51 protein-coding genes, 1 pseudogene and 1 riboswitch (1 of these 53 only partly in view) are annotated in these 57,671 nt (G+C 41.0%); of the genes and pseudogenes, 40 read left to right on the plus strand and 12 right to left on the minus strand.

The genetic code is table 11. From position 1 onward, the window contains the following. Positions 1-104: 104 nt before the first annotated feature. Entirely contained in the window at positions 105-1,268 is a 1,164-nt protein-coding gene (locus LQ188_RS04330) for a CDP-glycerol glycerophosphotransferase family protein (RefSeq protein WP_230176138.1), read from the minus strand. After that, positions 1,261-1,659, minus strand: coding sequence for a glycerol-3-phosphate cytidylyltransferase (gene tagD, locus LQ188_RS04335; RefSeq protein ID WP_057278149.1), 399 nt, complete (start codon positions 1,657-1,659; stop codon positions 1,261-1,263). The genes LQ188_RS04330 and tagD overlap by 8 nt, the downstream gene beginning before the upstream one ends. Before the next feature lie 927 nt (positions 1,660-2,586). On the opposite strand from tagD, the gene LQ188_RS04340 reads away from it, so the two are divergent. The 5 genes and pseudogenes from LQ188_RS04340 to tagH all read left to right on the plus strand — a co-directional run bounded on the left by LQ188_RS04340 (position 2,587) and on the right by tagH (position 10,518). Beyond that, positions 2,587-5,916, plus strand: a complete 3,330-nt coding sequence (locus LQ188_RS04340) for a CDP-glycerol glycerophosphotransferase family protein (RefSeq protein ID WP_230176139.1) — start codon at positions 2,587-2,589, stop codon at positions 5,914-5,916. Between the two features lie 102 nt (positions 5,917-6,018). Further along, a complete protein-coding gene (locus LQ188_RS04345; protein ID WP_230176140.1) occupies positions 6,019-7,557 on the plus strand; it encodes a glycosyltransferase family 2 protein in 1,539 nt (512 codons plus the stop codon). A gap of 154 nt (positions 7,558-7,711) precedes the next feature. Beyond that, a pseudogene (locus tag LQ188_RS04350) lies at positions 7,712-8,902 on the plus strand (CDP-glycerol glycerophosphotransferase family protein); the annotation flags it as partial. A 3-nt stretch (positions 8,903-8,905) separates the two neighbouring features. Then, positions 8,906-9,703 carry an ABC transporter permease gene (locus LQ188_RS04355; protein WP_101223780.1) on the plus strand — a complete coding sequence of 266 codons (798 nt, stop codon included), beginning with the start codon at positions 8,906-8,908 and terminating at the stop codon, positions 9,701-9,703. A 17-nt stretch (positions 9,704-9,720) separates the two neighbouring features. Then, positions 9,721-10,518 carry a teichoic acids export ABC transporter ATP-binding subunit TagH gene (gene tagH, locus LQ188_RS04360; RefSeq protein WP_101223779.1) on the plus strand — a complete coding sequence of 266 codons (798 nt, stop codon included), beginning with the start codon at positions 9,721-9,723 and terminating at the stop codon, positions 10,516-10,518. A 37-nt stretch (positions 10,519-10,555) separates the two neighbouring features. Here tagH and LQ188_RS04365 read toward each other — a convergent pair whose 3' ends face one another. From LQ188_RS04365 to LQ188_RS04375, 3 genes are read right to left on the minus strand one after another with little or no spacing between them, the layout of a single operon-like run. Beyond that, positions 10,556-11,722 (minus strand): glycosyltransferase family 4 protein, encoded by a 1,167-nt coding sequence (locus LQ188_RS04365; protein ID WP_101223778.1) that lies wholly within the window; start codon positions 11,720-11,722, stop codon positions 10,556-10,558. A 24-nt stretch (positions 11,723-11,746) separates the two neighbouring features. Further along, a complete protein-coding gene (gene murJ / locus LQ188_RS04370) occupies positions 11,747-13,273 on the minus strand; it encodes a murein biosynthesis integral membrane protein MurJ (protein WP_101223777.1) in 1,527 nt (508 codons plus the stop codon). Between the two features lie 4 nt (positions 13,274-13,277). Further along, a complete protein-coding gene (locus LQ188_RS04375; protein WP_101223776.1) occupies positions 13,278-14,708 on the minus strand; it encodes an O-antigen ligase family protein in 1,431 nt (476 codons plus the stop codon). Between the two features lie 111 nt (positions 14,709-14,819). Here LQ188_RS04375 and LQ188_RS04380 point away from each other — a divergent pair, with 111 nt between their 5' ends. The 3 genes from LQ188_RS04380 (at position 14,820) to LQ188_RS04390 (ending at position 17,865) form a co-directional block, all read left to right on the plus strand. Next, on the plus strand, positions 14,820-15,563 hold the full coding sequence (locus LQ188_RS04380; protein WP_101223775.1) for a WecB/TagA/CpsF family glycosyltransferase: 744 nt from the start codon (positions 14,820-14,822) through the stop codon (positions 15,561-15,563). Between the two features lie 18 nt (positions 15,564-15,581). Beyond that, positions 15,582-16,685, plus strand: a complete 1,104-nt coding sequence (locus LQ188_RS04385; protein ID WP_230176141.1) for a glycosyltransferase family 4 protein — start codon at positions 15,582-15,584, stop codon at positions 16,683-16,685. 100 nt (positions 16,686-16,785) lie between these two features. Then, entirely contained in the window at positions 16,786-17,865 is a 1,080-nt protein-coding gene (locus LQ188_RS04390) for an MraY family glycosyltransferase (protein WP_230176265.1), read from the plus strand. A 164-nt stretch (positions 17,866-18,029) separates the two neighbouring features. Here the strand turns inward: LQ188_RS04390 and LQ188_RS04395 are convergent, their stop codons facing one another. Continuing rightward, the gene (locus tag LQ188_RS04395) at positions 18,030-19,052 is read right to left on the minus strand and encodes an LCP family protein (protein ID WP_101223773.1); all 1,023 of its coding nucleotides are present in this window, start codon (positions 19,050-19,052) and stop codon (positions 18,030-18,032) included. Between the two features lie 178 nt (positions 19,053-19,230). Next, the gene (locus tag LQ188_RS04400) at positions 19,231-19,866 is read right to left on the minus strand and encodes a YigZ family protein (RefSeq protein ID WP_230176142.1); all 636 of its coding nucleotides are present in this window, start codon (positions 19,864-19,866) and stop codon (positions 19,231-19,233) included. A gap of 615 nt (positions 19,867-20,481) precedes the next feature. Between LQ188_RS04400 and LQ188_RS04405 the strand changes: the two genes are divergently transcribed. From LQ188_RS04405 to LQ188_RS04470, 14 genes are all read left to right on the plus strand, one after another. Next, on the plus strand, positions 20,482-21,624 hold the full coding sequence (locus tag LQ188_RS04405; protein WP_101223771.1) for a sensor histidine kinase: 1,143 nt from the start codon (positions 20,482-20,484) through the stop codon (positions 21,622-21,624). Between the two features lie 47 nt (positions 21,625-21,671). Then, positions 21,672-22,355: a response regulator transcription factor gene (locus LQ188_RS04410; RefSeq protein ID WP_101223770.1), complete on the plus strand. Its 684-nt coding sequence runs from the start codon at positions 21,672-21,674 to the stop codon at positions 22,353-22,355. 193 nt (positions 22,356-22,548) lie between these two features. Then, a complete protein-coding gene (locus LQ188_RS04415; protein WP_230176143.1) occupies positions 22,549-23,391 on the plus strand; it encodes a DegV family protein in 843 nt (280 codons plus the stop codon). Positions 23,392-23,516: 125 nt separating this feature from the next. Further along, entirely contained in the window at positions 23,517-24,908 is a 1,392-nt protein-coding gene (locus LQ188_RS04420; RefSeq protein WP_230176266.1) for a DEAD/DEAH box helicase, read from the plus strand. After that, positions 24,901-25,593 (plus strand): ComF family protein, encoded by a 693-nt coding sequence (locus LQ188_RS04425; RefSeq protein WP_230176144.1) that lies wholly within the window; start codon positions 24,901-24,903, stop codon positions 25,591-25,593. Before LQ188_RS04420 ends, LQ188_RS04425 begins: the two co-directional genes overlap by 8 nt. 98 nt (positions 25,594-25,691) lie before the next feature. Further along, positions 25,692-26,111: a TIGR03826 family flagellar region protein gene (locus tag LQ188_RS04430; protein ID WP_230176145.1), complete on the plus strand. Its 420-nt coding sequence runs from the start codon at positions 25,692-25,694 to the stop codon at positions 26,109-26,111. Positions 26,112-26,330: 219 nt separating this feature from the next. Beyond that, the gene (flgM, locus tag LQ188_RS04435; protein WP_230176146.1) at positions 26,331-26,594 is read left to right on the plus strand and encodes a flagellar biosynthesis anti-sigma factor FlgM; all 264 of its coding nucleotides are present in this window, start codon (positions 26,331-26,333) and stop codon (positions 26,592-26,594) included. Positions 26,595-26,670: 76 nt separating this feature from the next. Beyond that, on the plus strand, positions 26,671-27,159 hold the full coding sequence (locus LQ188_RS04440) for a flagellar protein FlgN (protein WP_230176147.1): 489 nt from the start codon (positions 26,671-26,673) through the stop codon (positions 27,157-27,159). A gap of 30 nt (positions 27,160-27,189) precedes the next feature. Continuing rightward, complete coding sequence (gene flgK, locus LQ188_RS04445; protein WP_230176148.1) at positions 27,190-28,749, plus strand: flagellar hook-associated protein FlgK; 1,560 nt, start codon at positions 27,190-27,192, stop codon at positions 28,747-28,749. Between the two features lie 15 nt (positions 28,750-28,764). Then, a complete protein-coding gene (gene flgL / locus LQ188_RS04450) occupies positions 28,765-29,643 on the plus strand; it encodes a flagellar hook-associated protein FlgL (protein WP_230176149.1) in 879 nt (292 codons plus the stop codon). A gap of 41 nt (positions 29,644-29,684) precedes the next feature. Further along, positions 29,685-30,263 (plus strand): DUF6470 family protein, encoded by a 579-nt coding sequence (locus LQ188_RS04455; protein WP_353616226.1) that lies wholly within the window; start codon positions 29,685-29,687, stop codon positions 30,261-30,263. Between the two features lie 11 nt (positions 30,264-30,274). Next, positions 30,275-30,718, plus strand: a complete 444-nt coding sequence (gene fliW, locus LQ188_RS04460) for a flagellar assembly protein FliW (protein WP_230176150.1) — start codon at positions 30,275-30,277, stop codon at positions 30,716-30,718. Continuing rightward, on the plus strand, positions 30,718-30,951 hold the full coding sequence (gene csrA / locus LQ188_RS04465) for a carbon storage regulator CsrA (protein ID WP_230176267.1): 234 nt from the start codon (positions 30,718-30,720) through the stop codon (positions 30,949-30,951). The genes fliW and csrA overlap by 1 nt, the downstream gene beginning before the upstream one ends. A 138-nt stretch (positions 30,952-31,089) precedes the next feature. Next, complete coding sequence (locus LQ188_RS04470) at positions 31,090-32,319, plus strand: flagellin (protein ID WP_101223758.1); 1,230 nt, start codon at positions 31,090-31,092, stop codon at positions 32,317-32,319. A 486-nt stretch (positions 32,320-32,805) separates the two neighbouring features. On the opposite strand, the gene LQ188_RS04475 is transcribed toward LQ188_RS04470, so the two are convergent. Beyond that, positions 32,806-33,648, minus strand: a complete 843-nt coding sequence (locus tag LQ188_RS04475; protein WP_363320565.1) for a DNA endonuclease — start codon at positions 33,646-33,648, stop codon at positions 32,806-32,808. A gap of 177 nt (positions 33,649-33,825) precedes the next feature. Here LQ188_RS04475 and flaG point away from each other — a divergent pair, with 177 nt between their 5' ends. From flaG to LQ188_RS04505, 6 genes are all read left to right on the plus strand, one after another. Then, complete coding sequence (gene flaG, locus LQ188_RS04480) at positions 33,826-34,188, plus strand: flagellar protein FlaG (RefSeq protein WP_202190606.1); 363 nt, start codon at positions 33,826-33,828, stop codon at positions 34,186-34,188. 14 nt (positions 34,189-34,202) lie between these two features. After that, positions 34,203-35,714, plus strand: a complete 1,512-nt coding sequence (locus LQ188_RS04485) for a flagellar hook-associated protein 2 (RefSeq protein ID WP_101223756.1) — start codon at positions 34,203-34,205, stop codon at positions 35,712-35,714. 24 nt (positions 35,715-35,738) lie between these two features. After that, positions 35,739-36,140, plus strand: coding sequence for a flagellar export chaperone FliS (gene fliS, locus LQ188_RS04490; RefSeq protein ID WP_101223755.1), 402 nt, complete (start codon positions 35,739-35,741; stop codon positions 36,138-36,140). After that, a complete protein-coding gene (locus LQ188_RS04495; protein WP_230176151.1) occupies positions 36,140-36,484 on the plus strand; it encodes a flagellar protein FliT in 345 nt (114 codons plus the stop codon). Before fliS ends, LQ188_RS04495 begins: the two co-directional genes overlap by 1 nt. A gap of 253 nt (positions 36,485-36,737) precedes the next feature. Then, positions 36,738-37,295, plus strand: a complete 558-nt coding sequence (gene raiA, locus LQ188_RS04500; protein WP_137016562.1) for a ribosome-associated translation inhibitor RaiA — start codon at positions 36,738-36,740, stop codon at positions 37,293-37,295. 656 nt (positions 37,296-37,951) lie between these two features. Continuing rightward, a riboswitch (cyclic di-GMP riboswitch) is annotated at positions 37,952-38,037 on the plus strand. Positions 38,038-38,068: 31 nt separating this feature from the next. Then, positions 38,069-38,209: an anti-repressor SinI family protein gene (locus tag LQ188_RS04505; protein ID WP_230176152.1), complete on the plus strand. Its 141-nt coding sequence runs from the start codon at positions 38,069-38,071 to the stop codon at positions 38,207-38,209. Positions 38,210-38,357: 148 nt separating this feature from the next. Here the strand turns inward: LQ188_RS04505 and LQ188_RS04510 are convergent, their stop codons facing one another. Beyond that, complete coding sequence (locus LQ188_RS04510; RefSeq protein WP_063233922.1) at positions 38,358-38,681, minus strand: helix-turn-helix domain-containing protein; 324 nt, start codon at positions 38,679-38,681, stop codon at positions 38,358-38,360. Between the two features lie 420 nt (positions 38,682-39,101). Here LQ188_RS04510 and secA point away from each other — a divergent pair, with 420 nt between their 5' ends. The 9 genes from secA to LQ188_RS04555 all read left to right on the plus strand — a co-directional run bounded on the left by secA (position 39,102) and on the right by LQ188_RS04555 (position 50,617). Next, positions 39,102-41,615 carry a preprotein translocase subunit SecA gene (secA, locus tag LQ188_RS04515; RefSeq protein WP_230176153.1) on the plus strand — a complete coding sequence of 838 codons (2,514 nt, stop codon included), beginning with the start codon at positions 39,102-39,104 and terminating at the stop codon, positions 41,613-41,615. Between the two features lie 171 nt (positions 41,616-41,786). Then, positions 41,787-42,885 (plus strand): peptide chain release factor 2 gene (gene prfB / locus LQ188_RS04520; RefSeq protein WP_230176154.1). Its coding sequence is split into 2 segments (ribosomal slippage): positions 41,787-41,849 and positions 41,851-42,885, totalling 1,098 coding nucleotides; the frame shifts between segments, so codons are not numbered across the junction. Positions 42,886-43,040: 155 nt separating this feature from the next. Beyond that, positions 43,041-43,904: a YitT family protein gene (locus LQ188_RS04525; RefSeq protein WP_101223750.1), complete on the plus strand. Its 864-nt coding sequence runs from the start codon at positions 43,041-43,043 to the stop codon at positions 43,902-43,904. Between the two features lie 49 nt (positions 43,905-43,953). Further along, positions 43,954-44,295 (plus strand): cytochrome c551, encoded by a 342-nt coding sequence (gene cccB / locus LQ188_RS04530; protein ID WP_230176155.1) that lies wholly within the window; start codon positions 43,954-43,956, stop codon positions 44,293-44,295. 296 nt (positions 44,296-44,591) lie between these two features. After that, a complete protein-coding gene (gene ftsE / locus LQ188_RS04535; protein WP_063233927.1) occupies positions 44,592-45,278 on the plus strand; it encodes a cell division ATP-binding protein FtsE in 687 nt (228 codons plus the stop codon). Then, positions 45,268-46,161 carry a permease-like cell division protein FtsX gene (ftsX, locus tag LQ188_RS04540; RefSeq protein ID WP_230176156.1) on the plus strand — a complete coding sequence of 298 codons (894 nt, stop codon included), beginning with the start codon at positions 45,268-45,270 and terminating at the stop codon, positions 46,159-46,161. The genes ftsE and ftsX overlap by 11 nt, the downstream gene beginning before the upstream one ends. A 93-nt stretch (positions 46,162-46,254) precedes the next feature. After that, the gene (locus LQ188_RS04545) at positions 46,255-47,643 is read left to right on the plus strand and encodes a M23 family metallopeptidase (RefSeq protein WP_101223747.1); all 1,389 of its coding nucleotides are present in this window, start codon (positions 46,255-46,257) and stop codon (positions 47,641-47,643) included. Positions 47,644-47,786: 143 nt separating this feature from the next. Further along, positions 47,787-49,211 (plus strand): S41 family peptidase, encoded by a 1,425-nt coding sequence (locus tag LQ188_RS04550; RefSeq protein WP_101223746.1) that lies wholly within the window; start codon positions 47,787-47,789, stop codon positions 49,209-49,211. A 212-nt stretch (positions 49,212-49,423) separates the two neighbouring features. Continuing rightward, complete coding sequence (locus LQ188_RS04555) at positions 49,424-50,617, plus strand: PDZ domain-containing protein (RefSeq protein ID WP_101224005.1); 1,194 nt, start codon at positions 49,424-49,426, stop codon at positions 50,615-50,617. A gap of 74 nt (positions 50,618-50,691) precedes the next feature. On the opposite strand, the gene LQ188_RS04560 is transcribed toward LQ188_RS04555, so the two are convergent. Continuing rightward, a complete protein-coding gene (locus LQ188_RS04560; protein ID WP_063595771.1) occupies positions 50,692-51,681 on the minus strand; it encodes an iron-siderophore ABC transporter substrate-binding protein in 990 nt (329 codons plus the stop codon). Between the two features lie 180 nt (positions 51,682-51,861). Here LQ188_RS04560 and LQ188_RS04565 point away from each other — a divergent pair, with 180 nt between their 5' ends. Both LQ188_RS04565 and LQ188_RS04570 read left to right on the plus strand, forming a co-directional pair. Then, on the plus strand, positions 51,862-52,866 hold the full coding sequence (locus LQ188_RS04565) for an iron ABC transporter permease (RefSeq protein WP_101223744.1): 1,005 nt from the start codon (positions 51,862-51,864) through the stop codon (positions 52,864-52,866). Beyond that, positions 52,863-53,918: an iron ABC transporter permease gene (locus tag LQ188_RS04570; RefSeq protein ID WP_101223743.1), complete on the plus strand. Its 1,056-nt coding sequence runs from the start codon at positions 52,863-52,865 to the stop codon at positions 53,916-53,918. Before LQ188_RS04565 ends, LQ188_RS04570 begins: the two co-directional genes overlap by 4 nt. Positions 53,919-53,973: 55 nt before the next feature. Here LQ188_RS04570 and LQ188_RS04575 read toward each other — a convergent pair whose 3' ends face one another. Continuing rightward, positions 53,974-54,507, minus strand: coding sequence for a YceI family protein (locus LQ188_RS04575; protein WP_101223742.1), 534 nt, complete (start codon positions 54,505-54,507; stop codon positions 53,974-53,976). A gap of 195 nt (positions 54,508-54,702) precedes the next feature. After that, complete coding sequence (locus LQ188_RS04580; protein ID WP_230176269.1) at positions 54,703-56,892, minus strand: MMPL family transporter; 2,190 nt, start codon at positions 56,890-56,892, stop codon at positions 54,703-54,705. Positions 56,893-57,155: 263 nt separating this feature from the next. On the opposite strand from LQ188_RS04580, the gene LQ188_RS04585 reads away from it, so the two are divergent. Then, a protein-coding gene (locus LQ188_RS04585; RefSeq protein WP_230176157.1) for a catalase crosses the window boundary here: on the plus strand, positions 57,156-57,671 show its 5' end (the start). The gene runs 1,092 nt beyond the window's last position; the window shows 516 of its 1,608 coding nt (coding positions 1-516); its start codon is at positions 57,156-57,158; its stop codon lies beyond the right edge, outside the window.

A 57,671-nucleotide genomic window follows, 5' to 3' on the forward strand; every position in this document is an offset into this window, starting at 1 on the left:
GTTTTGCGTTTTCTTTTGTAATTATATGTAAAAATAACCCTGTTTTTGGATGCGCATTTCCGTTTAAAAAATGAAAACCCACTTCGTAAAACGAAGTGGGCTTTTTATTTAAAAAGGAAATCGACTAAATTCCTGCTTGAATTTCCTGTGGAGTATTCATTCCATTTTTGGTTAAAGGAAGCGATCTTCAGTAATGAATGATCAGCGGCACGGATTTTCTTTAAGAGCTCTACTGTGGTAGATACCACGGGTCCGGGCATGGAAGAGGAGTAATCCTCCCAGAATCCCCGTTCCTGCACATACTTTTCTAAGTCATATGCAAAGAATATCATGGGTCTTTCCAAGAAAGAGAATTCAAATGGTATCGATGAGTAATCGGTTATTAAAAGATCCGTACTGATAAGCAGTTGGTTAACATGAAATTCACTATCGACAGGATAAATGAATCCCGGGAATTTATCTTGTAAATCATGCTCTGCTTTAACTGCTGGATGCAGTTTTAGTAATAACGCATAATTTTCGCCCTGAAGTTCCTTGTAGAGCAATTCCAAATCAAGTGCAATCTCTCCGCTGTTCAAACCGTCATTACGGAATGTAGGGGCATACAGCATGATTTTCTTATGCTCAAGTTCTGGATACCTGTCCAGCAAAGCATTGCGGGCATTTCTTTTTGATTCATCATTGAAAAAGAAATCGGTCCGAGGTATCCCGGTCCTTAGGATATGCGATGCCGGCAGTTGAAAACTTTCTTGAAAAATCTCGGCCATTCTCTCTGAACCTGCCGTAACATAATCGAATTTGTTATATACCTCAAAAAATCTTTTCCTTGCACCGGCTGAGCGGTTTTGAATGGAAGGGTCTTTTGCCCCGAATTGCTTAACGGCACCGGCTGCATGCCACACTTGGACACATGTCACTTGCTTTTTGAATGCAATGGCTGAAAGAAAGCCAAAATAATTATCGATGATGATCCATTTTGATGTAGCCAGATGATAAATCGATCGGATCATGGCCATGATATTTTTTGATTCAAACGGAAGGACGATGGTTTCCCCATCGTCCTTAACTTGCATGGAACTGCTCGATTTCATTAAAAATACTTTTTGAACGGAAATGTCCTGCTTGTCCATTTCATCTGCAATATATTGGCAATTGTCCCCGAATGATGTGACAAAGGTCGTTTTGTCATATAAAGGGAAAAGTTTAAAGATAGAGAATAAAACTTTGAAACAAAAAAGATAAATCCCTATCGCGAATTCTTTAGCCATTAGTAACTTGTAAAAGGTCATCTTTAATTTGGGAAGTCGAAATGCCGATAGTTCTTGGAAGGTAGACCACTTCACAAACTTCGGATAATTCATCGAATTGGCCTTTCCAGTCATCGCCCATTACAAAGATATCTACACCTTCACGAACGATGTCTTCCCTCTTTTGTTCCCAATTGTCTTCCGGTATGACTTCATCCACATAGCGGATTGATTCAAGGATCATTTTTCTGTTTTCAAAGCTATGATAAGCTTTTTTATCTTTTAAAGCATTGAATTCATCCGTGGAAATGGCAACGATCAGATAATCCCCTAAATCTTTAGCGCGTTTTAATAGATTGATATGACCCCAATGAAGCAAATCAAAGGTTCCGTAAGTGATTACTTTCTTCATCTTTATTCCTCCTTTAAGACTCTTAAACTGTTATTCAATCAAATTAATATATATTTGGTCTATTAGAATATGAAATGGAACAATAAAACAGGCAACTGGCATTTAAATTTCTGCTTGTTGTTTTCCTATATTTTTAGGCAATGACATTCTCTAACTAATTATAACTTAATAGCTTTACAAATAAACCACAATTTTTTTACAAATAAACCACAATTTTTACATTGATGATTATTGTAAATATTATTTTTTAAGCTAAAATTAAATGTTGACTATTTTGTAGGGCATAATAAGGTGTCTATATGAATGTATGGTTTATACTGAATGGTATTTAAAAATAATTTCTCTTCACTTTACTTAAAGTAAGCTGATGAACGATTGATAAGAAAAATTATTATTCTTGCTGCAATCAGAATAAGCCATCCACAATTTTACCACGTTTAGGAGAGAACAACTAGAGGAGCTTCATTAACCCCTGTTTTCTAATAGTGTAGGTGAAGCGACAGAATTGTATGAAGGACAGATGATGGGCATATATTGGCCATAAATCTATCGCCTAACATTTTTTAAGTATCCAATTAATGAAGTGCAAGTATTGGTTTGAAAGCGTTAACTTTGATGTCATGAAGACTTCTTTGCAATAAAGAGAATTGTTTTTGCTATTCCCTTTCCATTCTGGCAACATGGAAGAACGGCAGTACCTCCTTGGAAGTCTTATATTTACGAATGTTTTTAAGTTTTAGTATGTTCGTTTTCGACTATGCACTAACCAATATTGTCTTTTTTGTTCATTAGAGGATTTATAGTAAATATATGGGCAGTTCGCCTGTCTGTTTAATGATATTGAGGAAAAACCTAAAAAAGTTTATGATTTTAAAGTACATTGAATGATTCGTTTTTATTTAAATAATTTGTAATAGGTGGTCTAAAATGATTAAAAAGCTTCTTGGAAAAGGGAAAGCAAAAAAAACTCCTAAAATTAAGCTGAAACAAGTTCTGACCATTGCGCAAGAGAAAGATACACTGTTGATAAAAGGGGAATTTTCAATAGAACATTATTGCGCAAAAGAACTATGGTTATATTCTAGGGATTACGAAGATCAAAAAATAAAAATAGCTGAGTCGGTGAGTTCATCTAAATTTGAGTTTAAAGTAGATTTAAAAGATTTAATGCGGAAATTAGACGGTGATGAACCGACTGTTTATGACTGTTATATAAAGGTTTCCGTTCCAGTTGAAAAGCTGAGCAAAAAAGCGATACTTAGTATCGAGCATAAAGCTGAATATGTAGAAGAGAACGAACAGGTTAATATCGAATATCCAATTCGTCTAGGGCGTTTCCAGGAAACGCACATGAACAATTTGAGTATTTATAACTATGAAGATAAACAAAGTATATTCTCTATAACAAATAAAGGGAATTTATCTCTTTACTTCAATAAAACCCCTAAAATTTCGATTAAGTCTCAAATTGAAAAAATCAAAAGCAAATCGAAGGCCATGCAAATTAATGGTCAAATTTTCACCAAGCATTCAAGGATCATAAAAGGTGAGGGCCTTGTAAAAGGAAGACAAAGTGACAAAGAATATCAGGCAAATATCTCTTTTATTCATAATAAGGAAATGAATATTAAGAAATATGGACTGAATCGTTATATATATGATTTGAGAGTGGATTTAGAACAATTAGTCAGTGCGGATTTGGAAGATGATGTATATGACATTTACATGAAATTACATTTGCATGATCAGGAAGAGCCGAAAATGGTACGCGTCGGAAGACCAACCACCAGAACTAAATTATTTACTAAAGAGACCGATGTCAGCTCGAATAATGGAGTTGCTATCGTCAATCCATACTATACCTTTAAAGCATCCAATTTATCATTGGAAGTGTTTAACTTCTCTACGGAAAGTTATCGATATTTAAAAAGGATGATGGGGTGGAGGCGGTTTTTGGCCTTATTTAAAAAGAAAAAGGATGTCTGGCTAATTGGAGAAAGAACGTATAAAGCCCAGGATACCGGATATCACTTTTTTAAATATATGAGGGAAAATCACCCAGAAAAAGAAGTGTATTATGTAATAGAAGAAAATTCAGTGGAAGCCAAGAACGTCGAGCCCTTTGGAAATATACTTTATTTCAAATCAAAGGATCATATTAAAAAGACTATGGAATCGACCCGTATCATTTCATCACATCATCCGGATTATTTATATCCTTTAAGAACTTCTGAATTTAAAAATCGTGTTAAGGGAGTTAAGGTATTTCTTCAACATGGTGTTATGGGCACGAAGAATATGGTGGCAAACTACGGGAAAAATGCAGTCTCAGGCTTTAGTACAGATGTTTTTCTGGTAAGTTCAGATTTCGAAAAGGATATGATTGTAACAGATTTTGGATACAACGAAAAAGAAGTATTCACGACGGGACTTTCGAGGTTCGACTCGCTGTTCAAGGATGATGTTTTAACTAAGCGGCAATTATTGATCATTCCAACATGGAGAGATTGGATTACATCCGATGAAATCTTTTTGGAAAGCGAGTATTTTGAAAGGTATCAGAAATTAGTGAATCACCCGGTTTTACATGAGTTATCTAAAAACAATGGATTCGAAATCATTTTTTGCCTTCACCCTAATATGCAGAAGTTCACGTCTTATTTCAAGGATGCCCCTGTCAGGGTGATCAGTCAGGGTGAAGTGGATGTCCAAAGATTAATTAAGGAAAGCGCGATTATGATCACGGACTATTCAAGTGTAGCGTTTGATTTTAGTTTCCTGCATAAACCGGTAATTTACTATCAATTTGATAGAGACCGTTTCATAGGGAAAAGACCGTCACATTTGGATTTGGATAACGATCTTCCGGGTGAAATCGTTGATGAATTGGATGAATTGTTAGCTGTATTAGCCGAATATGCCAACACTGATTTTGTCATGAAGAAAAAGTATATGGATAAGGCCAATCGTTTTATTAAATATCGCGATGTCCATTCTAATTCAAGGATATTCGAAGTGATTCAAAATGCAGAAAAAGATCAAAATTCAATAATTAAATTATATAACCATCCGATATCGAAACTCATTATGAATCGGTTCAGGAAAAGTGATAAGTATTTCCCTGTCATGAAAAAGGTTTATAAAATCATGTCCAAGGTTATCCCGGTTGACCGGAACCTTATTCTTTTTGAAAGTGGGATAGGGAAGCAATTCGCCGATAGCCCGAAGTATATTTATGAAGAACTGGTCAAAAGGGATAATAAATATAAAAAAGTTTGGGTGTATAATGGTAATTTACCAATAAAAGGTAAGAACACAAAACTGATTAAACGCTTAAGTCCGGAATACTATTATTATTTAGCCAAAGCAGGTTATTGGATAAATAATCAAAACTTCCCTACCTATTTAAGCAAAAGGAAGGAAACGACATATATCCAGACTTGGCATGGTACCCCTTTGAAAAAAATGCTATTTGATATAGATAATATTCAGGGAAGAGACGATGGGTACTTAGATCGAGTGCATGGTGCAACGAGAACTTGGGATTATTTAATATCACCAAGTCCATACGCATCCAATGCATTCAGAAGCGCTTTCAAGTATGAAGGGGAAATTTTAGAAACGGGATATCCAAGAAATGATTTGTTTTACAGGGAAGATGCTTCAATGATTTCCAAGTCAGTGATGGAAAAACTGAAGATACCAAAAGGAAAAAAAGTCATCTTATATGCTCCTACATTCCGGGATAATCAAACTTCAAAAAACAATAAATTCATTTTCGAACTGAAATTTGATTTGGAAAGAATGAAGGAAGAATTAGGGGATGAATATATCCTGTTGTTAAGGATGCATGTTGTTATAAGTAATAATCTCAGCATCCCGAGTGAATTTGAGGATTTCGTGATAAATGTATCCAATTATTCAGATATTCAGGAACTTTACCTGATTTCTGATATATTGATCACGGATTATTCTTCAGTAATGTTCGATTTTGCTAATACTGCTCGGCCGATTTTGTACTACACTTATGATTTGGAAGATTACCGAGATAACATCCGTGGATTCTATATGGATTTTGAAAAGGAAGCACCAGGTCCATTTTTAAGTACAACTGAGGAGATTATCGAAACTATTACCAATATCGATGATATAAACATGCAATATAAAGAAAAATATGGTTTATTTAGAGAGAAGTATTGTGGAATAGAGGACGGTAAAGCTACCCGGAGAATCGTGGATAAATTTTTTAATGATTGATTCCTAAAATAAAGGGTATTGTTGCTTAAGTAACTGGTGAATTTGGCTGCCCAAGTCGAAACGTCTATGTTACCTCTAGACATAAAAGGAGAGAGGAATCGTATGAATTTCTTGGTACGTCAAAAAGCGAGGGAACTTTTAAAGAGCGGTAATATTCAATTGAAAAATAGTCCCGTAAGCTTAAGAAATAAATTTTTAGGAAAAGAAAAAAAAGTCACGGTAGTCACTGCTGCATATAATGCTGAAAAATTCATCAGAAAAACGATTGAATCAGTAATCAATCAAACCATCGGTATTGATCAGATTGAATACATCATTATTGATGATTGTTCGACAGATGGCACCAATAAAATCATTCAAGAGTATGCAGCCAAATATAAGAATATCTGTTCAGTTACCCTTCAAGAAAATAATGGGTCACCCGGAACTCCGAGAAACATTGGAATAGAATTGGGAACATCCAAATATATAACTTTTTTAGACGCGGATGACTGGCTTGCACATGATGGATTGGAAAGCCTCTATAACATCCTGGAGGAAACCGGTGATGATTATGTGGTGGGCAAAACGGTAAAAGTCGAATCCGGTTCAGAGAGCGTCATCGGTGAGTTTGCTTCCATTAAAGAAAGAAGAAGCATCACCCCTCTGGATGTTCCGCACTTTTTTTATCATATGGGTCCAACGGCAAGGATGATGAATCTGCCTATGGTTAAAGAAAATGAAATTGGTTTTCCGAATATGAAGTTCGGTGAGGATAAATGGTTTTTTACTGATGTTTTCTTTAAAGTTAGAGCAGTATCAACTACTAAAAAACCTATTTATTATGTCAATAGAACGTCTGAAAACCCCTCTTCTTTAACACGTGTCACGAATGTGTTGGACAAAAGGAAAGCGGATATTGAAATAATAAAGTATATTCAATCCAAGGATAGTGCCATTGAATTGAAAAAGGTGGCTCTTAACCGGATTTATGAGTACGATATTGTAAAAACGTTCGACAGTCAAACCTTTGTGAAAGCCAAGAATAAAGAAGATTTTATAGAAATATTAAAGGAAGCTGTCGAAACTGCGAAAATCTTGTCATATGACTTCAAGAATGAATTTAAAGTACCTATTTATAAATTGGCACTTAAATTATTCATGGAGGATCGTGTTGGTGATTTCATAAAGTTGTTTGAATGGTTAAAGCGAGAGTCCAATAAAAAATATCATATAAAAGATGGTTTACCTTATTACGAACTTCCATTTCTGGAAGGTGAATATCGCTTTGTCAGGATACCGATGCTTGCCCGTGCACTGGATTCTTATATTATGGATAATGTCTACCACCAAAGTTTTGAGATTTATGGTGATGATATAAACAACATAGATTCTGTATTGATACGTGATAGGACAAGAATCGACAATGAAATCAATTGCGGAGTTCAAATAGAAGGTAATAGAGGCCATTTCACTGTTTCATTGGATGAAATTGATAAAATGGAAAAGTCCTTATTTACGTTGTTCATTCGCTACAATGATTATCAATTGGTGAATATTAAAAGGATCCTGAAAAATAAGATGACGTATAATAAGAAAAATGTGGAGTTTTATACAACAGTGGCAAATAATTTGGGACTGGCAATAAAGTCTTTGGAGTAGCTGTTAGAAGCACACCAAAAATAAGCTCTCCCTTCTATTGGGCGAGCTTATTTTTAATTCGATTTATTAACATGGTTCACTTATCATTAATCAATAAAAAGGGAGATCGGATATGTCAAATGAAAAAATACAAACCTCAAAGAGACCTTCCTTTCTATCGCTAGTTAAAAATAAGGCTAAAGCAATTATTTTAAGAGGATATAAAATGGCCTTTGCATTGGTGGGGACAGTATTGCCAGTGGACCGGAAGCTGGTTATTTTTGAGAGCTTTTTGGGCAAGCAGTATAGCTGCAATCCCCGGGCGATTTATGAATACTTGCAGAGTAACCATCCTGAATATAAAATGTATTGGAGCGTAGATAAAAGATATGCAGCTCATTTCGAAGAGGCAGGCATCCCATATCTCAATCGCTTTTCAATTAGTTGGTTGCTCAAAATGACAAGAGCCCAGTATTGGGTAACGAACAGCAGGCTCCCGCTTTGGATTCCGAAGCCGAAGCACACGATCTATCTGCAAACGTGGCATGGTACTCCATTAAAGAAACTTGCGGCGGATATGAATGAGGTTCATATGCCTGGAACAACGACGGATAAATATAAAGAAAATTTCCATGCCGAATCAAGTAAATGGGATTATTTAATTTCACCGAACGCTTATTCAAGTGAAATTTTTGCACGTGCCTTCAATGTCGATATTGCTAAAATTCTGGAAACCGGTTATCCTCGCAATGATATACTTTACAATGGGAATAATCGTGATACAATCGACTCATTGAAACAGAAGTTGGGTATACCAATAGAGAAAAGGATCGTTTTATATGCACCAACTTGGAGGGACGATGAGTTTTATAGCAAGGGAAAATATAAGTTTGAAATAAAACTCGATCTGAATCGAATGAAACAGGAATTGGGGGAGGAGTATGTCATTTTGCTCCGTCTTCATTACTTGGTTTCCGAGAACTTGGATTTATCGGCGTATCAAGGATTCGCTTATGATTTATCCAGTTACGAAGATATTAGTCATTTGTATCTTATATCGGATTTATTAATAACTGATTATTCCTCCGTATTCTTTGATTACGCAAATTTACAGCGTCCGATGCTTTTCTATGTATATGATATTGAAAATTACAGGGACAAGCTTCGCGGTTTTTACTTTGATTTCGAAAAGAGTGCACCTGGTTTGTTAGTCAAAACATCTGATGCGGTCATTGATAGTATCAAGACGATGAAATATGAAAATACCAATGATATCAATCATTTTCACGAGCGGTTTTGTGCACTCGAGGATGGCCAGGCTTCACGCCGTGTCGTAGAAAAAGTGTTTTTAGGAAGGTCTGTGTAATTTATGAGTTCAGCTTTGACCGTTTTAAAAGAACAAATCAATAATTTTTATTTGGTAAGGCGTTTATCTGTTTATGAGATGAAAAGTGCCAACAGCAATAACTACCTGGGAGTCTTATGGGAAATCATCAATCCAATGATACAGATTGCGATTTATTGGTTTGTATTCGGATTTATAATCCTAAATCGCGGGGAAAATTTCCTTCCATGGCTGATGGCAGGGATCGTTGTCTGGTTCTTTGTGAATCCTTCGATAACCCAAACGTCCAAATCCGTCTATTCCCGACTGAATATGGTATCCAAGATGAGCTTTCCGATGAGTGTAATTCCATCGTACGTCATCTTTGCCAAGTTGTATCAGCATCTCATGCTGCTGGGAGTCATCATCATCCTATTAGGTTTTACTGGATACCTTCCAACAGTTTATATCATACAACTGCCGTATTATGTTGCCGCGACGGTCTTGCTATTATTTTCAATTGGGTTAATCTCTTCAACATTATCAACCATTATTCGTGACGTTCATAATATAATCGTGTCCTTAATGAAAGTCTTGTTTTATTTAACACCAATCCTTTGGGTATTGGATGCTAAGGAGCACCCTATCATACTAAACATCATGAAGCTGAATCCGCTATATTATATTGTGGAAGGGTATCGGGCTTCATTGTTGGGGGAATCATGGTATCTAATAGCGCATTGGGAATATACCCTTTATTTCTGGGCAGTCGTTATCATCTTATTTTTGATAGGTTCCTCGCTGCATGTCAGGTTTAGAGATCGCTTTGTTGACTTTAAGTAAACTGGAAGTGAGAAAAATTGGAAAAATCGGTAATTGTCAAAGATATAACGAAAAAATATAAATTATATAATAAAAACTCGGAAAAATTATTGGATCTTCTTTTGCCCAAAAGCTATGGGGAAGAGTACTTTGCTCTGAGGAATGTAAGTTTTGAAGCGGAAAAGGGCGATGTAATAGGATTTGTCGGGGTCAACGGGTCAGGTAAGTCCACATTGTCCAATATTATCGCAGGCATCATCCCACCCACGGACGGAAATGTCCAAACTAACGGGAAAACGGCTTTGATTGCCGTTGCATCGGGCCTGAATAATCAGTTGACGGGCAGAGAAAACATCGAACTGAAAATGCTGATGCTCGGATTCGATAAAAATCGGATCAAAGAACTTGAGCCTGAGATCATTGAGTTTTCGGAACTTGGTAAGTTCATTGACCAACCGGTGAAATCCTACTCAAGCGGCATGAAGTCCAGGCTTGGTTTTTCCATTTCCGTGCATATCGATCCAGATATCCTGATTATTGATGAAGCCTTATCAGTCGGGGATAAAAACTTTGCTGAGAAGTGTTTAGAGAAAATGAACGAATTTAAGGCAAAAGGAAAAACGATGTTCTTTGTCAGCCATTCAATCGGTCAGATGAAGAAATTTTGCCAAAAGGCTTTATGGCTTGAATATGGAGAGTTAAAGGCATATGGTGCCATGAACGAAGTAATGCCGCAATATGAAGCATTCTTAAAAGAATATAACGCCATGTCTAAACAAGAACAGAAAAAATACCGTGAAGAACAAATGAAAAGGCGCAGTTCAGCACTGGTATGAAAGTGAAAAGCAGACCCGGGCTACGGGTCTGCTTTTTTTAGTTAAGCACTTTTTCATAAGCTTTCTCAAACCGCTCGGCAGCTGAAAGGTGGGAGTATTCGCTTTCCATTTTATATCTTGCTTTCGCAGCTAAATTTGCTGCATATTCAGGATCATTAAGCAGGTTGGAGATGGCTTGTGCAAGTGCGTCTTCATTTTTTTCCGCTACTAACAGACCATCTTCTCCATCAATGAGAATCTCCTTTAAACCTCCGATTGCACTTGCGATGACGGGTGAGCGGCAACTCATCGCTTCTAAGGCAGAAATGGAAGTCGCTTCTTCCACCCCGTGGGAATGAACGCTTGGGATGAGTACGATGTCCGATGCTTCATAGAGGTTATGCATTTTCTCGAACGGCACTGAACCGAGAAAAAGTACGGAATCTGATATTTTGAGCCTGGCTGCGGTTTCCTCGAGCCGGCTTCGCTGTTCACCCGTCCCTGCATAGACCAATACTGTTTCAGGATGGTTTTCCAGCACCTCCGGCAGAGAAAGAAGCGGGTATATGACACCGTTCTTTTCAGTCATTCTTCTCGGAACGAAAAGCATCTTTTTATGTAGCGGTATTTGAAAGTCCCGGCGAGTTTGCTCCCGCTTTGCGCTTTCGGGTTTGAAAGCAGACACGTCAATGAAGTTCTTGATCGTATCCGCTTCTATATGTGCCAAATGATTGATATAGTCTTTGATCCTTTGATCGACCGTCACTACTTTTGCAGCGGACTGATAAGCTTTCCTTTCTAGTTCGCGAATGATCAAATCTTCTTCACTATCCGGAAGAAGGGCGCCCCTGCTGACTGCCTCGAATGAATAATACCCATGGACGGTTTGCACCGTCGGTATCCCGGATTCGATGGAGGCAAGCGTTGCGAAAATGTCTTGAGCATTAATGACATCATAGTTCTTTTTCAAGGCTTTAATAGATGAAGCCAACAATTTTTGGCGTTGCCGGTCATTGAAAAGCTGGCCGCTACCCTGTTTTACTTTATTTAATAAAAATCCTGGGGCCTGGGCGAGCATTTTCCTCTTGAAAGGGTGTAATTGAGAGAAAGATAAAATGTCCACATTATGGCCCCGTGAAATTAACCCCTTTTTTAACGTAGTGATATGACTCGATAGCCCTCCTTCATGAGGGTAGTTGAAAATCGTTGTGATTAAAATGTCCATAGTGGCACTCCTTCTTCTAATGCATTAATTTGATGATCTGATTCTTTTCAGAGCTTGCAGGCTGCTTACTTTAAAAAGAATGGATAATGCGAGATATAGTCCGAATACTAGCAGCGAGATGATCACTAATTCCATGATGATGGGCAACTTTAGGGTAAGCGGGTGGACCCAGAGAGCCATTCCGTAAATGACGGTTCCGATGATGGTAAGCTTGCTGCTTTCCTGAAAAACATCCCTGAAAGCGGCCTTGTCCGCTCTTGCTGTCTTCAGCCATAGGTAGGCGAAAAGGTAGAGAGATTGCAGGAGCATGGAAATACCCGATGCTAAAGCGATTCCGCCGACGCCGAGATAACGTGATAGGACCCAGCTGAGCAGGACGTTAAGCAATACGGCAATCAAGCAGGAATACATCGCCACTTTCGTTTTCTTCAAGGCGTAGAAAGCGTTCATCAAATAATCCCTCAGTGCAAAGAATGGGAGGCAGGCAGAATAAAAGACGAATGCCCTATAAGTCATTTCGGTTGCTGAAGCATCGAAAGCCCCGCGTTGGAAAGCCAGAGTGATTAAGCTGTTTCCGCTGATTAACATGACGACCATGAACGGAATCGCTAAAAATAACAGCGATTTCAACCCCTTTAAGGTCAAATTAAGGAAAGATTGATAGCCTATAAGCGCGCGCTCGACGATTGAAGGGTACAATACGGTAATCAGCGGCGTGAGGACAATGCTTAATGGCAGCCAAAGCAGGCGATTGGCATAGTTCAAGGCCGATACGCTTCCGGTTTCGAGCGAGGTCGCAATAATCCGATCGACGACACTATTCAACTGGATCGCCAAAGCGGCGATAATGATTGGATAAAAGGTGTACAGTGTTTGTGCGATCTGCCGTTTATGAGGCAGGAAAGAGACGATGGGCCGGATTCCGTACTGCTTCAATGATGGGTATTGGATAAGGAACTGGCTTGCTGCACCGAGCACAAACCCCCAAGCCAACCCTTCAATCCCAAACGGAGCAGCCAACAATACGGTGGCTGCGATAATTACCGTGTTTTGTGCAGTTGAAGTGAGTGCTGGCAGAATAAAACGCTTATTCGCATTGAGGACCCCCGTCGCCATGTAAGAAAGCGTGAAAAATAGTAAACTTGGCAGCATGATCCGGGTCAGTGACTCCGTCAGGACCAGTTCCGAATCAGAGAAACCCGGGGCCGTCAACATGACGAGCGGCTTTATGAAAATCATGCAGGCAATGGTCAGGATTCCGGCAACCAGCATAAAGAAAGAACCTAAAACACTGATGAATTCATCAGCTTTCAACGGGTTATCCGCCTTCTTTTCCAAGTAAATGGGGATAACGCCGGCCTGAAGACCGCTGCCGATAGCCGTAAAAAGAATGGTTGGTATAAGGCTTGCCACGAAAAAAACATCTGCCATCGATGATGCCCCGAAATAGGCGGCTATGATCGATTCCCGCCCGAATCCGAGGACTTTTCCAATGGCAGCAATAATAGTGACGAGCCCGACCGATTTAATGACATGTGAAAGAGTAGGCATATTTTCAATCCTTTAATATGATGTCCTTCTGTAAACAGAATCCTAAACAACTATAAAATATCAACGTAAACGTTTTATCTTCGAGAATATTGTAGAAAAGTCCTGCTAATAATGCGGCCAACATCAGGCAGATGGTGAACGCTGCCAAAGTGCCATTTTCCGATTTCAGGATTGTACGGCAGGTGAAAAAGATGAATGCAAGAACCGCAAGAAAGCCCAGCACACCAGTTTGTACCAGAATCTGGATATATTGATTATCGGTATACATCCTTTCACCAATTTGATATTCCCGATAAATTGGTGAGGAAAAGGATAGTGTGGCAGAATCTCCGAAGGTTGCTAACCCTGTACCGATTATCGGGTGATCTTTGAAAATCTCAATTCCCTTGATCAGGACATATAACCGGCCCCACTCTGTACTCTGGTGCAGTGTCTTATCAGAGAACATATCTGAAAAACGATTGGAAAGGGCATGTTCGTGTTCAGTAGAGGGGGTGCTGCCGATTATCACATTTTCCATGGGAATCGATGCGGATACCTCCACTTTACTTGATGCAAATAAAGCTGGGTAATAAATAAGAAGCAGGCCGAGACAAAATGCTCCTACAGCATATTTGAAAAATGGTTTATTTCTGGTCCATATCATAAAGACAAGCGCCGCGAACCCGAATGCAATCATCGTGCCCCGTGAATAGGTAAGCAGTAACGTTCCGGAAAACAGGATGGCAGCAAGAAAGACGATCCATTTATATTTTTTCATCGACTGAAATAGAAAGAAACTAAGGAATAACTGAATGCTTAAGAATAAGGCGAATACATTGGGATTGGCAGGTGCTCCATAAATCCTCATCCGGTTTGTCGGCGAAAGATTCCACATTTCCCATGAGTGTGGAAGCAGGATTGTACGAGAAAAGATTTTCTCCACTATGCCATGCAGGCAAAGTAAGATTGAAAATATTAGCATTACCTTCAAAAAGCGAAAGATATCCTTTCTTTCTAGATTTAATTCACCGATAATGTAAAGAAGCAAGAATGTGATAAGCAATGCACGAAGTTCAAATATGATGGGGAGGATTCCCACTCCGTTCATGAGTGCAGCTGCGGCGCCAATTAAACAAAACAACCAAAATGGCGCAGTAAAATGATATTTCGAAAATTGCCATTCGTTCTTTTTGAATCTTTCAATAAGCAAAGAAATGAATAAGGTGAGGATGATCAGGTCACCTGTATAGGTTAAGCCGCTATTCAGTTCCATAAATAAGGGACGGGCAGGGAAATAAATGAATAGAATTAATAACAGGTTTTTTTTATTTATACCGATAAAAACGAGCATCAACGCCGTTGCCAAGTAACCGGCGATAGGGTGAGGCACTGCAGATGGGACGAGCAGGCACAGTAATAGAATGGGTAACGATTGTTTTTCTAGAAACTTCAATTGATTAACCACCTTTGAATCAAAAATCACGTTCTATGATGTGTATGAAAAAATTTCTTGAATAATACCCCACCCTTTAGATGTATAGTACATATGAAAGGCTGAAGTGAAATGACAGAAAAGTTTGTTGAGATACTATCCATACCATTCATTGATAGCAATATGGATGAATTCATGAATGGAATGATATATCCAAGATTGATGAATCAGGAAAAAACGTTTGTCGTTACGGCAAATCCGGAAATAGTTGAGTATGCAAATGAACATCAGGATTATAAAGACATAATTTTATCTGCTGATTACATCACTCCGGATGGCGTTGGTATTATTATGGCCTCTAAATGGCTAAATCAACCTTTACAAGAGCGGATTACAGGATTCGACTTGATGAATGAATTATTTCGGGTCGCTGATGAAAGAGCGCTCAAGGTATACATGCTTGGAGCGGAGGAAAACGTGATTGAAGCGGCGGCCCTGAAAGTAAAAGAACTATACCCGGGTCTCGAGTTGGTCGGATACAATCATGGTTACATTGATATCAAGGATGATACCCTGCCTAAGTCGATAGCGGAACTTGAACCTGACATCATTTTGACTGCATTGGGGTTTCCTAGGCAGGAAAAATGGGTTTCCAGGCACTATGCGTTATTCAATAAAGGGTTATTCATGGGAGTTGGGGGGAGCTTTGATGTACTTGCGGGTAAGGTGAACCGCGCCCCGGTTTTCTGGCAAAAGATGCGTCTTGAATGGTTGTACCGACTTATCCAGCAACCTTCACGGTGGAAACGGATGCTTGCACTGCCAAGATTCGTATTAAAGGTTAGGCGATTGAGGAAATCGGTGCAGCGTTCCTGAACATAAGGAGTGGACTGGATGAGGATCTTGCATTTAAACGCCGGTAATGAAACCGGCGGCGGTATGTTTCATATAATGTCCTTACTGAACCAATTGAATAAAGAGGAGTGTTTGCTTGGTTTATTTGAAGATGGTGAACTTTACCGGCGGGCCATGTCCTCTGGGATACAAACCGAACTTTTCAGGCAACATTCCAAATATGACCTTTCAATTTTGAAACCTTTAAGGGACTTTATCCGTCAAAATAATATAGACATCATCCATACACATGGTCCGCGGGCGAATATATATGGTGCCTTTATAAAGCGCCTCGTTAAATGCCCTTGGCTTCTTACTGTTCACAGTTCACCCCATCATGACTTTTTGGGGCAGGGTGTAAAAGGAAAATTGTTTACGGGCCTTCATGTAAGGTCATTTCAATATGCCGATCATATACTGGCAGTTTCCGACCGCTTTAAGCAGGACTTGATTGACCAAGGAATCCATTCGTCCAAAATAACAAAGATCCTAAACGGAATTGACTTTGAAAAGGAATTGCCTTTCCCATTTCAAAGAGAAGATTTTGGGTTTGGGAAAGACGATTTCATCGTCATCATGCCTGCAAGGCTTGAGCCGGTGAAAGGTCATGAATTTGCTTTAGAAGCATTAAGTGAAGTTGTATCAGAGTTCCCCCATGTAAAGCTGTTGCTTGCAGGGGACGGGAGCAGGAGATCCGCTTTGGAAGAGATGGTCTCGGAAAAGGGATTATCAGATCACGTGCACTTTTTAGGGTATCGTGAAGATTTAGATCGAATCTACCCGTTGGGGGACATCACATTATTGACTTCCTTAAGCGAAAGTTTTCCACTGGTTTTACTTGAAGGAGCAAGATCGGGTCTTCCGGTAATCACAAGTAATGTCGGCGGTGTAAAGGAATTGATTCCCGATCGGGGCAAGGGCTGGATTACGGATATCGGCAATGTCGAACAGCTGAAATTGGCCATCTGCAATGCTTTAGAATTAAAAAAATCCGGGAACCTGACAAAGATAGGGGCGGATTTACAAAAATTTGCAAAAAACAACTTTTCTATAGAGATTTTAGCCAATAACGTATATAATGTTTATTTGAGGATGAAAAATTAAAATAAGCATTTATATATAGGTTTTCTTATAGATCGTTACGGGTATTAGATTTTTAGTTGAATTGAGGTGGTTTTTGATGTCGTTCCTGATGTCGTTCCTGATGTTAATAGGGGCCTTGTTGGTATCCTTTTTATTATCCATTTTTTTGACTCCTTTTGTCGGAAAGCTGGCCTTTAAATTAGGAGCTACCGATAAACCGAATGAGCGAAAAGTGCATAGTAAAGTTATGCCGCGCATGGGCGGTTTAGCTATATTTTTGAGTTTTTTCATTACTTTCTTGCTTTTCATGAATGATTTTTGGGAGCAGTTGCCCCTCATGAATGATTTTTGGGAGCAGTTGCCCCTTCTGGTGGGAGCCCTTGTCATCATTTTGATCGGGATGGCAGATGATATTTTTGAATTAAGAGCTGCACCCAAATTCCTGGGCCAGGTTTTGGCTGCCCTCATTATCGTATTATGGGGCGGTCTTGAAGTGGAATTCATCAATTTGCCGTTCTTTATAGATACACTTGAATTTGGTGTTTTAAGTATACCGATAACCATTTTGTGGATTGTCAGCATCATTAATGCAATTAACCTAATAGATGGACTGGATGGTCTTGCAGGCGGTGTCTCAACGATCGCATTAGTGACAATTGCAACAATGGCCCTTATTAAAGGGGACCTATTTGTTGCTATGGTCGCATTGATCGTGATTGGAAGCACTCTTGGCTTTTTGAAATATAACTTTCATCCGGCAAAGATTTTCATGGGAGATACAGGCGCATTATTCTTAGGTTACATCATTGCCGTTCTGTCCCTGCAAGGGTTTAAAAACGTTACGATGATTTCATTGATCGTACCGATCATCATTTTGGGTGTGCCCATTTCGGATACATTTTTCGCGATTATCCGCAGGGTCGTCAATAAACAGCCAATCTCGGCTGCTGATAAATCCCATTTACATCACTGTTTGATAAACTTGGGATTCACTCATAAGCAGACTGTATTGCTCATTTACGCTTTAGCTGCTTGCTTTGGCTTAGCGGCAATAATCTTTCAATTTGCAACAGTGTGGGGAGCTTTGATACTTGTAACGGGACTCCTGCTGATCATAGAAATTTTTGTGGAGAAAATTGGTTTGGTCAATTCAAACTATCAGCCGTTGCTCAAGATGCTCAACTTTAAAAACAAACCATGATCATTTTGGAAATAGATTACTAGATTAGCTAATTTTTCCAGTAGAAATATGAAAAGCCACCAACCGTTTAATGATACGGCTGGTGGCTTTTTTGCTCCTAACTGTAGGGGGCGCAAAGATAGCAAAAAAGGAAACCCCCACTCATAAAGAGTGGGGGTTTCACTTTATTCTTGTATTTGTGATTGAACTGCTTCAGTTTGAGTGGCTTCAGCTGGTCCCAGGTTCAAGTGGGATTGAAGCAACAGCTTAGTGTTTGCTAATGATGTTTCGTTCAGCTGATAATAATAGGTTCCGCTAATGGTAGAATCCTGACCTTCAAGTTTGATGGTTTCAAGATTAAGGCCTTTATCGGTAGTTACATATTTTATGAAACCTCTCATTTGTGAGAATTGTAGGTTCGTTGTCATATTGTCACCGACAGCTTCCATTACGTCCGTATATTTCGTTAGTGATCCAGCCGAGGTTGCTTTGGCGATGATGGCTTTCAGGACTTCCTGCTGACGCTCACCACGTTGGATATCACTGTCCTTTTTACGTGTCCGTGCAAACGCTAATGCTTCTTCACCATTAACGGTCTGTATTCCTTCTTCAAGGTGGATGGCATTCTTCTTGTCATTTGAATCCATTTCATTCAATTCATAAGGTACGTCGACTTCGATACCGTCCAATGAATTCACGACATCGATGAAAGCATTAAAGTTCATGCGAACATAATAATCGACAGGGATATCGAGTAACTCCTCAACGGTGTCCATCGTCGCTTTCGGTCCGCCGGCAGCATGGGCAGCGTTGATTTTTGTGGTTACGCCTTTGGCTGGTACGTACACATAGGAATCACGGGGAATGCTTAGTAGTTTTATAGATTTCTGATCTTTATTGAAAGTGGCCAGAATTAAAGCATCCGAGCGTGAGTTGCCTTTAAAATCACGTTCCTTACTATCATCGATTCCGATGAAAAGAATGGAGAAATTATCTTCGAGCGGGTCGATTGCTGCACTTCGCTTTGCTGATGCTTCCACAGGGTCATAGGAATCATTGAATACATTCTGGGCTTTCATATACAGAGTTGCAGCATAAGTAGAAGCACCCAGACCAAGTACCAGCAGGGGAACAAGCAATAACCAAAGCCTCTTTCGCCTTTTTTTCTTTGTTTTTTTAATTTTATAAACACGCCTAGTAGTAGACATCTTTTTCTTCTCCTTTTAAATAACGAACATCAGACATATATCGCTATTTTTCGAATCCTGCAGTTTATATTTCGTCATTTATTACACCTAATTTTACAATGATTTAATAATTTCGTAAAATAAATATTTCTTTTCAATTATATTACAGCATAAAAAAGGAAAAATATGCAGGAGTATATCAGGAGAATTCCTCTTCCAAATAAAGCATTTCTTCCTCAGTGATGTGGCCTTGACCATTTGTCAGCTCTGTAATCCAAGCGGTATATGTCTCTTTTTGTGTTTCCTCGACATATACAAGGATATTGACCTGATCAAGGTACTGAATTTCCTTTATTTGATAAATGGAAGATCGCAATTCGTTTTCCAATTTTCCAAGCCAGGTATAGTCGACGGTTGTCGAAATGACACGCATTAGTTTTCTAATGACCATACCAGTGGAATTTATTCCTTCTGAAGTCGCTTTGCTGTAAGCGCGAATGAGACCGCCAGCACCAAGTTTGATGCCGCCAAAATACCGTGTGACCACAACTGCGGTGTCTTTCAGATCCTTTTTCTTAAGCACTTCTAGGATAGGGACGCCTGCCGTTCCGCTCGGTTCCCCATCGTCGAGGGCTTTTTGGATTTGATTTTGTTCCCCGATCATATAGGCTGAACAATTATGTGTAGCATCTTTGTGCTTTTTCTTGATTTCCTGGATAAATGCCTGTGCGGCATCTTCGGTTTCAACCCGGGCGATGTGGGAAATAAAACGCGATTTTTCAATGACGATTTCATGTTCGCCGCGACCTGCCACCGTTAAATATTGAGTGAGCATTACTATTCCACCTTCGTACTTCCTATTAGTTGATTTATTATAAGGCTTTGCGGAAAAAGTGGCAATGACGATTCATTTACATGCCGCATGTGTAAAGAAACTTTAATATAAGATAAAGCTGTACGTGTTATAATTAATTTCATTGCCTGTTATTGTTATTAGCTGGTCATATATGCTTAAAAGAATAACATTGTAGGAAAAACATGGGTTCTGTGCCATTATCCTGGCTTTACCTTAACGTGTCCTCTCTTTTCAAGGATTTTGCCATTTAATAAATGCATCTGTTTCATATGATAATCAATGGAGCGGAATATCCCATTTGATTGAAAAGGATAATTTGTATTAGGATAATAGAAATGGCTTTCTGCCTTTAAAAGGCAGACTTAATGGCCGGGAATATGAGATGTATAGTAAATATGTACATTTTATGGAAATCATAAAAGGAAATTAACGTATTTTTAAACTTTTTTTGGTACAATATGTTCATGAAGGTTACTTCATACAAAAGTTTCCTGAAATTTAACCATTCATGAAAAAGGAAAAGAACTTTTTTCCATATACATAGTCTTTAAGACAATAAATTGTTTAAGTCTTTTGGTAAGTGGAGGGATCTTAATGTCCATAAAAAAGGTTGATGCTAAAGCATTGGACAAGATCTTAGAAACAATGGTGAGCACTGTTAGTGAAAGTAAGGACGAAGTCTTTGATATCGGCGAACAATGCCGAAAGGATTTCGAGTCATTATCAAAAGAGCTTGATGATGTGAAAATCAGGGTTGCCATTGTGATAACCGACAGCGATGCACTGGATTCAAAAGCCAGGTTTGCTCGAAAAAGGCTTTCAGAAGTCAGTATGCACTTCAACCATTTTTCTGAAGAACAGGTGCGCGATGCTTATGAAAGGGCACATAAGCTGCAAGTCGATTTACAAATTAACCGGCAATTGGAGAAAGAGCTCCGTAATCGCCGGGATGAGCTTGAGTTAAGGTTAAGGGGTTTACAGCAGACAATCGATAAAGCGGTGCATCTCGTCTCGCAAATATCGGTAGTACAGAACTATTTGACACAGGATCTTAAATTTGTCGGGGAAGCACTTCAAGAAGCGAAACGCAAACAGGACTTCGGCCTGAAAATAATCGAAGCCCAGGAGCAGGAACGTAAAAAGCTCTCACGTGAAATTCATGATGGGCCGGCGCAAATGCTGGCAAACGTCATGATGCGCTCAGATCTGATAGAACGAGTGCAACGGGAGAGAGGCCCTGATGAAGCGTTAGTTGAAATCCGCAGTTTAAAGGTCATGGTAAGGAATGCTTTATATGAAGTGCGCAGAATCATCTATGACCTTCGTCCTATGGCGCTTGATGATTTAGGACTAGTTCCTACCCTCAGAAAGTACCTGCAAACGACCGAAGACTATAATAATGGCGTGAATCTTAATTTCGTCAATCTTGGGCAGGTCAAAAGGCTTCCTTCCGATATGGAGGTCGCTTTATTCAGGCTGGTTCAAGAGGCAGTACAAAATTCATTGAAGCATGCGGACCCAAAACAGATTCAAGTTAAACTGTCCATTTCCAAGGAGATGGTGACCGTTGTCGTCAAGGATGATGGAAAGGGGTTTGACTCTTCGATTCAAAAAGAAGGTTCATTTGGCTTGGTAGGAATGAGAGAAAGAGTCGAGCTGCTGGAAGGTGAAATGACGATAGATTCACAACCAGGGGCAGGCACTTTAGTATTTATACAAATTCCCTACCATATATAAACGATAGAGAATAGACTTTTTAAATAGAAACTAGGAGGAAGAAGCCGTTGAAGACTAGTATCATCATTATCGATGACCATCAGCTTTTCCGTGAAGGCGTAAAGCGCATATTAGATTTTGAATCATCCTTTGATGTTGTTGCCGAGGGTGATGACGGAAGCGAAGCTATGGATCTCGTTGAAACACATAAACCTGATGTTGTTATCATGGATATCAACATGCCGAACATGAATGGGGTCGAAGCGACAAAAATGCTCGTGAACCGTTACCCTGAAACAAAAGTCATCATCCTTTCCATTCATGATGATGAAAACTACGTACAGCACGCATTGAAAACAGGAGCACAAGGCTATCTGTTGAAAGAAATGGACGCGGATGCGTTGATTGATGCTGTGCGAGTAGTAGCTGAAGGCGGATCATACCTTCATCCGAAGGTGACCCATAACTTGGTTAAGGAATATCGCCGATTGGCAGCTGAAGAGGGTGCTGATCGTGATTCCGTACATACAATAGAAATCAGGAGGCCGCTTCACCTATTGACTCGACGCGAATGTGAAGTGCTCCAACTTTTAGCGGATGGTAAAAGCAACCGTGCCATCGGTGAAACTCTTTATATCAGTGAAAAAACAGTCAAGAACCATGTAAGTAACATTCTTCAGAAGATGAATGTGAATGACCGTACACAAGCGGTTGTCCTAGCTATCAAAAACGGCTGGGTAGAAGTGAAGTAATTAAAACGATCGATAAGTCCGGCTCTTCAGATTCCGCAATGCGTGCTGAAGGGCTGGATTTTTTTTGTAGGAAGGATGACTAACTGGATTCATATTTTTGGTAATGGAGAAAGCAATTTAATGCAAAAAAAGGCATTTTCAGATAGAATGGTGAGTATGATATGAAGTAAATTTTTATAAGGATGGTACTATTATGAAAACCGCAGTCGTAACAGATAGCACTGCATATATACCTGAGGAAATACGTGATCGTTTACATATACATATGATGCCGCTTAATGTCATTTTTTCCAATGAAGCTTACCGGGAGGAAGTTGATATCACTGCGGATGAGTTTTATGAGGAAGTAAAGAGGCAGGAGAAATTGCCAACCACTTCACAGCCTCCAATAGGGAAGTTTGTCGAGAAGTTCGAGGAGCTGCAAAAAGACTATGATGATGTTATTTCCATTCATTTATCGAGCGGCATCAGCGGAACGTTTCAAGGAGCGGTATCGGCGGGTGAAATGGTCGATGGAATTAAGGTTCATGCCTTTGATTCGGAGATCAGCTGCATGGTACAGGGGTTTTATGTGATCGAGGCGGCAAAGATGGCACTTGATGGTAAAAGTGCAGAAGAAATCATGGCCAGGCTTGAAGAGATGAAGCCATCGGTCAGGGCATACTTCATGGCAGATGACCTTTCCCATCTGCAGCGCGGGGGACGCTTAAGCAGTGCCCAAGCATTGATTGGCAGTTTGCTTCAAGTGAAGCCGGTTCTCCATTTTGTTGATAAGGTCATCGTCCCATTCGAAAAAATCCGTACAAGAAAAAAAGCGATGAAACGGATTGCCGATTTGCTTGGAGAAGACGCGGCGAGCGGCGAGAAATATAAAGCTGTCATCATTCATGCAAAACGGGAAAGTGAAGCTAAAGACTGGAAAGAAGAACTTGAAGCCCGGTTCCCGAATGTCGAGTTCGACATCAGCTACTTCGGTCCAGTAATCGGAACGCATCTGGGCGAAGGCTCGATGGGGATGGGCTGGTATAAAATTTAAGCTATTTAACGCCTTTCCTAAGTGGAAGGTGTTTTTTTATGAAGCAAAAGGGAATTCGGGAGTAAAAAGCGAATGATAAGGAGGAGTGTGATATATCAAGAAAAGGAGGTTGCAGTTTGGAAAAAATGAGCATTTCCCCGCCATATTCCCCGGAACTTCAGAACCACCTCACCGGAAAACATCTTTTGGCATTCGAAATCCCCTTCTCTCAAGAACTCCTCGCAGAGCACCTCAAGAATGGGTATGTCTCAGAAACTTGCGGCGTGCAATACGGTAACGGCAGTTATCACTGTGTACGCTGCGGTAACAAAGATCAAACTTTGTTTTATACATTCCCTTGCAAGAATTGCGATCAAGATTGCACTTACTGCCGCTCATGCATCATGATGGGACGGGTCAGTGAATGTGCAAAACTATTTAGGTGGACCGGACCCGGCATTCAGTTTCAGATTCCTGACATAGTGATGAGCTGGGAAGGCACTTTATCGGAAGGTCAACAAACTGCCTCCGACCTTGTCGTTGAAGCTGTAAACGGAAAAGGTGAACTCCTGGTATGGGCTGTATGCGGGGCAGGAAAGACGGAGGTCCTATTCCCGGCGATTGAGGCAGCATTGCATGCCGGGAAACGGATTTGTTTGGCAACACCCCGGACCGATGTCGTTCTCGAACTATCCCCTAGGTTAAAAAAAGCCTTTCCTGCCATTGAGGTCGCGACCCTCTATGCCGGCAGTGGCGATCGACATGGATTTTCGCCACTAACCGTTTCCACGACACATCAGCTTTTCCGTTTTATTGAAGCTTTCGATGTCATCATCGTTGATGAAGTCGATGCGTTTCCCTACTCAATTGATGATTCGCTGCATTATGCGGTCAATAAATCAAAAAAGGTTTCTGCGGCAACCATCTACTTGACCGCCACACCTTCGAAACGGATGCAGCGGCTATACCGCAGCGGCAAATTGAAAGCCGTCATAATACCGGCCCGTTATCATCGTCAGCCAATCCCTGTCCCTGAAATGAAGTGGAGCGGCAATTGGCAAAAAATATTTCTTCAAAAAAAGATTCCCCCAGCAATCATCGGATGGGTAAGTGAACGCCTTGAGCAGAACATCCCCTTCCTCTTGTTTTTTCCAAGCATTGAAGTGATGGAGCAGGTCATTCCGCTGTTTCAAATGCTGTCCCCAAAATTATCGATTGTCCACTCCCGGCACCCTGATCGAAAGGAAATAGTAATGGCACTAAGGAATGGCTTGGTTCCAGGATTACTGACCACGACCATACTGGAACGTGGCGTGACTATTGAGCGGTTGGAGGTAGCCGTGATCGGTGCTGAACATGAAGTGTTTTCTGATAGTGCTCTCGTTCAGATTGCTGGAAGGGTAGGGAGAAGCTTTGCTAATCCTGCAGGGACGATCACCTTTTTTCATTACGGTAAAAGTAAAGCGATGGTCGAGGCGGTTCACCATATTCAAATGATGAATAAAGATGCCAAGATAAGAGGGCTGCTCTATGGATAGATGTCTTGTTTGTGATGAAGGAATGAAGCAGGCATTGACCTGGAGGAGCTTACTTAAGCAGGCCGAGGCAAGAGCAATCTGCGCAAGATGTGAGGGGAAGCTTAATAGGATTACCGGAGAAACATGTACAATGTGTTCAAGGGAGCTTGGTGGGGTTCATATTACCGGTGACCTCTGTCTGGATTGTTCAAGATGGGAAAGGAATAAGGAATGGAGCGGCTATTTGTCGAAGAACATATCGCTATTTCATTATAATGAATACTTAAAAGATATTATTGCTAAATATAAGTACCGTGGGGATTATGCATTAGCTGAGGTTTTCGTCCCTTTTTTGAAAGAAAGGTTAAAGGACATGGAGTTTGACCTGGTAACGGTCATCCCGCTTAGCCATGAACGGCTTACGGAACGTGGATTCAACCAGGTACAGGCCTTGGCAGACCTTCTTGGAATTCATACGGTTGAGATCTTGACAAGAATCCATACGGAAAAACAATCAAAAAAATCACGTCAAGAGAGGATGTCATTACCGCAGGTTTTTCAGGTCATGCAGTTAGATTTGCTGGAGCATAAATCAATTTTGATCATCGATGACATTTACACGACAGGCACAACTCTCAGGCATGCAGCAAAGGCATTGATAACGGCTGGGGCCAAAGAAGTATCATCCATCACCCTGGCTAGGTGAAAAAGCTTATTTTAATAAAACATCCTAAAGTATCGCAGGTATTATTCGATATATACAGTACTGAAGAATATCGCTGTGATGGTGAAGGAGGGGCCTCAATGGAAGTATTCAACTGTCCAAGCTGTAATTCGTTATTCGTTATGACGAAATTCCGTGATGTATGCGATGCCTGTTATAAAGAAGAAGAAGACCAATATGATAAAGTGTATGCATATATTCGCAAGAAAATAAATAGAACGGCGTCCATGATGCAGGTGGTTAAGGAAACCGGCGTTGAAGATACGTTAATTATTAAATTTGTGAGAACAGGAAAGCTGAGAATTTCGCAGTTTCCCAATCTAGGAATTCCATGTGAAAAGTGTGGCGCTAACATCAAGAGTGGAAGGCTATGCGGCAAATGCAGCGATTCATTGCGTACGGATTTGCAGGCATTTGAATATGAGGAAAAGCGCCTGACTGAAATTCAAGGAAATGATAAAAAAAATACGTACTACATGAAGGATGATCAAAAAGGATAAATCATGGAAACATGATGCAGTATTTGTTAAAATATTCGATATTGAGAACAAGATTCGACAATGGGTGTCGAAGGAAAGATTACAAGAAACAATTAAAGAAATCCATTCCTTGTCGATAATAACGATAGGGAGAATAACACAGTCCAGAGCCATTTCATGTGTTAAGGAATCGAAACATTATGGGATTTATAAAATCGACCGAAGGAGAGGATCTGGAATATGAAAATCAATAACGTCGGTATGACAGGTGTTAACCCTTATAATCTTCAAGCCAATAAAACGGGGAATATCAAAGAATCCAAGGTCAAATCCTCGGATAAAGTTGAAATTTCTTCAGCGGCAAAAGAAATGCAGCAATCATCACCAATTCTTGCTGCAAGACAAGCAAGAGTGGATGAACTGAAAATCCAAGTTGAAAAAGGAAATTATAAATTGAATGCACAAGCAACGGCTAAGGGTCTCATCGATTTTTACCGAAAGTGAATACTCAATTAAAAAGATTGAATGAAGTGGACGGAGCCATTTTCCGTCCTTCATTTATGAGTGAGGAGGCAGCAAAATGTCTACACGGAACATCATCGGATCGCTTGAAAAATTGATCAAGCTTCATAAAAGCTTCAATCAATTAGCGATAAGAAAAACGGCCATTTTGAAAGCAAATGATACCGAGGAGATCACTGCCCTGCTAATTTCGGAACAAAAGCATATTAAAGCGATCAGTCAAACGGATAAGGAAAGAGAAAGGGCAGTCGAGGAATTTCTTGCAGCTAATGGAACGGCGGGACAGCCTGCCTCCATCCATACCGTAACGGAATTGACAGGATCTAAAGAAACGGAAATCCTTGAAAGGCTAAAAGCGGAATTGATTGATGAAGTGACAACGCTGAAGGAGCGAAACAGTTTAAATCAGCAATTGATCTATCAGTCCCTTCAATTCATCAATGTCTCATTGGATATGCTGAGGCCGCAGCACCAGAACCTGAATTACGGGGATTCGGTTAAGAAAACGGCCAAAATCGGCATGGGAATGTTTGATTCCAAAGCTTAATAAGCAGAAAAAAGATGGAGGTGCGAGCAAATGATTTCAACCTTTATGGGTCTTGAGACTGCCAAACGCGGATTATCCACCTCTCAAGGGGCATTGTATACAACAGGAAATAACGTGGCCAATGCCAATACATTAGGATATTCAAGACAGCGGGTCAATCTGGTCCAGACGTCGGGCTTTCCTACTGTCGGTTTGAACAGCCCGCGCGTTGCCGGCCAAATCGGGACAGGGGTGGCAGCTGAAACGGTTCAGCGGATCCGGGACAGTTTCCTGGACGCACAATACAGGACACAAAGTAATAAAATCGGTTATTACGGGGCCATGAGCGAATCCTTGACGAAAATGGAAGGCGTCATGAACGAGCCGACCGACAGCGGATTAGCCGCTACGATGGAGAAGTTCTGGAACTCGCTGCAGGGGCTGACGGCGAATACGGAAAACTCCGGGGCGCGTGAGGTCGTTGCCTCGACGGGCGTCATGGTCGCGGATACCCTAAATTACTACTATAACTCGCTTACGAACGTTCAAACGGATATCGGCAATCAGATAAACGTCAAAGCGAACGAAATCAATACGCTCATCAGCAGTATTGACCAGCTAAACCAACAGATCAGCAAAGTGGAGCCTCATGGTTATATTCCCAATGACCTTTATGATAAACGTGATGTACTCGTAGACAATCTCTCACAGCTTGTCAGCATTAAAGTGAGCAATGTCATTCCGACGGATTACGGCAGAGCAAGCGATGTGGCCACAGGGCTATACAATATCGAATTGATGAAAGAAGACGGTTCGTCTTTTGTGCCGCCCATCAATCTAGTTAGTGTTAACCAAACCGGGATGGTGGGAACTTCGAAAGTTGAAGTTAGCCATGATAAAACGACAGGTATGGTGGATGGATTAAAGTTTGGTTCGAAAACATTGACGGATTACAATTTCTCGGGAGAACTATCCGGTCTGATCAAAAGCTTTGGCTATAAGAAGGCTGATGGCACGATCGCCGGCGCTTATCCTGATATGCTGAAAAAGCTCGATAATATGACGGCTGCTTTCGTGAATGAATTCAATGCCATCCATAAACAAGGCTATGCCCTGGGTGATGACAGCACTTCCACATTGAACTTCTTTAAACTCGAACCGGGTAAGAGTGCCGCCCAAAGCATCAAGGTGAATGGTGAAATCGTTAAGGATCCCACAAAAATTGCCGCAGGCGGTAAAAGTGGAGGGGCATCCGGTGATAATGAAAACGCCAAACTCCTGGCTGACCTTAAAAAGAAGGCGTTCAGTGAGTACTCGACTAAAGACCAAAACTCCGACGAATTGACGGGTAGCTTCGACACCTATTATTCCGGTATCATCGGAAAGCTTGGTGTGGATTCCCAAAGCGCCCAAAAGAACCTTTCCAACTCTGTCGTGCTTGCTGCCTCAGTCAATCAAAATAGGGAGTCTGTCAGTTCCGTATCCCTTGATGAAGAAATGACTGACATGATCAAATTCCAGCAGGCATACAACGCATCCGCAAGAATGATGACGATGATGGATGAAATGCTCGATAAAATCATAAACGGAATGGGTACAGTTGGCCGATGATAGGAGGAGACGAATATGCGGGTAACGCAATCGATGCTAACCAATAATATGCTGAGCAATTTAAGCAGCAGTTACGAAAAGATGTCCAGGCTGCAAGAGCAGGTTTCCTCTCAAAAGAAGTTCTCCAAGCCTTCCGATAACCCTGTTGCGGCCATGATGGGAATGGGGTACAGGACAAACCTCAATCAAATAGGGCAGTATCAAAGTAACATTGCCGAGGCGACCAATTGGATCGACAGCACGGATGATGCCATTACTGAAAGTGTTTCCGCCCTGCAGCGGATTCGTGAATTAACCGTTCAAGGCAGCAATGGCACGTATGAAGGGGAGCAACTTAAAACAATTACTGAAGAAATTAAACAATTAAAAGAACATCTCATAACTCTAGGCGACACACAGATTGGCGGGAAGTATATCTTTAACGGCCAGGATACGAATGTGAGACCGTCGTCCGTTAAAGATGGGAATGGAAATACCGTGTATGGCACAGGGGACATAAACCTTGAAGTTTTTTCGGGGATTTCCCTTAAAATCAATACGGACGGTTCCAAGATTTTTGGTGATGCACTAGCTGCCGGCGGAAGCATCGACCAGACAATCGAGGCACTCGAAAACGGCGGGGACGTGAGCGGCACACTGGAAGGACTTGACGCAACGATAAATACCTTCTTAGGCATGCAGGCACAGGTTGGCGCAAGGCAGAATCGGATTGAGCTGATGACGGACCGTCTCAAGCAGCAGGAGGTTTTTGCCACTGAAATCCTTTCGAAAAATGAGGATGTCGATATCGAAAAGGCGATCATGGATTTGACGACCCAGGAAAGTGTCCATAGTGCTGCTTTAAGTATCGGAGCAAAGATCATGCAGCCGAGTTTATTGGATTTTCTTCGCTAAGCTATTCTTAAATGGATAGCTTTTTTCTATAAGGAGTGTTGATGATGCAGATTCCGCAAATTAGATTGCAAACCACCCCAATGAAGATTGGAGTGAATATAGAACAGCCTGTACAGCAGATCGAACAGAAGGCTGCGGTCCAATCAATCAAACAGCCGCAAGCGATCCTCGAGATTCAAATGACCCCAGGCAAGCTGACGATCGATCAGTCACAAGCAAGGGAAGACATGGATTTGAAAAGCCTTTCAGTAAGAGTCGATGAATTTGCGGAGCAGGGATACCAGGATTGGCTGGCGGGTATGGCAAGACGTGCCCAGCAGGGAACTGAGCTGAGGCATATTGAAAAAGGCGGTAATCCACTCGCTGAACAGGCTAGGCAAAACAGCAAAGGCCCTGAGAAGCAGTTCAATCTCGGCTGGATTCCCTCTCCATTCAGCGTAAAGCTTGACTATCAGCCAGCGGAAGTGAAGGTTGAAGCAACCGCTCAAAAACCGATCATTGATGCTCAAATCAATAGGGTTAACCATACATACACACCAGGTAGTGTGAATGTCGAAATTCTACAAAAAAATGCGCTGGATATAGATTTCATCAATTTAAATCCGGATGAGATAAGGTAGTGAAAACATAGATGATTCTACAAACAAAATTTCATGGCGAACTCGAATTGGCTGAGAAAGAGATTTATGTATTTGAAAGCGGGATACCAGGATTTTTAGAAGAAAAACAGTTTTGCTTGCTAGCTTTGGATGACACGCCATTTTTCGTCCTGCAATCGACAGAAACAAAAGAGCTTGCTTTCATTGTGACGAATCCATTTGAGGTGTTTCCTGATTACGAAGTGAAGCTTACGGATGAAGTATTATCTTCTTTACAAATAGAAACGGAACTGGAAGTCATTACTTTCGTCATTTTAACGATCCAAGACCCTTTCAATGAAACGACGGCGAATCTCCAGGCACCCATCATCATAAACGGCCCTAAAAAAGTCGGAAAGCAATTCATCATGAACGCTAGTGAATACCGTACAAAGCACAAACTGTTTGAACCTCCAGCGGAACAGGGGGGGAAATGATGCTCGTTTTGACCAGAAAACCAAATGAAGCGATCATGATTGGCGATGATATCGAAATTACGATCCTGTCCGTCGAGGGGGAACAGATCAAACTGGGGATCAATGCCCCTAAAAACGTCGATATCCATAGGAAGGAAGTCTATCTGTCCATTCAGCAGGAAAATAGAAAAGCCTCCAAAACAGAAACTATTTTTCTGGAAGGTATAAATGAGTATTTCAAGAAAAAATCGTAAAATCCGCTAAATATGTTTCCATGCAGGTCGATATTAAGTATACAACGATGGGCAGTGAAATAGGCGGCCGACTTAGTCACTGCCCATCGTAAACAACCACATGGACGTGGGGACTTAAGACTCAAGGAGGAAACAAAAATGATTATCAATCACAATATCTCAGCTCTAAACACGCACCGTCAATTATCAAGTGCAACGAATGCACAATCAAAATCAATGGAGAAACTAGCATCGGGCATGCGCATCAACCGTGCAGGCGATGACGCAGCTGGTCTAGCAATCTCTGAAAAAATGCGTGGACAAATCCGCGGATTGGACCAAGCTTCCCGTAACTCACAGGATGCCATCTCATTGATCCAAACTGCTGAAGGTGCATTGAACGAAACGACTGACATCCTTCAACGTATGCGTGAACTTGCTACACAAGCATCAACGGATACTAATACAACTAGTGACCGTGGAGAAATCCAAAAGGAAATGGATTCATTAACATCTGAAATCAACCGTATCGGTAACACTACTGAATTCAATACTCAGAAACTATTGAATGGTTCTAAGGATTCTGATACAAAACTTTCTACTGCTAGCTTGACTGGTTCAGGGGCGGCAGGTGCTGTTACAACTGGCGGTACATTAAGTCTTAAAATCGATGGGAAAGATGTCGATGTTACAATCGGAGATGGTGATGCAGCTGCTGATATAGTGACTGCTATTAATACTGCAGCAAATACTGCACTTGGAACAACTGGTGAAGAGTATGCGTCCCTTGATGGTGATGGTGCTTTAAAGCTTGATACCTTAACTGCTGGCGCTAAAGGTTCCGTTGAAATAGTTGGTGCATCTGCTGGTACTGCTTTAGCTGATTTAAAAATAAGTAGTTCTTCTTCTACGGGTACTGATGCTGGCGCAGGTCTTCAATTCCAAATCGGTGCAAATGAAAACCAAAGTCTGACACTTGAAATCGGTGACATGCGTGCTAGTAATCTAGGATTAACTGGTATTGGTGATGGATTCACTGCAACTACAAATGTAAGCAATGGTACAGATTCTAAAGGCGTTGAATCCGGTCTGGATGTTTCTAATGCTAAAAATGCATCTGCAGCAATCACAGTTATTCAATCTGCAATTGACACTGTATCAGCTGAACGTTCTAAACTAGGTGCTAACCAAAACCGATTAGAGCATACGATCAACAACTTAGGAACTTCTTCTGAAAACCTGACTGCTGCTGAATCACGTGTTCGTGATACAGATATGGCTAAGACTATGATGGAGCAAACTAAAAACTCTATCTTGGCGCAAGCATCTCAAGCAATGCTAGCTCAAGCAAATTCCGCACCTCAAGGAGTTTTACAACTTCTGAGGTAAATTTGAAGGGCGTTTTATCCAGTAATGGATAAAATTATGACTGGGTGAATTGCTGGAACTTCCTAAAGCTGCATCAACCACAACGTAACTGGAAACGGTAAGCGTGATGGTCTGAAAATGATGGAGATGACATAATGGATAATCAGCAGCCAAGCTCCTTTGAGGAAACTCTGGAGAAGGTTCAACGACTAGGATATACAGTCTAAGGTGAAAGCTATGGCAATGAAATCCGTAGGGTGGCAAAAGCCATTCGAAGTGCCCAGCCCCTTATAAGATAAGGGTGAAGATATAGTCTGTTCTATGATCGAAAGACATAGTCGCAAAGCAAGCGAACCAACAACCACAAGGAGTTTTACAACTTCTTCGTTAATTTTAGATTACCTGAAAGAGACTCTAGTTTTACTAGAGTCTCTTTTTTTATCGAAAAATATAAAGGGTCGGTTAGATTAACATTATTTAGCTCCAAAATACTATCACGTTTTGGCGTTAGTTTAGTTTTTTTATTTCTTGCCATTTATAAGTAACGGACCAATAACTTCTTTTTAGCATCTTTGCAATTTCATTTGTTGTATAACCATTTTCTTTAAGTTGTCTTAGTAATTTAATTTCATCTGGAGAATAGGGTTTAGAGCGATCTGAACTGCTGGTAAGAATCGTGTAATCAGGATACTTAGATTTCCACCTGAGTATTTCTTTTTGATTTCGGAATTCCCAAGAGGTTTTATATAACATGGAAGAACAAGTTTTTGCTACAGGTTCGATTAGTTCGAGGAAACGAAAAGTTTCTTTAACAGAAGTAGTTTTTAGAATATATCCATATCCATCTTTACGAGAGCTCAGCTTTAAGGATAAATGATATGTGGTAAATATATGTTCCTTTAGTTTCTCTAATTCGTCTTTAGGATAACATTGAAGGTAAAGGTAAATATGCGGTGTGAGGTAAATAATTTTTTTATTATGATTTTCCCTGTATGAGATGCTTAAAGAGCCATCATCCATGTATAGAATAGTTAGGAAATGTGGTAAAATGCAATGTTTCAATAATGTGAAGGGGAGATGTTTAGTTCCATCATCACTGTAAAAGTGTGGGAATAAATTGGTGAATAATTCTAAAGAAGCGGAACGGACACATTGGCTTGCCGGAGTGATATATAATAATCCATCAAAAAAGGAAATTTTCCATTTTCGATAATCTCCCTGAGATGTGCCGTAGTGCTCCCGGTAGCTGTTGTTCTTTCTCCTGCTATTTTTATAAATTTTCGTGATTTCACCGTCACTTATAATGCTGGCATATAATATATTTTTCTGGATTTCAGTAAGATTAATTATGAAAACCTCCTTATATAAGAGTGTAAGCTCATCTTCTTAATCCCATTTTATAATGTTATCCCCTCCGATAGCGAATGTTCGTTCTCTATTTAATAATAAATCCTTTGTATGTACACTGTAAAGTTCCATTTCGGAACCGATATAAAAAGTAAAGATATCATATTGGGGGCTATTTAGATGCTGGAGAGTTTGTCCACAAATATCCTTTCCTCACAACTTAGAACAGCAATCTCGGAAGGAATCAGTTCATTTTATCAGCGGGAAATGAATACGCTAGCCTATTCGGAGCAAAGTGGGGAATCTACTTATGTGCCTTCAAAAGAAAAGATGCAGGAAGTGGTGGATAGTTTAAACACCTTCCTTAATCCAACACATACGGCGGTTCGTTTTGAATATCATGAGAAGCTGAATGAGTACTATGTCAAGGTAGTGGATGATGTAACGGATGAGACGATCAGGGAAATTCCCCCGAAGAAGTTATTGGACTTCTATGCGGCAATGACGGAGTTTGTCGGCATAATGGTGGATGAAAAAATATAAGCGGGTGATCAATTTTGGTACGAATCAGTGGTTTAGCAAGCGGGATGGACATTGATGAATTAGTTAAGAGCATGATGCAGGCAGAACGGGTGCCATTGGATAAACTGACACAGAAAAAGCAGTATTCCGAGTGGCAGCGGGATGATTACCGTTCGATAAATACAGCTTTATCAGAATTGGATACGCTCATTCGTGATGGAATTGGGAAGCAGTCTTCCTTCATTAAAAAGAAGGTGACGTTATCGAATCCAGATGCTGTATCAGTGAGAAATGTGAATTCGACCAGTGATTTTTCCGGGAATATAAAAGTGAATGGACTTGCCAAGGCAGCAACCATGACAAGTACAGAAAAATCAGCTGTTACCGACCCCAAAAAGAAACTATCGGAATTGGGAATCACGACTCCTCAAGATATTACGATACTGTCCATCAATAAGGATGGCGGTTTTGATACGGAAGTAAAAGATGGCGCAACAGTGGAAAAACTGTATACTCTTACCCTTGATGCGGACGATACGTTAGAAAGTGTCATAAATAAAATTAATGCAAACTCGGGAGTGACTCTATTTTTCGATGAAACGTCCCAGAAGTTTTCCATCACTGCTAAAAATACAGGTGATATAAAAAATCGGCCTGAAATTGAGTTAGGGAGTACCGGAGATTTCTTCAATGTGCTAAAAATGAGCAGTAACAATGAAGGAACTGGCGGCACAATAGGGGAAAATGCATCGATTACTTATAATGGCCTGGACATTTCCCGGCCTTCGAATACGTTTCAGATTAATGGAGCGGAAATAACGGTAAAGCAAAAAACGACGGATACAGTCACATTCTCATCAACAGCTGATGTGGATGCCATCCTGGACACGATCACTCAGTTTGTGAATAAATACAATGATGTCATTAAAAAGGTTCAAGATAAAACGGGTGAAGCTAAATATCGCTCCTTTACCCCGCTTACCTCTGAGCAAAAGAAGGCAATGACAGAGGATGAAGTGAAGCTGTGGGAAGAAAAAGCGAAAAGCGGAACATTAAAAGGGGATTCGACGTTAAAAAGCCTCCTGACCACAATGAGGTCATCCCTATACACCTCGGTGGATGGGATCACAGGAAAAAACAATCTCAGCAGTTTGGGGATCACCACCACCAAAAATTATTTGGAGGGCGGTAAATTAACGATTGATGAGGACAAGCTCCGGGCAGCCATTAGTGAGGATCCGAATGCGATTTATGATATGTTCATGGCCAATGGGCCAGAAAAGAGCGACAAAGGCCTCGCGCGCCGGTTAAGGGATGATATAGAATCATCAATGAAGGCGATTACTGAAAAGGCCGGAAAGGCCGGATTTGTTAATAACAATTTTACAATCGGAAAATTGGTCGATGGGCTGGATAAGAAGATTTCAACATTTGAGGCAAAGCTAACGAAATTGGAATCGCGCTATTACAACCAGTTCACGGCGATGGAAAAAGCGATTCAAAAGGCAAACAGCCAAAGTGCATCGTTAGCTTCTTATTTTAGTTAAGGTAAGTCGGAAAGGAAGTTAAATATGGCAATAAATAATCCTTATCAATCGTATCAGCAAAATTCAGTCAACACAGCATCCCCGGGAGAGCTTACATTACTGCTTTATAATGGCTGTTTGAAGTTCATCATGCTTGGGAAGAAGGCCATTGAAGCAGGAAATATCGAAGCGAAGAATACGAACATCATCAAGGCGCAAAATATCATCCGCGAATTGATGGTGACGCTGAATATGGATGCGGATGTATCCAAAGATATGATGAGTCTATATGATTTCATGAACCGGCGTCTGATAGAAGCGAATATGAAAAATGATGTTTCTGCCTTGGAAGAAGTGGAGGGCCTTGTTACTGAGTTCCGGAATACTTGGAAGGAAGTAATTCAAATCAATCGGAAAAAACAATTTACCCAAAGCGGTCAAGTGTAATGGTGATTAGGACCTTTCATGATTTGACTGTTGAATTACTTGCCGTTCTGGAAAATCACACGATTACAGAGCGTGATGATAAAATAGAAAGGATCACAAAGCTGATCGATCAGCGAGATGGACTTCTTTCTCGAATCAAACCGCCTTTTACTGCAGAAGAGCAGCAGCTGGGACGTGCAGCACTGTTGCTCAACCAAAAGGTCGATCACTTGCTGAAGCTCCAAAAGCAGGAGATAAAGCGGGATATCCAGGAAATAAACAAGAAGAAACGATCGTCCAATAAATACACGAACCCGTATGAAAGTCTATCAGTGGATGGTGTGTTCTATGATAAAAGAAATTGATTACACGACCGTTTGGATTCCAAAAGGTTTTCATGTTAATTATTTTTAAATTTTCTGTAAATAAAATAGGCTTAATTTTTTCTTTATAGCATAGCATTTGATATAATGAAGCTAGGGCAGACATCAACCCCTTTCCAAACCTTCCGACAATTGTTTCATTATTTCGACATATTTCATGATGTGTTTCTAAAAGGAACCGGAGGGGTATTGTAGAATCTAACTGTATAGTCTTAATTTAAGGAGGACTCACTTTATGAATTACAACGTACGCGGTGAAAACATTGAGGTAACTCCAGCAATTCGAGAATACGTCGAAAAGAAAATTGGCAAGTTAGAACGATATTTTAACAATACACCAGATGCAAATGTGTTAGTGAATTTAAAAGTGAACAATAATACATCAAAGGTCGAAGTGACGATTCCCATGCAGAATTTGGTTCTTCGTGCTGAAGAGGAAAATGCGGATATGTATGCTGCCATTGACTTGATCAATGATAAGCTTGAACGCCAAATTCGTAAACATAAAACGAAGGTCAATCGTAAGTTCCGGAACAATCTATCAGCTGCACCAGATGCATTCGCCTTCAATATGGAAGTTGACGAAGTGGTGGATGAATTCGAAGACGATAATGATATTGAAGTGGTCCGCAATAAGCGCTTTGATTTAAAGCCGATGGACAGTGAAGAAGCGATTTTACAAATGAATATGCTTGGTCACAGTTTCTTCGTTTACACGAATGCGGATACTAATACAACGAACGTAGTGTACCGCCGAAAAGATGGACGCTATGGATTGATTGAACCTAGTTAATTATTATTCTAAGATCAAAAGCACAGCCCAGCCTTTGGGTTGTGCTTTTTTAATGCCTGTTGATAGAATTCGTTTGAAAAGGAAAAGAATGATTGCTTCTTTTGTTCTCTATAAAATACAAATCAACGAAAAATCCTTTTGAAGAACAATTATTGTTCTTTATTAAGATAAATAGTCAGTTTTACCTATTTAATAACCCCCTTCTTTTGCACTATACTCAAATTGTGAGTTCTTTAAAAAGAACGGCTGATTTTTTATAAAAAACAATTTGATCAAGGTGCAGAGGGGTTGGATTACTTGTATCGAAAGAATTGCCATACTTGCCATAGGGCTTCTTTTAGCAGTGCGGAATATGGAAAGTGGCTTTGCCCGACCTGCGGTGAGGATTTAACTGCGCAAAAAGCCTTGGATGCACTTACAATGGAGAGAATCAATACAAAGCCACGAAATATTAAGAAGAGCAATATTCACTATTATACAAAAAAACGAAAATGAATTAGTCTATGATAAATTACCTGCACTATGAATTTTCTTAATTTTGTAATAATTTGTCGGATAAAAGTTTTTGCATTTAGGTAGATTACCGACATAAAATAGCAATATATGGAGTGGGTATCCGTTATAATATGATTATAAGTAATGTATTTGGTAATAAATACCAACAAAGGCAAACTTATTGAAAGATGAGGGCGCAAAGGCACAGGTCTAAGGTCCTCGAGACTATGATGGCTGGTCTGCCTGAAATACAAGGAGTATTTTAGGAGGTAGAAGAGGTGGCTAATGTGGAAATGGATCAAGAATGGGTGAAATTGATTTCAGAAGCAAGGAGCTTGGGTTTCAAAAAGGAGGAAATCAGTGCTTTTTTGAAACGGGAAAGCCTTGAGGTAACATTAGAGGAGAACAATGGAAAATAGCTTACGAAAAAGTTCGAGAACATCCCTATAAACAGTAATTCGATTCATTAGCTGTTTATAGGGTTTATTCTTCCTTGAGATTCTACAAGTCTAGCTTATTCAAACTGTATTCTTCAGGATTATGTAGGTAAACTAGTGTACTACCACTCTACTCTTCTTTATCTTTTCTCCATTTATTAAACTCGATGAATTCCCTGAATTGTTGTTTTGAGACACCCGAATTCATGGCTTCCTCAACGATTTTCATCCAGTCAGTGTCTAAGGTTTCCTTATTTGGTGCATCATAAAGCAGGGCATCAACAGGAATGTTTAGTACGGCGGAGATTTTTTCAAGAAATTGAATAGAAGGATTCGTTTGTAAGTTCCGCTCGAGCGAACTTAAATAAGACTTTGCCACACCCGCTTTATCGGCAAGTTCAGTCATCGACATTTTCTTTTCTTCTCGCAGTTTTTTTACACGTTCACCAATCATCAATACCACCTCGAAACATGTTCTATTTATCTTCCGCTAATAAGTGTCAGTAGCCAATCTTATCATTCAAAACAAGACGACTGTAAGGTTGGATTACCTTGACATGCTATCGCTAGAGAGGACACACAGCATCTAGTGATGGAAGGTTATGGATAATTCACATTTACATATGGAATAGTGGGGAGTTAGCAACATATTTTTTATACTTCCTTCTATTTTAACAGTTTTACTCCTCATTTATCCATTGTTTTTCGCAAGAATTGAATTCAGGTCTATACCAGGGAAGTGACATGAAGTTGTACCTCTATGATAGAAGTGGTAAAATTAAGCGTGCATTAGTAATAATAGAAGTGTGTTTCTTCTTACTTATATGAATTTTGTCATTGAACGATAATTACCATAATAGAGGAGCGTTATTGAATGCTTAATATATTAAATAAAGTTTTTGATCCGAATAAGCGAGAAATCAAACGTTTAGAAAAAATCGCCGATCAGGTCGAAGCGCTGGCTGATGAGACGGCGGGGTTATCGGATGAACAGTTGCGTGCCAAAACGGGTGAATTTAAAGAGCGTTATCAAAATGGGGAAACCGTTGATGATTTGCTTGTTGAGGCTTTTGCGGTTGCACGTGAAGGGGCAAAGCGTGCTCTGGGCTTATATCCTTATCGTGTTCAAATCATGGGTGGGGCATCACTTCATGATGGAAATATCTCCGAGATGAAAACAGGGGAAGGTAAAACCTTAACGTCCACCATGCCGGTTTATTTAAACGCGCTTACCGGTAAAGGTGTACATGTCGTTACTGTCAATGAATACTTGGCACACCGTGATGCCACCGAGATGGGTGTATTGTATGATTTCCTTGGTTTGACCGTCGGGTTGAATTTGAACAGTCATTCTAAAGAAGAAAAACAGGCGGCGTACAATGCTGACATTACGTACAGTACGAATAATGAGTTAGGTTTTGATTATCTTCGTGACAATATGGTGTTATATAAAGAACAAATGGTACAGCGCCCGCTGCACTTCGCTGTCATTGATGAGGTCGATTCGATTTTGATCGATGAGGCAAGAACGCCATTGATCATTTCCGGCTCTGCACAAAAATCGGCTCAGCTGTATATCCAGGCCAATGCGTTTGTAAAAACCTTGAAAAAAGAAACCGACTACACATATGATGAAAAGACAAAAGGTGTTCAGCTGACGGAAGATGGGATGAATCGAGCTGAAAAAGCGTTTAATATCGATAATTTATTCGATATTAATCACGTTACTTTGAATCATCATATCAATCAGGCGTTAAAGGCACATGTTTCCATGCATTTGGATGTGGATTATGTTGTCCAGGAAGGCGAGATAGTCATCGTTGACCAATTCACTGGCCGTTTGATGAAAGGCCGCCGTTACAGTGAAGGTCTCCACCAGGCGATCGAAGCGAAAGAAGGACTTGAGATTCAAAATGAAAGCATGACTCTTGCGACGATTACATTCCAGAACTATTTCAGGATGTATGAAAAGCTTTCAGGTATGACCGGAACAGCCAAAACGGAAGAAGAAGAATTCCGCAATATTTATAATATGAATGTAATTGCGATCCCGACAAACAGGAATATCATCAGGGACGACAGGGCAGATCTTATATACGCGACAACTGATGGCAAATTCAAGGCTGTTGTGGAAGACATCGCCGAACGCTATACAAAGGGTCAGCCTGTGCTTGTCGGTACGGTTGCCATCGAAACATCTGAAGTCATATCTGCCTATTTATCAAAAAAAGGAATCCCTCACGATGTTTTGAATGCCAAGAACCATGAGCGTGAAGCGGAAATCATTGCGAATGCAGGTAATCAAGGCTCAGTTACGATCGCTACGAACATGGCAGGGCGCGGTACGGATATCAAGCTTAGAGAAGGTGTCAAGGAGCTTGGGGGCCTTGCTGTAATCGGTACGGAACGTCATGAAAGCAGGCGTATAGATAACCAGCTGCGTGGTCGGTCCGGCCGTCAGGGAGATCCAGGGGTCACTCAATTCTATTTATCAATGGAAGATGAATTGATGCGCCGCTTCGGTTCGGATAACATGAAAAACATGATGGCGCGCCTTGGTATGGATGATTCCCAGCCAATTCAAAGCAAAATGGTGACAAGGGCCGTTGAATCCGCACAGAAACGGGTCGAAGGCAATAACTTCGATTCACGTAAGCAATTACTGCAGTATGATGATGTTCTCCGTCAACAACGGGAAATTATCTATAAACAGCGTTTCGATGTCATGGAAAGTGACAACTTACGTGAAATCGTCGAAACGATGATCACGGCATCCATCCAGCGAAATGTTGTCGCGTTTGCACCAATGGGTGATGAGGAAGGCTGGAATTTACAAGGCCTTGTCGATTACCTGAATGGTAACCTATTCAATGAAGGTTCAATCACTGTAGCTGATTTGGAAGGGAAAAATGAATCGGAATTGGTTGAGTTCATTTTAGCAAAAGTGAAAGAAAGCTATGACCAAAAAGAAGAAGAGCTATCTGAAGAACAAATGCGTGAATTCGAAAAAGTAATCGTTCTTCGTGCCGTCGATAGCAAGTGGATGGACCATATTGATGCGATGGAGCAATTGCGCCAAGGGATCCACCTTCGTGCTTATGGCCAGATTGATCCGCTTCGTGAATATCAATCAGAAGGTTTCGCAATGTTTGAAGCGATGATTGCTTCAATGGAAGATGAAGTCGCAAAATACATCATGAAGGCCGAAATCCGAAACAATTTGGAACGTAAGGAAGTCATAAAAGGACAAGCGGTCAATCCGAAGGAAGAAGACGGGGGGAAAGTGAAAAAAGCCCCTGCCCGTAAAAAGGAAGACGTTGGCCGAAACGCGTTATGCCCATGCGGCAGCGGTAAAAAATATAAGAATTGCCATGGCAATTTAGGTTAAAGTTAGGTGTATAATGATTATGGGACGGTTAAGTGTAAGGCTTGCCGCCTCTTTTCATGTTTTGTTTGCATAAAGGTATACATTTGCATATAGTTTGGAGAGGTTTTATTTGTAATGAAGGGAATCCCTCTTCAGGGATTTTTTTTAACATACTTAATGAGGTGAAGAGAAATGGAATTAGCAGAAATTAGAAATGAACTTGAACGGACAGCGCAACGATTAACGGACTTTAGGGGGTCTCTTTGACTTAGATGAAAAAGAGGCACGAATCGCACAGCTAGAAAATGAGATGACACATCCCGATTTTTGGAATGATCAGCAAAAGGCACAAACTGTCATCAATGAAACGAATGGTTTAAAAGAACAAGTCAATCAATTATCCGACCTGAATGAATCATATGAAAATCTGGATTTGACATATGAATTAGTGAAAGAGGAGAACGATCAAGAACTTTTAGCGGAGCTGGAAGAAGAGATCACGGTTCTTGCACAAAAGATGAACGACTTTGAACTTCAACTTTTACTAAGTGAAGAATATGACTCGAAAAATGCCATTCTTGAACTGCATCCTGGTGCAGGCGGAACGGAGTCCCAGGATTGGGGTTCCATGCTGCTGCGCATGTATACAAGATGGGGTGAAAAAAGAGGCTTTAAAGTGGAAACCCTTGATTACCTTCCAGGTGATGAAGCTGGTATCAAGAGTGTCACTTTAATTTTCAAAGGCCATAACGCCTATGGTTATTTGAAAGCGGAAAAAGGGGTACACCGTCTTGTTCGTATTTCTCCTTTCGATTCCTCAGGACGACGCCATACTTCATTCGTTTCATGTGAAGTCATGCCGGAATTCGATGAAACGATCAATATAGAAATACGTACGGAAGATTTGAAAGTCGATACGTACCGGGCAAGTGGTGCAGGTGGTCAGCATATCAATACAACGGACTCGGCAGTCCGGATCACCCATATACCTACGAACACCGTGGTAACGTGCCAAAACGAGAGATCTCAAATCAAAAACAAGGCCCAAGCAATGAATATGCTGAAAGCCAAATTGTATCAACGTGAAATTGAACAGCAACAAGCGGATTTGGATGAAATCCGTGGTGAGCAAAAGGAAATTGGCTGGGGAAGCCAAATTCGTTCTTATGTTTTCCACCCGTATTCCATGGTTAAAGATCACCGTACCAGTGCGGAGACCGGAAACTTGGGAGCTGTCATGGATGGCGATATCGATATGTTCATTGATGCGTACTTGCGTTCAAAATTATAAGATCAGCCAGTCGGACCGGTTTCCACGGTCCGACTTTTTTTATTTTTTCCTTTTTAACGAATCTTCTGGCTGACATTTACAGGATTGAAAAGGGATGCTCTACCTCGTTCGGCCAATACTAGATAATAATGATGGTTCGAGGAGACTTATGCAAAATGAAGAAAAGATACCGGGAGCAGAAGCACCCTTTAATTCAAAAGTTAACGGAGTATGGATTGGTGATTGTCGGTTCATCCATAATTGCCATTGGTTTTAATGTATTCTTACTGCCTAACCAGGTCGCATCTGGCGGGGTCAGTGGAATTAGCACGATTCTCGGTTCAACTCTCGGTTGGGAGCCAGCCTACGTTCTTTGGGGTTTTAATATCCCTTTGTTCATTGCGGGGCTTATTATCCTTGGAAGACATTTCGGAGCCAAAAGCTTGATTGGAACCTTGTTTCTGCCTTTAGTGGTATTTCTGACAAAGGATTGGGATGCATGGACGAATGATGCATTGCTTGGTTCGATTTGCGGAGGGATGATGGTCGGACTTGGGCTGGGGATCGTCTTTCGAGGGAAGGGTTCCACAGGCGGGACCGATTTGGCGGCACAGATTTTCCATAAGTATACCCATCTGTCATTAGGAACCTGTGTGGCAGTCATTGATGGAATCATCGTTTTAAGTGCTGCCATCGTTTTTGATATTGAAAAAGGGCTTTATGCATTGATTGGATTGTATGTGACAAGCAAGACGATAGACCTCGTCCAGGTTGGATTGAACCGTTCGAAGATGTCATTAATCATCACGAATAAAGAAATGGAAGTAAGGGATGCTATCATACATGAGCTGGACCGGGGTGTAACAGGCATATCCGGGTATGGCGGCTATACAGATGTTACTCGTCCAATTTTGATGTGCGTAATAGACCAGTCAGAATTCACCAAATTGAAACAATTGGTGAAACTCGTTGACCCTAAAGCGTTTGTAATTGTAATGGACGCATCGGAGGTACTTGGGGAGGGTTTTAAACTGGATTGAAATTGGTATAATGTTCTTGTGCTGGTATAAATCAGAGGGGGTAAATTCAATGAAAATGAAGTGGTTAGCCTTAATTTTGGGTACTTCTTTGGCCTTGGCTGCATGCGGTGGGAACGATGATGCTGCAGATAAAGAGCCTGCAAGTGAAAATAATGAAACGACTACGGCAGATGCCGGTGATGCCGCAAAAATTTATGAAAACAAATGTTCAAGTTGTCATGCAGTGAATCTTGAAGGCGGCGTAGGACCGAATTTAACGAAGGTCGGTTCTAAGCTATCAAAAGCAGACATCGAAAAAGTCATTGCGAATGGTCAAGGCGGAATGCCAAAAGGTATAATCCAGGGCAAGGAAGCGAGCATGGTCGCTGAATGGCTTGCTGAACATAAATAATGATTAATGAAACGTCCTGCTTAGCAGGACGTTTCATTTAGCCTCCTTTAATAAACCTCGTGACAACTCACATTTAACCCCCTTTTCAAGCAATCAAATCCTGGAATTATTACATAGATGTTGATATATGTCTAACTGAAATGAAACTGTAATATTTTTTATGCTTAATTTGACAAAATATGATGTTATAATGTTTCTGTGCTCAAGTAAGAGAGTTTCCTGTCAGATTTCAGTGAAAATTGTCGAAAAAGCTGTAGGTACATAGTGATAATCCAAGCAAATTAGGTGGTTTTAGAATGATAGAAATGATAGATGTGAAAAAGACATATCCAAATGGCGTAATTGCCATTAATGGAATCAATGTGAAAATAAAGGCAGGCGAGTTCGTTTATGTAGTGGGTCCGAGCGGTGCCGGAAAATCGACCTTCATCAAAATGATGTATAGGGAAGAAAAGCCTACAAGCGGTAATATCTTGGTCAATGGCCTTAGCCTGCCAAGTATCCGCAATTCGAAAGTTCCTCTATTCCGCCGTAATATCGGTATGGTATTCCAAGATTTTAAACTCCTTCAAACATTCACTGTATATGAAAATGTTGCTTTTGCCATGGAAGTTATTGAAAAGGAACCAGAAGAAATCAAAAAGAGAGTCATGGAAGTCCTTGATCTGGTTGGCATTAAGCATAAAGCAAGAATGCTGCCTTCCGAGTTATCTGGTGGGGAACAGCAAAGGGTTGCAATAGCACGTTCGATCGTCAATGATCCCAAGGTAGTCATAGCCGACGAGCCTACAGGTAATCTTGATCCCGAAACATCATGGGAAATCATGAACATATTTGAAGAAATTAATAAACGCGGAACTACACTTGTCATGGCCACTCATAATAGGGACATCGTCAACAATATTAAACGACGTGTCATTGCCATTGAAAGTGGAAAAATAGTTCGCGATGAACATCGAGGTGATTACGGATATGAAATTTAGAACATTGCTCCGTCACTTCCGTGAAAGTTTTAAAAATATTGGCCGTAATGGATGGATGACGTTTGCTTCAGTCAGTGCAGTAACGGTCACTCTAACTTTGGTTGGCGTCTTTTTAGTGCTCATGATGAATTTAAATCATATCGCGGGAAATGTGGAGAAAGATGTCGAAGTTCGTGCACATATTGATAATGCGGCGAATGATGACGATATAAAAGCTATAGGTAAGCAAATTATGGAGATAAACGGCATTGAATCAGTGATTTTCTCTCCAAAAGATGAAGAGCTTACTAATTTAATAGATGATTTAGGAGATAATGGTGAGGCTTTTAAACCATTTGAACAGGATAACCCATTAAGGGACGTTTATGTTATCAAAACGAAATCTCCGCAAGATGTCATCAAGGTGGCAAAAAAAATCGAAGGTTTTGAGTATATCCAAAGTGTTAAATATGGACAAGGCTACGTCGAGAAACTATTCAGCTTTGTTAATATTGCTAGAAACATAGGGATCGTCCTTATTGTAGGTTTACTATTTACTGCAATGTTCCTGATTTCGAATACGATTAAAATTACCATTGTAGCCAGAAGGAAAGAAATTGAGATCATGAGATTGGTAGGAGCAACGAATACGTTCATCCGTTGGCCATTCTTCTTGGAAGGACTGTGGTTGGGAGTCCTCGGTTCCATAATTCCGATAGGTCTGATTGCAGTACTCTACTACAATCTTTATAAATATGCAGCACCGCAGATTACGTTCAAATTCATCGATTTCCTGCCTGCAAATCCGTTTATTTATCAAGTTTCGGCCATCCTCATCGTAATTGGAGCCGTTATCGGTATATGGGGCAGCTTGATGTCCGTCAGGAAGTTCTTGAAAGTATAAAAGTGTATCTTTGCTCGAAAGCCATAAGAACACAGACATAAATAGAGAGACGTTACAAGCACGGATGTAACGGGTTGAAAGGGGAAATGAAACGTGAAAAAAAATATCATTGCCATGAATGCCTCCATCATGATCGGGTTGGGAAGCATTCTAGCGGCACCTTCGGTTTATGCTGAGTCGATTTCGGACTTAGAAAAACAGAAAGAATCCATTCAGGAAAAACGTTCGGGTGTTGAATCGAATATTTCCGAAACTGAAAAGAAAATCGATAACCTGCAGGATAAGCAAATGACAGCAGAAGACCAAATCGCTGCCATTGAAGCGAAAATTGCAGAGTCCGCAAAGAAAATCGATGCTAAAAATGCTGAAATTACACAAACGAAAAAAGAAATCGAGGCATTGAAAGAAGAGATTAAAGTATTAAAAGAGCGGATCGCCAAACGTAATGAAGTATTGAAGGAAAGGGCACTTTCTTTTCAGGAGACTGGCGGGGACGTGAACTACCTTGAAGTATTATTCGGATCATCCAGTTTTGGGGATTTAGTTGACCGTGTCGGAGCTGTAGCAACAATCGCTGAAGCGGACCGCGATATTTTAAAGCAGCATGAGCTTGATAAAAAGGATCTGGAAGAAAAGCAAAATGCCGTTGAAACGAAGCTTGCCAGTTTAGAAGTGGCAAAAGCTGAACTATTGGAGATTCAAAAGCAACAAAAACAGCAGAAGCAAGAAAAGGATGCTTTAGTTAAGAAATTAAAGCAACAAACTGAAAAGCATGAACATGAGAAGATGGGTCTAGAGGAAGAAAAAGCGAATCTTGCTGCTCAAGAAAAAGCCATCAAATCTGCCATCAGCTTAGAGCATCAACGTCTAGCCGAATTGGAAGCAGCTCGTAAAAAAGCGGCAGCTGAAGCGAAAAAACGTGCAGAGCAAGAAGCGGCACAAGCGGCTGCACAAGCAGCATCACAAGCATCGGAATCAAAAAAACAATCCACTTCTTCAGGATATAGTGCAAAAAGCAACAGTTCATCAGCGCCATCAACTTCACAACCTTCGTCTAATGTAAGTTCAGCGCCAGCTGTATCATCTGGTACTTTCACTAGACCAAGTGCAGGATATGTATCTTCAACAATGGGTGAACGTTGGAATAAACAGCATGCCGGCATCGATATCGCTGCTAGCGGAACGGTTCCAGTTGTAGCGGCAGCCGACGGAGTCGTAAGCCGTTCTTACTTCTCAAGTTCATACGGTAACGTCGTCTTCGTTACCCATTCAATCGGCGGTCAGCAATGGACTACTGTGTATGCACACTTAAGTTCTAGACAAGTAGGCGAAGGTGCTGTAGTTGCCAAAGGTCAACAAGTTGGCATCATGGGTAACACAGGACATTCCTTCGGTCAGCATTTACACTTTGAGTTACATAAAGGTCCATGGAATTATAGCAAGTCAAATGCTGTTAATCCATTAAACTATATACCTAATTAATACCCAATATATGAACGAAAAAACAGATCAGGATAAATTCCTTGTCTGTTTTTTTTTTTGTAGTGTCACCATTTTCTATAAGCATATTCTTTCCATTCCCATCATATAGTGAAATACATATCAGGTCAGAAATGGGGATAAATATGGTCAAAAAATGGGTACTTCCTCTAGCAATCATCATGTCACTAGCCATTGGAGCAGTGGGGGGCATATATTGGACAAGCCTTCCTGCCAAGAATGAAGCAAAGGATGAAAGTCAAGAAATAACGAAGGATAAGGAATGGGCAAAAGTGGAACAAGCTTACGGCTTGATCGTAAGTCAGTATGTAGAACAGGTGGACGGCTCCAACCTGGTGGAGGGTGCCATCCAAGGTATGCTGTCAGCGCTGAAAGATCCATATTCCGTATATATGGACAAGGAGACCGCCAAGCAATTCAATGAAACCCTGGACTCCTCTTTTGAAGGGATCGGGACTGAAATCGGAATGGAAGATGGTAAGGTCATAATTGTTTCTCCTTACAAAGACTCTCCTGCTGAAAAAGCTGGATTAAAGCCGAAAGATCAAATCCTTAAGGTGAATGGTGAAAGTGTAGAAGGTTTGGATCTGTATGAAACACGCCTGAAAATCCGCGGCAAAAAAGGATCTCCCGTCAAAATGGAAATAAAGCGGGCAGGGGTGGATAATCCACTTGAATTCAATATGGTGCGTGCCGAAATTCCGTTGGATACCGTATTTTCATCAATTAAAGAAGTTGCAGGAGAACAAATCGGTTATATCGAGTTGACCACTTTCTCGGAAAATACTGCATCTGATTTCAAAAAGCAGATGAAAGAGCTCGAAAAGAAGGGAATCAAGGGCTTGGTCATAGATGTACGCGGCAACCCAGGTGGCCTTCTTTCTAGTGTGGAAACGATTCTTGGCGAGTTTATCACAAAAGACAAGCCATATTTGCAAATTGCAGAAAGAACGGGCGAAACGCAATCGTTTTTTACAAGCCTTAAGAAAGCGAAAAGTTATCCCATTGCCGTCTTGACGGATAAAGGGAGCGCCTCAGCCTCGGAAATCCTGGCAGGCGCGATGCAAGAGGCGGGAGGCTATCCATTGGTTGGCGAGAAGACCTTCGGGAAAGGCACAGTACAGCAGGCTGTACCAATGGGTGATGGCAGTAAGATTAAACTAACATTATATAAGTGGCTGACGCCTTCAGGGAACTGGATCCATAAAAAAGGGATCGAGCCGACAATCAAAGTGAAACAACCGGAGTATTTTGATGCACATCAGCTGGCCATTGAGAAGGTGTTGCAGCGGGATATGAATGATGAACAAATCCAGTATGCCCAAAGCATTCTGAAAGGACTTGGATTTGAACCGGGCCGTGAGGATGGATATTATGATTGGAGTACAGAAATCGCAGTAAAAGCATTCCAAAAACAATTTGGCCTGGAAGTGACTGGTAAGCTGGACGCTAAAACCGCAGCACATTTGGAATCCGCCATTCTGGATAAGATCCAGGATGAAGATAATGATATTCAGTTACGCACGGCTTTGAATTATTTAGTGAAGTAACTTGATGGCACCGTTCCCCTTGGAGCGGTGCCTCTTTTGCATTTGTTTGAGTTCGCCTGCGAACATGGAGGCAGATTAGGGGAAACTTTAGATAAAGCTACTTTTTCTGCATCTTAATAGGCATGGAGGCTACATTTTTGATAGAATAGGAGGTAACTGACCAGAACGAAATTGACAAAATTTTGATTACATTTGAGGATGGTGGAAAGAAATTGACAACGGATTGGCTGATAGCATGCTTAATGGGATTAGGAAAACTCTTCCTTCATCCTTTGCTTTATGTTTCGATTGCCTATTGTTTATTCATCGGCTATCTTCGCGTTAAACGGGAACGCCATGATTTTAATACGAAGATTTACAGTTTTTCCATGGAGCTGCGTTCCATGTTACCTCAAGGATTGATATGGGGATTGATCCTTTCCTTCCTTACGCTGGCTACTGGACTCGCCATTCCTATGGCGGCGCTGCTCATCATGGCAGTGGTAACGATTTTGTCCATGCTATCCATGAAAAGGAGGTTTGTTTCCCCCGTTTATACAGTGGGACTCACCTTCTTTATCCTTTTCTTTTTATATGATAGAGATATCAAGCTTACGTTCTTTCAGGATGCCTTTAATCAGCTGGATCGGTCCGTATATCCGACACTTGTCATTTTAATTGGGTTATTATTGATTGCTGAAGGGTTCTTGATTGTTGGCAACGGAAGTAAAAAGGTCTCTCCCCAGTTGGAGGTATCCAAGAGGGGGCAGCCGATAGGTGTGTATGTATCACAGCGAATCTGGCTAATTCCCATGTTCGTCATGGTTCCTGGAGGACAACTTCCAATTCCTTTCGAATGGTATCCAGTTTTTTCAATCGGGGATGTATCCCTGTCGCCGATCGTACTGCCCATATTAATCGGCTTTAGGCAAAAAGTGCATGGGACGCTCCCTGAACTGGCCATTAGGGCGCAAGGCAAAAAGGTAGGGGCATTGGGAATTATGATTACGCTTTTGGCGGCAGTTGGTTACTGGTATCCCCCATTGGCAATCATGACGGCTGTTTTAGCAATCCTCGGTCGTGAATTTCTGCATTATTCCCAAAAGGCAATGGATCAAAAGCTTCCTTTTTATTTTTCGAAAAGTAAGCTGGGTGTCCAGATCTTAGGCGTTATCCCTCAATCTCCGGCAGATAAAATGGGGTTGCTAAAAGGCGAGGTCATTTCGAAAATAAATGGTGTCGTCGTCAGGGAAGAAGAAGAGTTATACAGGGCCCTCCAAATAAACCGGGCACATTGCAAGCTTGAGGTCATCGATAATAATGAACAGATTCGTTTTGTGCAAAGAGCTCTATTTGACGGGGAGCATTACGAATTGGGCCTCTTATTCGTTGACGATCAATTGAAGGAAAGCGGACAAGTGGGATAATGACACATTAATATAAAATAAAAGGCCTTTCTCGAATTATATCGAGAAAGGCCTTTTTCAATGGAAACGTGTTATTACTTTTCAAGCATGATCTTTTCTATATCTTCAAGCATTTTATTAGCTGCAATTACTCCGCCAGCTGTATTCCATGTTGCGTCGCTAACCTCATGGGCATTTCCGTTTTTGACTGCATCAAGGTTTTTCCAAAGTGGATCATTCGTCCATTCTTTTGCTGTGCTTAGGGCTTGTTTGTCGCCTTCAGGAGCGTAAGTGAAGTAGAAGAGAATATCTCCATCCATTTTAGGGATGACTTCTTTTCCAACCTCAATGGCAAGGTTGCCTAATTTATTATCTGCAGTGAAGAGTTCCTTCTGTTGTTCTGCACGTTTAAATCCTAATTGATCGAAAATCACTCCAGAGAATGAATCAGTGTAATAAATACGAGTAGTTCCAGCCATGAAACGAACAATGGAAACTTCTTGATTTACTTTATCACCCAATTTAGCTTTAAGATCTTCAGTGTTTTTATCGAATTCTGCAATTACATCGTTCCCTTTTTCTTCAAGGTTCAAGGCTTTTGCATATAGTTTAAAGTTTTCTTTCCAATCTCCTCTTAACGTTTCCGAGAAAACGGTAGGGGCGATTGCATTTAATTTATCATAAACAGCTTCTTGGCGTATCTTGCTTCCGATAATCAAGTCAGGCTTCAGTGATGCGATTTTCTCTAAGTTAACTTCATGTTCAACACCAACAACTTCGACCCCATCCATATCATCTTTAATATGGTCGTACCAAGGGTCACCAAGCCATGATTGAACGGCACCAACAGGTTTAATCCCTAAAGCAATCAATGCTTCAGTGCCTTCATTTGTTAAAACGACCACTCTTTTAGGCGTTTCTTTCAACTCGGCAGTGCCCATGGCATGCTCAATTGTGTAGCTTTTCTCCTCTTTCTTGTCTTCAGCTTTATTTCCATCGGCCTTTTCATCCGAATTCCCGCAAGCTGCTAGAAGGAAGACTGCAAATATTGTAAAAATCGTTAATAAAGACTTAAATCTAAACATCTATGTATCCCTCCCAATTTGTCAGCAAATGATAATCATTCGCACTTAACAGCACCATCATAAAATGAATATACTTTTCTGTCAATATATAATTGAAAATGATTCTCAAATTCGTTGACATAATCCTGTTTAGACCAGTAAAATATTACTATACAAACGTGATTGGAAAGGTAACTGGATATGTTATTAAAAAATTCATGGCAGAAATGGATGGGGCTGTTCATTACCATTCTTTTGCTGCTATTTTTACTGTGCTCAAGCATTGTATACGGTTATACAGATACAACGTGGAAAATGGCCATCGATGCTTTTACCGATTTCAATGGGACGAACGAACACATTGTCATTCAATCAGTCAGACTTCCGCGGGCCCTGATAGCTTCGGCAATCGGTGCAAGTTTGGCTATTTCCGGGGTGTTAATGCAAACGCTAACTAAAAACCCCCTCGCATCTCCAGATATATTCGGGGTCAACGCCGGGGCGGGATTGGCGGTTGTAACAGGTGTCACCGTTTTTGGAATAAGTAATCTTCAAGTATTCACATGGCTGTCATTCATAGGGGCGGCCATAGCCGCGATAAGCATATATATGATTGGAAGCATGGGACGAGGCGGCTTGACACCTATGAAGCTGACATTGGCTGGTGCAGCCATGACGGCCATGGTAGCTTCACTTACACAAGGTCTTCTTGTTTCTAATGAGGCTCTTTTAGAGCAAGTCCTATTCTGGCTTGCCGGATCCGTCTCCGGTAGAAGTCTGGACAATTTAGTTGCTGTCCTGCCTTATCTTGTCGTAGGCTGGGGCCTTGCCTTGATCATGTCCGGTAAAATGAATGTGTTGTCCATGGGTGAGGATGTTGCAAAAGGTCTTGGATTGAATATAGTTTTCCTTAAGCTGGTTCTGGGGCTGGCAATCATCCTTCTCGCTGGCGGATCAGTGGCGGTTGCGGGTCCGATTGGCTTTATAGGAATCGTCGTTCCACATCTTACCCGTTCTATAGTAGGCATCGATCATCGCTGGCTGATTCCCTTCTCTGGACTTTTCGGGGCGGTGCTTTTGATTGCGGCCGATGTCATATCCAGGTATATCCTGATGCCTCGAGAAGTTCCGGTCGGAGTCATGACAGCCATAATAGGGACCCCATTCTTTATTTATATAGCTAGAAAGGGGTTCAGCGGTCGATGAAGTCATATAAGAGCTTTCGTTTGTTTAATGAAAAAATATCATTCTTGATGGATAAAAAAGCTATGATCGTGATTTTCATATTATTTGTAGTCACTTCACTAGTGTTTGTGATCAGTACTGGCGTGGGTGAAATGAATATAAATCCGCTAAGTGTCCTCCAGGTCCTTTTCGGAGGGGGAACGGAGAGCGATCGGCTTATCATCCAATCTTTCCGCCTGCCTAGAATAATTGTTGCCCTGTTGGTGGGGATGGGCCTTGCTGTTGCTGGCGGAATCCTTCAAGGGATGATTCGGAATCCACTTGCTTCGCCTGATATCTTGGGGATAACGGGAGGAGCGACAGTGGCGGTCGTTGGATTCTTGGCCATTTTTAGTGATAAGAATCATTCATTAACGGTTAGCATCAATTGGCTGCCGTTAGCTGCGTTCATTGGGGCGACAGTCGTGGCCTTACTTGTTTATTCATTAGCCTGGAAAAATGGAGTTCCCCCGATCAGGCTTGTGTTGATCGGAATTGGGGTGATGGCCTTAATGAAGGCACTCACTACGATGATGATGATTCTTGGTCCAGTCTATCAAGCGAGCCAGGCCAACCTTTGGATCACGGGGTCAGTGTCTAACTCCACCTGGAATAATATCGCTGTTCTGGCACCATGGACGATTCTATTCCTATTAATCGCCTTCCTGTATGCCAGAAATATTAATTTACAGGAGCTTGGCGATGACCTTGCAACGGGTCTTGGGGGACATGTCCAAAAACAACGGTTTACATTATTGATGATCAGTACGGCCTTGATTGGCGGTTCCACAGCTTTTGCTGGAGGAATAGGCTTTGTTGGATTAATGGCCCCACACATGGCCAGAAGGCTTGTTGGTTCTAGTTTTGGAGTGTTACTGCCCACTTCAGCTTTGCTTGGCGGCATCCTGGTTATGGTGGCGGATTTGATTGGACGGACCCTATTCTCACCTTTGGAAATACCGGCTGGTGTCTTCACAGCGAGCATCGGGGCACCATACTTCATTTATTTACTTTATAAAACGAGGAATTCGTAACACCGGTAAATGTAGAAAGAAGCAGCCATCCCTAGGATGGCTGCTTCTTTATTAATTAAGCTTCTTTTGCAACTTCGATTTCGATGGTAAGCGTGATTTGATCGCCGATCAGTACGCCGCCTGTTTCTAAAGCTGCGTTATAGGTTAAACCATAATCACTGCGTTTGACTTTACCTTTTCCGCTAAAGCCTGCTTTTTCATTTCCCCATGGATCTTTTCCTTGGCCTTCGAAGGTGATGCTGAAAGTTTCTTCTTGTGTGATTCCATTAAGAGTCACATTTCCAGTTACATCGTATTCATCTTCATCCGTTTTCACAATTTTTGTTGATTTGAATGTTAATGTAGGGTTTTTTTCTACATCAAAGAAGTCAGCGGAACGCAAGTGATTATCCCGGTCTGCATTGCGTGTGTCAATACTGGCCACATCAACGGTAAAATCGATCTCTGCAGTTGTTAGATCCAATGGGTTTGCAAGAATGTTTGCTTCGAACTTATTAAAACTTCCTTTTACTTTAGCGATCATCATATGTTTTACGGAAAATTCAATAGCACTGTGAGTCGGGTCGACTGTCCATTTTGTATTGGTCATGATAATTCCTCCTAATTATTAATCTTGAATTTATATATCTTTAATTTGAGATATCTTAACTTAATGTAATTATAAGAGGTGGAAGCAATAGTGTCAACTGAAAGTTTTCCTTAATTTTGAAAACATGAAAAACCCTGTGCATTTATGAGGCACAGGGTTTTTCATTATGAAGAAAAGTAAAGCTGACTACCTTAATTAATTGGCATGATCTTTCTCTTCTTGATCGGTCACTTTACTTGGCCAAAAGGCATGGCGGCCAAGCAGGGCGGTAATCGCAGGAACAAGGAACGGGCGCACAATGAATGTGTCCATTAACACACCAAGAGCAGTAATGAGCCCGAATTGAACCAATACTTGAATCGGAAGTGTGGCTAGAACGGAAAAAGTGGCTGCCAAGATTATTCCGGCGGAAGTGATGACACCGCTAGTTTCGGCAACGCCTTTTCTGATGGCCTGCTTGATTGGCATCGTTTCTTTCTTACGCCAAATGCTTGAAACCATGAAAATGTTATAGTCTTCTCCAAGTGCAACAAGGAATACGAAAGAATAAAGTGGAATCGTCCCCTCTATGGCATCGACACCCATGAAATAGTGCAGGATTATCCAACCTAAGCCCATAGCGGCAAAGAATGAGAGAATCACTGTCCCCATTAAATACACCATGGCTGTCACAGATCGCAAGTAGGCTAAAAGGAGTAAGGAAATCAGGACGATGATGATCGGGATGATCATGAATTCATCTGACTTTACGGTATCCCTTTTATCGAATTGCGTCGCAGTTTGCCCGCCAATCCAAACCTTATCTTCGACGGAAGATATATTGGCGGCCTTCAATTCTTTCTCCGCAATTGTGCGGATTTCCGGAATGGAATCAATTGCCTCGATATCATATGGGTTGATGTTGAATTTGACCTCATAGGATTGCAGATCTTCATTGGATTTACTTGTGACTGGATCGGCCACACTTTCAACAATATTCATCCCTTCTAATGTCGGCGCTAAATCGATATCTTCACCATTCGTGTCTACAACCACTGTGGCTGGTGCCAGTTCACCCGGTGAGTACGAGTCGGAAATGACAGAATAGCCTTCACGGGAGTTCATATCTTCAGGAAAGGAAGAGAGAATATCATATGAATATTTTATTTGTGAAGAATATCCAGCTAATACACTGAAGATGATCAAGCATGTAAGAATGACGGTCCATGGCTTGGTTGTGACGATATGACCAATCCAGTTACCGATGCGGCCTTCTTTATGCTTTTTGACGGCTTTTCCCTTTTTCTTGGCCCGTATTTCTTCCATTTCTGGTGTACGCGGAACGATTGGGTAGAAGGAAGCCCTTCCGAATACAGAAAGCAATGCCGGTACAAGTGTTAAAGCTGCTAGCATCATGATTAAAATGGACAAGCTGAATGGTACAGCGAAACGGTGGTAGGCTCCGTATTTCGCTACAAGCAATGTTAGCAGCGAGATGACGATCGTAAGGCCGCTCATCGCAATGGCGCCTGATGAATCTTTAAATGCGGCGATCATGGCTTTCCGTTTGCTTTCATGATTTCTTAATTCACTTCTGTAGTGAGAAATTAAAAATAGACAATAATCCGTTCCGGCACCGAATAATAATACGGTCATGATCGAAATGGCCTGTGAATCGACTGTAATCCAACCATGATCTGCCATGAATCCAAGGATCGGGCTTGTGACAATATAGGCGAATCCTACTCCGATTAAAGGGATGATGGCTAAAAGCGGGGAACGGTAAATGAGTAATAATACGACAAGTACAAGTATTACGGTCGCTAATAGCAATTTGAAATCAGCACCTGAAAATAATCCTGTTGCATCGACGGATATCCCTACAGGGCCTGTCACTCGAAGTGATAATTCATCTGAATCTGTAGGGACCTTGAATGGGTCAGATCCAATGCGTTCCGAAACTATTTCATTAATGCTCTCAAGATTTTTTTCAAGAATTTCAGTCTCGGTCTTTTCTTTAAAGAAAAGCGGCTGTACGAAAGTCGTTCCATCTTCTGAAACCGAGCCTTGAAGAGCAGGCAACGGAATTTCATGAAGCGGCGGTAAAAAAGATTGCTGTATCAAAGGGTTATCTGTCAATTCCTTGGAAAGGTACTGGATTTCGGCCAAGTCGGCCTCTGTCAGTCCACCTTCCCGATGCCATGTAAGCAGGGCAGGTATTCCAGAGGAATTTGGAAACTCTTCTTTAATAAGTTCATCAGCCACGACGGAAGGTGAGTCTTCAGGCAAGTCGGCGGCATTATTTGCTGTTCGATCATTAACGGCAGGCAATGTGATGGTTAATCCGATTGCTGCAATTATCCATACAGCAATGACAACCCAACGACTGATTTTTCCTGTCATCATCCTGCCAAGTTTTCCTAATATTGATTCGTCCAATGAAGGCACCCCGCTTTTTGAATTTTTTATCCTTAGTTCATTATAATGGTATGCTGTTGACATATACAAAAATGGGTATGCTCACTCCAACTACTAAATGCTTCAAGTCGTTAATGGCATGAAAATCTGCTCATCGATATATAGGGGAAAAGTACTTATTTACTAATTTCAATTAAATTTTGAAGATTGAAGAGTTAAATATAGGAGATAGGGGAAAGTATAGTATTATTATGGCTTTTATTAACAAAGGAGGGATTTTTTTGTCTGATAAATCAAAAAAAACAAATGATGAATCGAAAGAAACATTAACGAACAGGCAAGGGCACCCGGTAACGAATAACCAGAGTATTAGAACTGTAGGGAACAGAGGACCTAGTACACTTGAGAACTATGATTTCCTGGAAAAGATCAGCCACTTCGATAGGGAGCGTATCCCTGAACGGGTTGTGCATGCCCGCGGTGCAGGTGCGCATGGTTATTTCGTTCCGACCGGTAAAGCGGGGGACGAGCCGATTTCAAAATATACGAGAGCGAAGGTTTTTCAGGAAGAAGGTAAAAAAACCCCGGTATTCGTGAGATTTTCATCTGTTATTCATGGAGGGACGTCCCCGGAAACGTTACGTGACCCAAGGGGATTTGCCGTTAAATTTTATACGGAAGACGGAAACTGGGATCTTGTAGGCAATAACCTGAAAATTTTCTTTATCCGTGATGCCATGAAATTCCCGGATTTGATTCATGCCTTC

Origin of the sequence: Peribacillus sp. Bi134 (assembly GCF_918698065.1) — a bacterium.
Taxonomy (GTDB): domain Bacteria; phylum Bacillota; class Bacilli; order Bacillales; family DSM-1321; genus Peribacillus.

Bases quoted from the DNA above. Each gene is read 5' to 3' on its own strand.
- LQ188_RS04330 (WP_230176138.1), bottom strand. From the start codon at position 1,268: ATGGCTAAAGAATTCGCGATAGGGATTTATCTTTTTTGTTTCAAAGTT.
- tagD (WP_057278149.1), bottom strand. From the start codon at position 1,659: ATGAAGAAAGTAATCACTTACGGAACCTTTGATTTGCTTCATTGGGGT.
- LQ188_RS04340 (WP_230176139.1), top strand. From the start codon at position 2,587: ATGATTAAAAAGCTTCTTGGAAAAGGGAAAGCAAAAAAAACTCCTAAA.
- LQ188_RS04345 (WP_230176140.1), top strand. From the start codon at position 6,019: ATGAATTTCTTGGTACGTCAAAAAGCGAGGGAACTTTTAAAGAGCGGT.
- LQ188_RS04355 (WP_101223780.1), top strand. From the start codon at position 8,906: ATGAGTTCAGCTTTGACCGTTTTAAAAGAACAAATCAATAATTTTTAT.
- LQ188_RS04365 (WP_101223778.1), bottom strand. From the start codon at position 11,722: ATGGACATTTTAATCACAACGATTTTCAACTACCCTCATGAAGGAGGG.
- murJ (WP_101223777.1), bottom strand. From the start codon at position 13,273: ATGCCTACTCTTTCACATGTCATTAAATCGGTCGGGCTCGTCACTATT.
- LQ188_RS04380 (WP_101223775.1), top strand. From the start codon at position 14,820: ATGACAGAAAAGTTTGTTGAGATACTATCCATACCATTCATTGATAGC.
- LQ188_RS04385 (WP_230176141.1), top strand. From the start codon at position 15,582: ATGAGGATCTTGCATTTAAACGCCGGTAATGAAACCGGCGGCGGTATG.
- LQ188_RS04390 (WP_230176265.1), top strand. From the start codon at position 16,786: ATGTTAATAGGGGCCTTGTTGGTATCCTTTTTATTATCCATTTTTTTG.
- LQ188_RS04395 (WP_101223773.1), bottom strand. From the start codon at position 19,052: ATGTCTACTACTAGGCGTGTTTATAAAATTAAAAAAACAAAGAAAAAA.
- LQ188_RS04400 (WP_230176142.1), bottom strand. From the start codon at position 19,866: ATGCTCACTCAATATTTAACGGTGGCAGGTCGCGGCGAACATGAAATC.
- LQ188_RS04405 (WP_101223771.1), top strand. From the start codon at position 20,482: ATGTCCATAAAAAAGGTTGATGCTAAAGCATTGGACAAGATCTTAGAA.
- LQ188_RS04415 (WP_230176143.1), top strand. From the start codon at position 22,549: ATGAAAACCGCAGTCGTAACAGATAGCACTGCATATATACCTGAGGAA.
- LQ188_RS04420 (WP_230176266.1), top strand. From the start codon at position 23,517: ATGAGCATTTCCCCGCCATATTCCCCGGAACTTCAGAACCACCTCACC.
- LQ188_RS04425 (WP_230176144.1), top strand. From the start codon at position 24,901: ATGGATAGATGTCTTGTTTGTGATGAAGGAATGAAGCAGGCATTGACC.
- LQ188_RS04430 (WP_230176145.1), top strand. From the start codon at position 25,692: ATGGAAGTATTCAACTGTCCAAGCTGTAATTCGTTATTCGTTATGACG.
- flgM (WP_230176146.1), top strand. From the start codon at position 26,331: ATGAAAATCAATAACGTCGGTATGACAGGTGTTAACCCTTATAATCTT.
- LQ188_RS04440 (WP_230176147.1), top strand. From the start codon at position 26,671: ATGTCTACACGGAACATCATCGGATCGCTTGAAAAATTGATCAAGCTT.
- flgK (WP_230176148.1), top strand. From the start codon at position 27,190: ATGATTTCAACCTTTATGGGTCTTGAGACTGCCAAACGCGGATTATCC.
- flgL (WP_230176149.1), top strand. From the start codon at position 28,765: ATGCGGGTAACGCAATCGATGCTAACCAATAATATGCTGAGCAATTTA.
- LQ188_RS04455 (WP_353616226.1), top strand. From the start codon at position 29,685: ATGATGCAGATTCCGCAAATTAGATTGCAAACCACCCCAATGAAGATT.
- fliW (WP_230176150.1), top strand. From the start codon at position 30,275: ATGATTCTACAAACAAAATTTCATGGCGAACTCGAATTGGCTGAGAAA.
- csrA (WP_230176267.1), top strand. From the start codon at position 30,718: ATGCTCGTTTTGACCAGAAAACCAAATGAAGCGATCATGATTGGCGAT.
- LQ188_RS04470 (WP_101223758.1), top strand. From the start codon at position 31,090: ATGATTATCAATCACAATATCTCAGCTCTAAACACGCACCGTCAATTA.
- flaG (WP_202190606.1), top strand. From the start codon at position 33,826: ATGCTGGAGAGTTTGTCCACAAATATCCTTTCCTCACAACTTAGAACA.
- fliS (WP_101223755.1), top strand. From the start codon at position 35,739: ATGGCAATAAATAATCCTTATCAATCGTATCAGCAAAATTCAGTCAAC.
- LQ188_RS04495 (WP_230176151.1), top strand. From the start codon at position 36,140: ATGGTGATTAGGACCTTTCATGATTTGACTGTTGAATTACTTGCCGTT.
- raiA (WP_137016562.1), top strand. From the start codon at position 36,738: ATGAATTACAACGTACGCGGTGAAAACATTGAGGTAACTCCAGCAATT.
- LQ188_RS04510 (WP_063233922.1), bottom strand. From the start codon at position 38,681: ATGATTGGTGAACGTGTAAAAAAACTGCGAGAAGAAAAGAAAATGTCG.
- secA (WP_230176153.1), top strand. From the start codon at position 39,102: ATGCTTAATATATTAAATAAAGTTTTTGATCCGAATAAGCGAGAAATC.
- LQ188_RS04525 (WP_101223750.1), top strand. From the start codon at position 43,041: ATGAAGAAAAGATACCGGGAGCAGAAGCACCCTTTAATTCAAAAGTTA.
- cccB (WP_230176155.1), top strand. From the start codon at position 43,954: ATGAAAATGAAGTGGTTAGCCTTAATTTTGGGTACTTCTTTGGCCTTG.
- ftsE (WP_063233927.1), top strand. From the start codon at position 44,592: ATGATAGAAATGATAGATGTGAAAAAGACATATCCAAATGGCGTAATT.
- ftsX (WP_230176156.1), top strand. From the start codon at position 45,268: ATGAAATTTAGAACATTGCTCCGTCACTTCCGTGAAAGTTTTAAAAAT.
- LQ188_RS04550 (WP_101223746.1), top strand. From the start codon at position 47,787: ATGGTCAAAAAATGGGTACTTCCTCTAGCAATCATCATGTCACTAGCC.
- LQ188_RS04560 (WP_063595771.1), bottom strand. From the start codon at position 51,681: ATGTTTAGATTTAAGTCTTTATTAACGATTTTTACAATATTTGCAGTC.
- LQ188_RS04565 (WP_101223744.1), top strand. From the start codon at position 51,862: ATGTTATTAAAAAATTCATGGCAGAAATGGATGGGGCTGTTCATTACC.
- LQ188_RS04570 (WP_101223743.1), top strand. From the start codon at position 52,863: ATGAAGTCATATAAGAGCTTTCGTTTGTTTAATGAAAAAATATCATTC.
- LQ188_RS04575 (WP_101223742.1), bottom strand. From the start codon at position 54,507: ATGACCAATACAAAATGGACAGTCGACCCGACTCACAGTGCTATTGAA.
- LQ188_RS04580 (WP_230176269.1), bottom strand. From the start codon at position 56,892: ATGATGACAGGAAAAATCAGTCGTTGGGTTGTCATTGCTGTATGGATA.